This is a genomic window from Prosthecomicrobium pneumaticum (assembly GCF_014199915.1).
In the GTDB taxonomy this organism is placed as follows: domain Bacteria; phylum Pseudomonadota; class Alphaproteobacteria; order Rhizobiales; family Kaistiaceae; genus Prosthecomicrobium; species Prosthecomicrobium pneumaticum.
The window spans coordinates 1-55,910 of the sequence record NZ_JACHOO010000013.1 but is presented as its reverse complement, the minus strand read 5'-3'; the positions used below and the strand labels follow the sequence as shown (position 1 = coordinate 55,910).

At 68.4% G+C, this 55,910-nt stretch carries 53 protein-coding genes, 1 tRNA gene and 1 pseudogene (1 of these 55 running past the window's edge); 33 read left to right on the top strand and 22 right to left on the bottom strand.

Annotation, left to right across the window (positions count from 1 at the left end; translation table 11 throughout):
* On the top strand, positions 1-743 hold the 3' portion of the coding sequence (gene sthA / locus GGQ63_RS20870; protein WP_183858561.1) for a Si-specific NAD(P)(+) transhydrogenase. It extends 649 nt beyond the left edge of the window; the window shows 743 of its 1,392 coding nt (coding positions 650-1,392); its start codon lies off the left edge, out of view; the stop codon is at positions 741-743.
* Positions 744-750: 7 nt separating this feature from the next.
* On the opposite strand, the gene GGQ63_RS20865 is transcribed toward sthA, so the two are convergent.
* The 6 genes from GGQ63_RS20865 to GGQ63_RS20840 form a co-directional block, all read right to left on the bottom strand.
* Positions 751-1,785: a Gfo/Idh/MocA family protein gene (locus GGQ63_RS20865; protein ID WP_183858560.1), complete on the bottom strand. Its 1,035-nt coding sequence runs from the start codon at positions 1,783-1,785 to the stop codon at positions 751-753.
* Between the two features lie 113 nt (positions 1,786-1,898).
* Complete coding sequence (gene cysN / locus GGQ63_RS20860) at positions 1,899-3,791, bottom strand: sulfate adenylyltransferase subunit CysN (protein ID WP_183858559.1); 1,893 nt, start codon at positions 3,789-3,791, stop codon at positions 1,899-1,901.
* Entirely contained in the window at positions 3,791-4,699 is a 909-nt protein-coding gene (cysD, locus tag GGQ63_RS20855) for a sulfate adenylyltransferase subunit CysD (RefSeq protein ID WP_183858558.1), read from the bottom strand. The genes cysN and cysD overlap by 1 nt, the downstream gene beginning before the upstream one ends.
* A 147-nt stretch (positions 4,700-4,846) precedes the next feature.
* The gene (gene cysQ, locus GGQ63_RS20850) at positions 4,847-5,662 is read right to left on the bottom strand and encodes a 3'(2'),5'-bisphosphate nucleotidase CysQ (protein ID WP_183858557.1); all 816 of its coding nucleotides are present in this window, start codon (positions 5,660-5,662) and stop codon (positions 4,847-4,849) included.
* A gap of 19 nt (positions 5,663-5,681) precedes the next feature.
* Complete coding sequence (murA, locus tag GGQ63_RS20845; RefSeq protein ID WP_183858556.1) at positions 5,682-6,974, bottom strand: UDP-N-acetylglucosamine 1-carboxyvinyltransferase; 1,293 nt, start codon at positions 6,972-6,974, stop codon at positions 5,682-5,684.
* A 348-nt stretch (positions 6,975-7,322) separates the two neighbouring features.
* Positions 7,323-7,538 carry a hypothetical protein gene (locus GGQ63_RS20840; protein WP_183858555.1) on the bottom strand — a complete coding sequence of 72 codons (216 nt, stop codon included), beginning with the start codon at positions 7,536-7,538 and terminating at the stop codon, positions 7,323-7,325.
* 367 nt (positions 7,539-7,905) lie between these two features.
* On the opposite strand from GGQ63_RS20840, the gene GGQ63_RS20835 reads away from it, so the two are divergent.
* Positions 7,906-7,980, top strand: a tRNA-Thr gene (locus GGQ63_RS20835).
* A gap of 92 nt (positions 7,981-8,072) precedes the next feature.
* On the opposite strand, the gene GGQ63_RS20830 is transcribed toward GGQ63_RS20835, so the two are convergent.
* On the bottom strand, positions 8,073-8,294 hold the full coding sequence (locus GGQ63_RS20830) for a hypothetical protein (RefSeq protein ID WP_183858554.1): 222 nt from the start codon (positions 8,292-8,294) through the stop codon (positions 8,073-8,075).
* Positions 8,295-8,565: 271 nt separating this feature from the next.
* A pseudogene (locus GGQ63_RS20825) lies at positions 8,566-8,965 on the bottom strand (transposase); the annotation flags it as partial.
* Between GGQ63_RS20825 and GGQ63_RS22150 the strand changes: the two are divergent.
* Positions 8,955-9,827, top strand: a complete 873-nt coding sequence (locus GGQ63_RS22150; protein WP_183858553.1) for a hypothetical protein — start codon at positions 8,955-8,957, stop codon at positions 9,825-9,827. The pseudogene GGQ63_RS20825 and the gene GGQ63_RS22150 sit on opposite strands and share 11 nt — an antisense overlap.
* Positions 9,828-9,914: 87 nt before the next feature.
* Here the strand turns inward: GGQ63_RS22150 and GGQ63_RS20815 are convergent, their stop codons facing one another.
* Positions 9,915-11,999, bottom strand: coding sequence for an acyltransferase family protein (locus GGQ63_RS20815; protein ID WP_183858552.1), 2,085 nt, complete (start codon positions 11,997-11,999; stop codon positions 9,915-9,917).
* Positions 12,000-12,176: 177 nt separating this feature from the next.
* On the opposite strand from GGQ63_RS20815, the gene GGQ63_RS20810 reads away from it, so the two are divergent.
* From GGQ63_RS20810 to GGQ63_RS20750, 13 genes are all read left to right on the top strand, one after another.
* Positions 12,177-13,244 carry an acyltransferase family protein gene (locus GGQ63_RS20810; protein WP_183858551.1) on the top strand — a complete coding sequence of 356 codons (1,068 nt, stop codon included), beginning with the start codon at positions 12,177-12,179 and terminating at the stop codon, positions 13,242-13,244.
* A 120-nt stretch (positions 13,245-13,364) separates the two neighbouring features.
* Positions 13,365-14,156 carry an FkbM family methyltransferase gene (locus GGQ63_RS20805; protein WP_183858550.1) on the top strand — a complete coding sequence of 264 codons (792 nt, stop codon included), beginning with the start codon at positions 13,365-13,367 and terminating at the stop codon, positions 14,154-14,156.
* Positions 14,157-14,205: 49 nt separating this feature from the next.
* Positions 14,206-14,994, top strand: coding sequence for a glycosyltransferase family 32 protein (locus GGQ63_RS20800; protein WP_183858549.1), 789 nt, complete (start codon positions 14,206-14,208; stop codon positions 14,992-14,994).
* A 347-nt stretch (positions 14,995-15,341) separates the two neighbouring features.
* The gene (locus tag GGQ63_RS20795; protein ID WP_183858548.1) at positions 15,342-17,684 is read left to right on the top strand and encodes a glycosyltransferase; all 2,343 of its coding nucleotides are present in this window, start codon (positions 15,342-15,344) and stop codon (positions 17,682-17,684) included.
* 253 nt (positions 17,685-17,937) lie between these two features.
* Entirely contained in the window at positions 17,938-18,960 is a 1,023-nt protein-coding gene (locus tag GGQ63_RS20790; protein ID WP_183858547.1) for a substrate-binding domain-containing protein, read from the top strand.
* 256 nt (positions 18,961-19,216) lie between these two features.
* Positions 19,217-19,573 (top strand): hypothetical protein, encoded by a 357-nt coding sequence (locus GGQ63_RS20785; RefSeq protein WP_183858546.1) that lies wholly within the window; start codon positions 19,217-19,219, stop codon positions 19,571-19,573.
* An 83-nt stretch (positions 19,574-19,656) separates the two neighbouring features.
* Positions 19,657-20,580 carry a cyclase family protein gene (locus GGQ63_RS20780; RefSeq protein ID WP_183858545.1) on the top strand — a complete coding sequence of 308 codons (924 nt, stop codon included), beginning with the start codon at positions 19,657-19,659 and terminating at the stop codon, positions 20,578-20,580.
* A 38-nt stretch (positions 20,581-20,618) separates the two neighbouring features.
* The gene (locus GGQ63_RS20775) at positions 20,619-21,542 is read left to right on the top strand and encodes a cyclase family protein (protein WP_183858544.1); all 924 of its coding nucleotides are present in this window, start codon (positions 20,619-20,621) and stop codon (positions 21,540-21,542) included.
* Positions 21,543-21,615: 73 nt separating this feature from the next.
* Positions 21,616-22,362, top strand: coding sequence for an ABC transporter ATP-binding protein (locus tag GGQ63_RS20770; RefSeq protein ID WP_425502097.1), 747 nt, complete (start codon positions 21,616-21,618; stop codon positions 22,360-22,362).
* On the top strand, positions 22,355-23,218 hold the full coding sequence (locus tag GGQ63_RS20765; RefSeq protein ID WP_183858542.1) for an ABC transporter permease: 864 nt from the start codon (positions 22,355-22,357) through the stop codon (positions 23,216-23,218). The genes GGQ63_RS20770 and GGQ63_RS20765 overlap by 8 nt, the downstream gene beginning before the upstream one ends.
* A 32-nt stretch (positions 23,219-23,250) precedes the next feature.
* Entirely contained in the window at positions 23,251-24,543 is a 1,293-nt protein-coding gene (locus GGQ63_RS20760; RefSeq protein WP_183858541.1) for an ABC transporter substrate-binding protein, read from the top strand.
* Between the two features lie 4 nt (positions 24,544-24,547).
* Positions 24,548-25,351 carry an ABC transporter permease gene (locus GGQ63_RS20755; RefSeq protein WP_183858540.1) on the top strand — a complete coding sequence of 268 codons (804 nt, stop codon included), beginning with the start codon at positions 24,548-24,550 and terminating at the stop codon, positions 25,349-25,351.
* A gap of 88 nt (positions 25,352-25,439) precedes the next feature.
* Positions 25,440-26,204 (top strand): glutamine amidotransferase, encoded by a 765-nt coding sequence (locus GGQ63_RS20750; RefSeq protein WP_183858539.1) that lies wholly within the window; start codon positions 25,440-25,442, stop codon positions 26,202-26,204.
* Positions 26,205-26,338: 134 nt separating this feature from the next.
* On the opposite strand, the gene zigA is transcribed toward GGQ63_RS20750, so the two are convergent.
* Positions 26,339-27,562 carry a zinc metallochaperone GTPase ZigA gene (gene zigA / locus GGQ63_RS20745; protein ID WP_183858538.1) on the bottom strand — a complete coding sequence of 408 codons (1,224 nt, stop codon included), beginning with the start codon at positions 27,560-27,562 and terminating at the stop codon, positions 26,339-26,341.
* Between the two features lie 235 nt (positions 27,563-27,797).
* On the opposite strand from zigA, the gene GGQ63_RS20740 reads away from it, so the two are divergent.
* The 4 genes from GGQ63_RS20740 to GGQ63_RS20725 all read left to right on the top strand — a co-directional run bounded on the left by GGQ63_RS20740 (position 27,798) and on the right by GGQ63_RS20725 (position 30,736).
* Positions 27,798-28,190: a transcriptional repressor gene (locus GGQ63_RS20740; RefSeq protein ID WP_183858537.1), complete on the top strand. Its 393-nt coding sequence runs from the start codon at positions 27,798-27,800 to the stop codon at positions 28,188-28,190.
* Positions 28,183-29,358, top strand: coding sequence for a CobW family GTP-binding protein (locus GGQ63_RS20735; protein ID WP_183858536.1), 1,176 nt, complete (start codon positions 28,183-28,185; stop codon positions 29,356-29,358). Before GGQ63_RS20740 ends, GGQ63_RS20735 begins: the two co-directional genes overlap by 8 nt.
* Before the next feature lie 32 nt (positions 29,359-29,390).
* Positions 29,391-30,389 carry a CobW family GTP-binding protein gene (locus GGQ63_RS20730; protein ID WP_183858535.1) on the top strand — a complete coding sequence of 333 codons (999 nt, stop codon included), beginning with the start codon at positions 29,391-29,393 and terminating at the stop codon, positions 30,387-30,389.
* Between the two features lie 71 nt (positions 30,390-30,460).
* Positions 30,461-30,736 (top strand): nitrate reductase, encoded by a 276-nt coding sequence (locus GGQ63_RS20725; RefSeq protein ID WP_183858534.1) that lies wholly within the window; start codon positions 30,461-30,463, stop codon positions 30,734-30,736.
* A gap of 357 nt (positions 30,737-31,093) precedes the next feature.
* On the opposite strand, the gene aldA is transcribed toward GGQ63_RS20725, so the two are convergent.
* From aldA to GGQ63_RS20670, 11 genes are all read right to left on the bottom strand, one after another.
* Positions 31,094-32,533 carry an aldehyde dehydrogenase gene (aldA, locus tag GGQ63_RS20720; RefSeq protein ID WP_183858533.1) on the bottom strand — a complete coding sequence of 480 codons (1,440 nt, stop codon included), beginning with the start codon at positions 32,531-32,533 and terminating at the stop codon, positions 31,094-31,096.
* A 28-nt stretch (positions 32,534-32,561) separates the two neighbouring features.
* Positions 32,562-33,551: a zinc-binding dehydrogenase gene (locus tag GGQ63_RS20715; protein ID WP_183858532.1), complete on the bottom strand. Its 990-nt coding sequence runs from the start codon at positions 33,549-33,551 to the stop codon at positions 32,562-32,564.
* 8 nt (positions 33,552-33,559) lie between these two features.
* Entirely contained in the window at positions 33,560-34,336 is a 777-nt protein-coding gene (locus GGQ63_RS20710) for an SDR family NAD(P)-dependent oxidoreductase (protein ID WP_183858531.1), read from the bottom strand.
* Positions 34,314-34,841 (bottom strand): 2,4'-dihydroxyacetophenone dioxygenase family protein, encoded by a 528-nt coding sequence (locus GGQ63_RS20705; protein ID WP_183858530.1) that lies wholly within the window; start codon positions 34,839-34,841, stop codon positions 34,314-34,316. The genes GGQ63_RS20710 and GGQ63_RS20705 overlap by 23 nt, the downstream gene beginning before the upstream one ends.
* Positions 34,842-34,856: 15 nt before the next feature.
* Positions 34,857-36,515, bottom strand: coding sequence for a GMC family oxidoreductase (locus tag GGQ63_RS20700; protein WP_183858529.1), 1,659 nt, complete (start codon positions 36,513-36,515; stop codon positions 34,857-34,859).
* Complete coding sequence (locus GGQ63_RS20695; RefSeq protein ID WP_183858528.1) at positions 36,512-37,606, bottom strand: ABC transporter ATP-binding protein; 1,095 nt, start codon at positions 37,604-37,606, stop codon at positions 36,512-36,514. Before GGQ63_RS20695 ends, GGQ63_RS20700 begins: the two co-directional genes overlap by 4 nt.
* An 11-nt stretch (positions 37,607-37,617) precedes the next feature.
* Positions 37,618-38,721, bottom strand: coding sequence for an ABC transporter ATP-binding protein (locus GGQ63_RS20690; RefSeq protein ID WP_183858527.1), 1,104 nt, complete (start codon positions 38,719-38,721; stop codon positions 37,618-37,620).
* On the bottom strand, positions 38,721-38,963 hold the full coding sequence (locus GGQ63_RS20685) for a hypothetical protein (protein ID WP_183858526.1): 243 nt from the start codon (positions 38,961-38,963) through the stop codon (positions 38,721-38,723). The genes GGQ63_RS20690 and GGQ63_RS20685 overlap by 1 nt, the downstream gene beginning before the upstream one ends.
* 4 nt (positions 38,964-38,967) lie before the next feature.
* Positions 38,968-39,828 carry a carbohydrate ABC transporter permease gene (locus tag GGQ63_RS20680; protein WP_183858525.1) on the bottom strand — a complete coding sequence of 287 codons (861 nt, stop codon included), beginning with the start codon at positions 39,826-39,828 and terminating at the stop codon, positions 38,968-38,970.
* 10 nt (positions 39,829-39,838) lie between these two features.
* The gene (locus GGQ63_RS20675) at positions 39,839-40,780 is read right to left on the bottom strand and encodes a carbohydrate ABC transporter permease (RefSeq protein ID WP_210308609.1); all 942 of its coding nucleotides are present in this window, start codon (positions 40,778-40,780) and stop codon (positions 39,839-39,841) included.
* Positions 40,781-40,874: 94 nt separating this feature from the next.
* The gene (locus tag GGQ63_RS20670; protein WP_183858524.1) at positions 40,875-42,221 is read right to left on the bottom strand and encodes an extracellular solute-binding protein; all 1,347 of its coding nucleotides are present in this window, start codon (positions 42,219-42,221) and stop codon (positions 40,875-40,877) included.
* A gap of 316 nt (positions 42,222-42,537) precedes the next feature.
* On the opposite strand from GGQ63_RS20670, the gene GGQ63_RS20665 reads away from it, so the two are divergent.
* The 5 genes from GGQ63_RS20665 (at position 42,538) to GGQ63_RS20645 (ending at position 47,161) form a co-directional block, all read left to right on the top strand.
* Positions 42,538-43,251 carry a GntR family transcriptional regulator gene (locus tag GGQ63_RS20665; RefSeq protein ID WP_183858523.1) on the top strand — a complete coding sequence of 238 codons (714 nt, stop codon included), beginning with the start codon at positions 42,538-42,540 and terminating at the stop codon, positions 43,249-43,251.
* A 43-nt stretch (positions 43,252-43,294) separates the two neighbouring features.
* Entirely contained in the window at positions 43,295-44,389 is a 1,095-nt protein-coding gene (locus GGQ63_RS20660) for a glycerol dehydrogenase (protein ID WP_183858522.1), read from the top strand.
* 62 nt (positions 44,390-44,451) lie between these two features.
* Entirely contained in the window at positions 44,452-45,210 is a 759-nt protein-coding gene (locus tag GGQ63_RS20655; protein ID WP_183858521.1) for an SDR family NAD(P)-dependent oxidoreductase, read from the top strand.
* A gap of 131 nt (positions 45,211-45,341) precedes the next feature.
* Positions 45,342-46,163, top strand: coding sequence for an NAD-dependent epimerase/dehydratase family protein (locus GGQ63_RS20650; RefSeq protein ID WP_183858520.1), 822 nt, complete (start codon positions 45,342-45,344; stop codon positions 46,161-46,163).
* Positions 46,164-46,165: 2 nt separating this feature from the next.
* Positions 46,166-47,161: a hypothetical protein gene (locus GGQ63_RS20645; protein WP_183858519.1), complete on the top strand. Its 996-nt coding sequence runs from the start codon at positions 46,166-46,168 to the stop codon at positions 47,159-47,161.
* 3 nt (positions 47,162-47,164) lie between these two features.
* On the opposite strand, the gene GGQ63_RS20640 is transcribed toward GGQ63_RS20645, so the two are convergent.
* The gene (locus GGQ63_RS20640) at positions 47,165-47,830 is read right to left on the bottom strand and encodes a GntR family transcriptional regulator (RefSeq protein WP_183858518.1); all 666 of its coding nucleotides are present in this window, start codon (positions 47,828-47,830) and stop codon (positions 47,165-47,167) included.
* Between the two features lie 222 nt (positions 47,831-48,052).
* Between GGQ63_RS20640 and GGQ63_RS20635 the strand changes: the two genes are divergently transcribed.
* From GGQ63_RS20635 to GGQ63_RS20600, 8 genes are all read left to right on the top strand, one after another.
* Positions 48,053-48,916, top strand: a complete 864-nt coding sequence (locus GGQ63_RS20635) for an SMP-30/gluconolactonase/LRE family protein (protein ID WP_183858517.1) — start codon at positions 48,053-48,055, stop codon at positions 48,914-48,916.
* Positions 48,917-48,959: 43 nt separating this feature from the next.
* Complete coding sequence (locus tag GGQ63_RS20630) at positions 48,960-49,994, top strand: sugar ABC transporter substrate-binding protein (protein ID WP_183858516.1); 1,035 nt, start codon at positions 48,960-48,962, stop codon at positions 49,992-49,994.
* Between the two features lie 102 nt (positions 49,995-50,096).
* Positions 50,097-51,620, top strand: coding sequence for a sugar ABC transporter ATP-binding protein (locus tag GGQ63_RS20625; RefSeq protein WP_183858515.1), 1,524 nt, complete (start codon positions 50,097-50,099; stop codon positions 51,618-51,620).
* Complete coding sequence (locus GGQ63_RS20620; protein WP_183858514.1) at positions 51,617-52,663, top strand: ABC transporter permease; 1,047 nt, start codon at positions 51,617-51,619, stop codon at positions 52,661-52,663. The genes GGQ63_RS20625 and GGQ63_RS20620 overlap by 4 nt, the downstream gene beginning before the upstream one ends.
* A 4-nt stretch (positions 52,664-52,667) precedes the next feature.
* Positions 52,668-53,456, top strand: a complete 789-nt coding sequence (locus GGQ63_RS20615; RefSeq protein ID WP_183858513.1) for an SDR family NAD(P)-dependent oxidoreductase — start codon at positions 52,668-52,670, stop codon at positions 53,454-53,456.
* Positions 53,457-53,472: 16 nt separating this feature from the next.
* Positions 53,473-53,967, top strand: a complete 495-nt coding sequence (locus tag GGQ63_RS20610) for a lactoylglutathione lyase family protein (RefSeq protein WP_183858512.1) — start codon at positions 53,473-53,475, stop codon at positions 53,965-53,967.
* Positions 53,968-53,989: 22 nt separating this feature from the next.
* Positions 53,990-55,006 (top strand): C-terminal binding protein, encoded by a 1,017-nt coding sequence (locus tag GGQ63_RS20605; protein WP_183858511.1) that lies wholly within the window; start codon positions 53,990-53,992, stop codon positions 55,004-55,006.
* Positions 54,999-55,670, top strand: a complete 672-nt coding sequence (locus GGQ63_RS20600) for an RraA family protein (RefSeq protein ID WP_183858510.1) — start codon at positions 54,999-55,001, stop codon at positions 55,668-55,670. The genes GGQ63_RS20605 and GGQ63_RS20600 overlap by 8 nt, the downstream gene beginning before the upstream one ends.
* The last annotated feature ends 240 nt before the right edge of the window (positions 55,671-55,910 follow it).

The window sequence follows — 55,910 nt, the reverse complement described above, 5'->3', positions numbered from 1 at the left end:
TCGACGAGTTCATGCACGACCTCAGGAAGCGCGGCATCCAGTTCCGCCTCGGCGCGAAGGTCGAGCGCGTCGAGCTCGATGACAAGGGTTATGCGGTGAGCTTCCTCTCCGACGGGCGGCGGGTGCGCACCGAAATGCTGCTCTATGCCGCCGGCCGGGTCGGCGCGACGAAGAATCTCGGCCTCGAAACCTGCGGTATCGTGCCGGACGAGCGGGGCCGGCTGACGGTCGACCCGAAGAGCTTCCAGACCAGCGTGCCGCACATCTATGCGGCGGGCGACGTGATCGGCTTTCCGAGCCTCGCCTCGACCTCGATGGAACAGGGCCGCATCGCCGCCTGCCACGCCTTCGGCGCGCCGATGCCCTCGGCGCCGGAATTCTTCCCCTATGGCATCTACGCCGTGCCGGAGATCTCGACCGTCGGCCTCACCGAGGCGCAGGCCCGCGCCCAGGGGCTGCGCTTCGAAATCGGCATCGCACGCTTCCGCGAGACCTCGCGCGGCCACATCATGGGCCTCGAATCCGGCATGATGAAGCTTCTGTTCTCGCTCGACGACCGCCGGCTGCTCGGCGCCCACATCGTCGGCGAGGGCGCCACCGAACTCGTCCATATCGGTCAGGCGGTGCTCAATCTCGGCGGCACGATCGACTATTTCGTCGAGAACGCCTTCAACTATCCGACGCTCGCCGAGGGCTACAAGATCGCCGCCCTCGACGCCTACAACCGGATGGGACCGCTCTGACGCGGCCTCAGCCGCGGCGCTGCGGCGCCACGGCGCGGCCCTCTTCCGCCGCCCGATAGGCCGCGTCGACGAGCGCGAAGGTGCGCAGATTGTCGGCGCCCTTCGTTTCCGCCGGCACGCCGCGCCTGATGCAGTCGAGGAAATGCCGGCAGGCGCCATAGGCGCCCTCCTGGCTGACGTGCCAGGGCTGGCTGGTCCAGGGTTTGAGCGGGGCGTTGACCGCCTCCTCCCAGAACAGGTTCTCCGCGGTGACGACCATCTTTCCGCGCGGCGTCAGCACGATCGAGCCCTTGTCGCCCTCGATCTCGAGGATGGTCTCGGGGAAGGGATCGGGAATGCGCCGCGCCGTATAGCTGCATTCGACGATCGAGACGGCGCCGCTCTCGTGGCGCAGCATCATCGTCGCGGTGTCCTCGGCGCGCACCCGTTCCTTGCGGCGCTGCGTCTCGCAGGAGATCCGCTCCACCTCGCCGAGGAAGAAGCGGGCGAGATCGAGCACGTGCACGCCGACATCGGCGATCGCGAAGCGCGGCTCGTCGTAGAAATAGGGCTGGGTGCGGAAGACGTCGTAGCCGGTGCGGAAGGCGATGCGGGCCCAGCTCGGCGTGCCGATCGCGCCGCTGTCGATCACGCCGCGCACGGCGCGGATCGGCGCCTGATAGCGGAAGTTCTCGTGCACGGCGAGCCAGACGCCGGCGGCTTCCGCCGCCTCGACGATCGCGACGCAATCCTCCCAGCTCGGCGCGAAGGGTTTCTGCACGATGGTGGCGATGCCGCGCGCCACGGTGAGCGCGGCGAGCGGCCGGTGGGTGTCCTGCCGGGTGACGATATCGACGAGATCGGGCCGTTCGGCATCGAGCATCGTCGCGGCGTCGGTATAGGCCGGCACGCCGAAGGCGCGGCCGGCGGCCTCCGCCTTCGCCGGATCGACATCGCACACCGCGGCGAGCACGGCCCCTTCCGCGGCGAGATCGCGCCAGGCGTTGAGGTGGTTCTGGGCATAGAAGCCACAGCCGATGACGGCGACGCGCACGCGCTCCATCGCGTTCCTCCCGACGAGCCTCCCCGATCCGGCCGCGCCGGGCTCCGCGGGCCTCTCGTCGGCGGCCGGCGGCGCGCGACCCTCGCCGGGACGCCGCCGACCGTCAAGCCGGCTCAGCCGAGATAGCCGCCCCGGTCGAGATGGGCGATCACCGCCTCGGCGAGCGCATCGGCCGCCGCTGCGCCGCCTTCGAGCCGCAGATCGGGCGCCTCCGGCGCCTCATAGGGGCTGTCGAGGCCGGTGAAATTCTTGATCTCGCCGGCGCGCGCCCGCTTGTAGAGGCCCTTCGGATCGCGCTCCTCGGCGACGGCGAGCGGGGTATCGACGAAGATCTCGATGAATTCGCCCGGCTCGAACAGTTCGCGCGCCATCTGCCGCTCGGCCCGGAAGGGCGAGATGAAGCTCGCGAGCACGATCAGGCCGGCATCGACCATCAGCTTCGCGGCTTCCGCGACCCGGCGGATGTTCTCCACCCGGTCGGCGGCGGTGAAGCCGAGATCGCGGTTGAGCCCGTGGCGGACATTGTCGCCGTCGAGCAGATAGGTGTGGCGGCCGAGCGAGGCGAGCCGCTTCTCGACCAGATTGGCGATGGTCGACTTGCCGGCGCCCGAAAGGCCGGTGAACCACAGCAGCACCGGCCGCTGGCCCTTCAGGCCGGCGCGCACCGCCTTCGTCACGTCGAGCGCCTGCCAGTGGATGTTGGTCGCGCGCCTGAGGCCGAAATCGATCATGCCGGCGCCGACCGTCAGATTGCTCAGCCGGTCGACGACGATGAAGCCGCCCATGGTGCGGTTGGTCGCATAGGGCTCGAAGGCGATCGGCTCCTGCGTCGCGATGTTGACGACGCCGACCTCGTTCATGTCGAGCGTCTTCGCCGCGAGCTTCTGGAACGAGTTGACGTCGATCTTGTGCTTGATGTCGGTGACGGTGGCGGCGACCGTGCGGGCGCCCGACTTGATCAGATAGGTGCGGCCGGGGATCAGCCGCTCGTCGTGCATCCAGATCAGATGGGCCGACACCTGGTCGGAAACCTCCGGCCGGTCCTCCGCCGCGGCGATCACCTCGCCGCGCGAAATGTCGATCTCGTCCTCGAGCGTCAGCGTCACCGCCTCGCCGGCGACCGCGGCATCGCGCGGCCCGTCATAGGTGACGATCGCCTTCACCCGGCTCGTCCGGCCGGAGCCGGCGGCGACCACCGGATCGCCCGGCCGCACCGTGCCGCGCGCGATCGTGCCGGAGAAGCCGCGGAAATCGAGATCGGGCCGGTTCACCCATTGCACCGGCATGCGGAAGGGACCCGACGCCGTATCGCGCGCCGCCTCCACCGTTTCGAGATGGGCGAGGAGGGTCGGCCCCTCATACCAGCCGAGCGCCTCGCCGCGCTCGATGACATTGTCCCCGAAGCGGGCCGAGAGCGGGATCGGGACGAGCGTCTCGAAGCCGAGGGCATCGGCGAAGCTGCGGTAATCGGCGAGGATGCGGTCGAACACCTCCTTCGAGAAATCGACGAGGTCCATCTTGTTGACCGCCAGCACGACATGCCGGATGCCCAAGAGCGAGACGATGAAGGAGTGGCGTCGCGTCTGGGTCAGAACGCCCTTGCGCGCATCGATCAGGATCACCGCCACGTCCGCGTTCGAGGCGCCGGTCGCCATGTTGCGGGTGTATTGCTCGTGGCCGGGCGTGTCGGCGACGATGAATTTCCGCCGGTCGGTGGCGAAGAAGCGATAGGCGACGTCGATCGTGATGCCCTGTTCGCGTTCCGCCTCCAGCCCGTCGACCAGCAGCGCGAAATCGATGTCGGCGCCGGTCGTGCCGTGCTTCTTCGAATCGCGTTCGAGGCTCGCGAGCTGGTCCTCGAACAAGAGCTTGGTATCGTAGAGCAGCCGGCCGATCAGGGTCGACTTGCCGTCGTCGACGCTGCCGCAGGTGAGGAAGCGCAAGAGGTCCTTCTGCTCGTGGCGGGCGAGATAGTCGACGAAGCCGGCGGGGGCGTGCTGATCCATCAGAAATAGCCCTCGCGCTTCTTCTTCTCCATCGAGCCGGCCTCGTCATGGTCGATCAGCCGGCCGGACCGCTCCGACGTGCGGGCGATCAACATCTCCTCGACGATCTCGGGGAGCGTCGCGGCGCGCGATTCCATCGCGGCGGTGAGCGGATAGCAGCCGAGCGTGCGGAAGCGGACCATCTTCGTCTCCGGCACCTCGCCCGCGCCGAGCGGCAGCCGGTCGTCGTCGACCATGATCAGCATGCCGTCGCGCGCCACCACCGGCCGTTCCGCGGCGAAATAGAGCGGCACGATCGGGATGTCCTCCTTGAGGATATATTGCCAGATGTCGAGCTCGGTCCAGTTCGACAACGGGAAAACGCGGATCGATTCGCCCGGCCGGATCCGCGCATTGTAGAGATTCCACAATTCCGGCCGCTGGTTCTTCGGGTCCCAGCCATGGTTCTCGGTGCGGAAGGAGAAGATCCGTTCCTTCGCCCGGCTCTTTTCCTCGTCGCGGCGGGCGCCGCCGAAGGCGGCATCGAACTTGTAGAAGCTCAGCGCGGTCTTGAGCGCCTCGGTCTTCATCACATGGGTATAGGCCGAGGAGCCGTGGGTGAAGGGCGTGATGCCCGCGGCGACGCCTTCCTGGTTGGTATGGACGATGAGGTCGAGTCCGAGCCGCTTCGCGGTGTCGTCGCGGAAACGGATCATCTCGCGGAACTTCCAGGTCGTGTCGACATGGAGGAGCGGGAAGGGCGGCTTCGACGGGTGGAAGGCCTTCATCGCCAGGTGCAGCATCACCGACGAATCCTTGCCGATCGAATAGAGCATCACCGGGTTGCGGAACTCGGCCGCGACCTCCCGCATGATGTGGATCGCCTCGGCCTCGAGCCGCTTCAGATGGGTCAGTCTCGAGCCGGACAAGGAGGCGCTCCATCGCACGATCGCCCGGCGGAAGCGGCGGGCGTGCTCACGGGCGCGGCCTCCGTCGGAAAGCCTGTCGGTAGCACGCGGCCGCGGCCGCCGGGAAGGTCCGGCCGTGCGCCGCTCAGGGGCTTCAGGGGGAAGCCGTCACGCGGAAGCCGCCGCGCTTGGCAAAATATTCCGCGCGAGCGCCGGATCGCCATAGGCGACGAAGAACGGGTTGGCGAAATCCACATCGGCGGCCTGATCGCGCTTGTCGTAGAGGAGCGGCCGGCCATCGAGCGTCGCGACGCCGCCGCCCGCCGCGCGCAGCACGGCGTCGCCGGCCGCCGTATCCCACTCCATCGTCCGCCCGAACCGAGGATAGAGATCCGCCTCGCCCGCCGCGACGAGGCAGAATTTGAGCGAGGAGCCCTTCGACACGAAGCGCTCGACGGGGAAGCGGGCGAGCCATTCCGCCGTTTCGGGCGAACCGTGCGAGCGGCTGCCGATCGCGACGAGACGGCCCGGCGCCTTGCGCACCGCGATCGGCGTGCGGCTGCTCACGCGGCCGTCGGCGACCTCCGCCCGCCATGCGCCCTGCGGCCCGCCGGCGAAGAGGAGGCCGAGCGCCGGGGCATAGACGATTCCGGCGACCGGTGCGCGGTCCTCGACGAGGGCGATGTTGACGGTGAATTCGCCATTGCGACCGATGAACTCCCTCGTCCCGTCGAGCGGGTCGACGAGGAAGAAGCGGCGCGCCCGTGACGGCACCGTACCGGCGGAAACCGCCTCCTCGGCGCAGACCGGCACGACGGGGGCGCAGGCCGCGAGCGCGGCGAGGATGATCGCCTCGGCGCGGGCATCGGCCTCGGTCACCGGCGAGCCGTCGGCCTTTGCCTCCGCCGCGATCGGCCCGGCATAGACGTCCATGATGGCGCGGCCCGCGTCGAGCGCGGCCGCGACGAGCGGCTCGAGATCCACTTCGCCCCCCGCGCGATCGTCAGCCGGAAATGCGTTCGATCGTCGCGCCGCAGCGCGACAGTTTTTCCTCGAGCCGCTCGAAGCCGCGGTCGAGATGGTAGACGCGGTTGACCATCGTCTCGCCCTCCGCGGCGAGGCCGCCGATGACGAGCGACACCGAGGCGCGCAGGTCGGTCGCCATCACCGGCGCGCCCTTCAGCGCCTTGACGCCGACCACCGTCGCCACCTGGCCGTCGAGATGGATCTCGGCGCCGAGCCGGGCGAGTTCCTGAACGTGCATGAAGCGGTTCTCGAAGATCGTCTCGCGGATGTGCGACACGCCGTCCGCCTTGCAGACGAGCGCCATCAGCTGCGCCTGCAGGTCGGTCGGGAAGCCGGGGAAGGGCTCGGTCGTCACGTCGACCGGCTTCAGCCCGGCGCCGTTCCTGTGGATGTGAATGCCGGCATTGGTCTCGGTGATCTCGGCGCCGACGGCGCGCAGGACCTCGAGCGGACGGATGAGCGTGTCGGGCCGTGCGCCCTCGAGCAGCACGTCGCCGCCGGTCATCGTCACCGCCATCGCATAGGTGCCGGCCTCGATGCGGTCCGGCATGACGGCATGGCGGGCGCCCGACAGCCGGTCGACGCCCTCGATGCGGATGGTCGGCGTGCCGGCGCCGCTGATCCGGGCGCCCATCTTGACGAGGCAGTCGGCGAGATCGACGATTTCCGGCTCCCGCGCGGCGTTCTCGATCACCGTCTCGCCGCGGGCGAGGGTGGCGGCCATCATCGTCACATGGGTGGCGCCCACCGTGACCTTCGGGAAGGTGATGCGGGCGCCGCGCAGGCCGCCCTCGGGTGCCTTGGCGACGACATAGCCGGCCTCGATCTCGAGCCGGGCGCCGAGCGCCTCGAGCGCCTCGAGGAAGAGGTCGACCGGCCGCGTGCCGATGGCGCAGCCGCCGGGCAGCGAGACCTTGGCATAGCCCTCGCGGGCGAGGAGCGGCCCGATCACCCAGAAGCTCGCCCGCATCTTCGAGACGAGTTCATAGGGCGCGGTCAGATCGACGAGCGTGCTCGCCGAGAGATGGACGGTCTCGCCGGAGAGTTCGTCCTGGCCGGCGCGCTTGCCATCGACCGTGATGTCGACGCCGTGATTGCCGAGGATGCGCTTCAGGAGCGCCACGTCGGCGAGCCGGGGCACATTGTCGAGGGTCAGCGTCTCGTCGGTCAGAAGGCTGGCGATCATCAGCGGCAGGGCCGCGTTCTTGGCGCCCGAGATCGGAATCGTGCCGGAGAGCCGGCTGCCGCCGACGATGCGGATCCTGTCCATGTGCCCTCGCTGTCGCCGCCGGGGCGGCCGCCGCGGCGGATCGCCGCGTCATCATGCGCAATCCGGCTCGTCTAAAGGAGGATTGCGGCCGACTCAAGATTGCCCGCCCGGCCGGACGCACCGCGTGTGACCGCGATCACCGGGCGGGAGGGGATAAGCGGAGAGGCCCGATCGCCGATCCCCGCTCATCCGGCAGCGAGCGGCGCCCCTCGCCCGGGCGGTTCTCCCGTCCCGGCGATCTGGCCGAGGTTCGGTCGGCTCCGCCGCCGTGTCATCCTCGGACCGGCGGGCCTCCCTCCCGCCGGGGCGCGCCGCACCCTCGGCATGGCTGGGCGCGTCAGCGGCCGCTCAGTCCTTCGACGCGGCGGGCGGCGGGTCGGTCTCGCCCGCCGCCGCGCCGTCGTCGGCGGAAACGACATCGGCCGCCTTGCGGCGGCGCAGATTGGCCCGCAGCGCCGCGGCGAGCCGCTCGGCCCGCGCATCGGCCGGAGCGGGTCGTCCGCTGCCCGGTGTGGCGTTGTTGCCCGGAGGCTTCGGGATGTGGCCGGGTCGCGAGTCGTCCATGCCCGGAATCCTAGCCGAACGCCGCGCGGCACGCCAACGGGAGCCGCAAGGACGGGACGAACGCAGAGGGGCAGGAGGGCGCAGGCCGCTCCGTCCCCGGCGGAGCCTCTGCCGCCGAGTGCCCGGCGGGGCATGTCCTTTCGGATGCGGCGGGGTCTCGCATGCACCGGCCGGCCGCGCCGCCAAACCGCTTTGCAGAACGTGACGCACACGACCACGCCCCCCGTCCGGCCCCACGGTCGGAGCGGGCGAGCCGGCGCCGATCTCCGCGGTGCGGTCGATCGCGACGGGAAAAGCCGCACCGCCGCGCTTGATTGCGCCGGTTCGCTGTGGCAGTAAGGCCGCCGTCCGCGCCCCGCGCGCCGGCGCTGTGGTAGCTCAGTGGTAGAGCACTCCCTTGGTAAGGGAGAGGTCGAGAGTTCAATCCTCTCTCACAGCACCATTACTTCTCCAGCACTTTCAATTGCTTGACGCTCGCCGGCCTTTTGTAAAGTGGCCCGGTAGACAGTATTTTGGGCGCTTTCTTGGGCACGCTCAACCGTAGAGGCCGGCGAGTTTGCTGCCTCCGAACAGCGCCGCGCGCCGCGCCTGTTCCGCTTCCTGCTCGGCTTTGCGCATGCGCTCGGCCTCCTGGCGGTTCTGCATGAACGCGAGCGCCGCAGCGCTGAAGCTCGGCGCCGCGGTCGGCGTAGCTGGTGCAGCCGCGCCATTTCGTCTGCCGTCTGCGGCGTAGTCCGCCCGTCCGTTGTAGCCCACGCTGAAGCGCGCCGAGGGCTGCCGGGGCGAGCCCGGATGTCGCGGCCTGCACGCCCGTGGACAGCATTTCGGCCGCCTGTCCAGCCTCGTTCATGTCGGCCAGTTGTCGCGCCGTCGTCGAATTTCCGGTAGCCGAGCTCGATCAAGTCGGATTCGGCCTTGCGCACCTCATGGTAGCAATAACCACTGTCCCGGACGGACTTGGCGATCGTGTCCCGTAGCGTGGTGTAGCTGAAGTGGTCACCACGACCGCCGGGATGAGCCGGGCTGATCAGGCTGCCACGGCGGGCAGGCTGACGAGGGGATCATCGCTGATGGGGGGCGATCGTTTCCAGCGTCATGTATCGTGCGCGCTGAACGGCCCACTCGTCATTCTGTTCCAGCAGGATTGCCCCGACCAGCCGGACGATGGAGGCCTCGTTGGGGAAGATGCCGACGACCTCGGTCCTGCGCTTGATCTCGCCGTTGAGCCGCTCCAGCGGATTGGTGGAATGCAGCTTGGCGCGATGCTGGGGCGGGAAGGTCATGTAGGCCAGCACGTCGGGCTCGGCCTCGTCCATCAAGGCGGCGAGCTTGGGCACCTTGGGGCGCAACTGGTCGGCGACAAGGCGCCACTGGCGGCGGGCCGCCTCGGCGTCGTTCTGGGCGAAGGCGGTGGCGATGGGCGAAGACCCGTTCCTCGCCGGGCTCATGGAAGGCGACGATGATGCTCACACCGAAGCGCTGAAGGAGGCGACGTCCGCCGAGCCGGGGAGCGACTTCGCGCGGGTCGTCTACGACAATCTGATGGCCTCGGGCGTGCAGAACACCAAGAAGGGCGAGGCGATCAGGTTCGAATGGCTGCGCCCCCGTGTCTCCCGCTCCGGTCTGGTGCCTTTCGAAGGGCGCTACACCGAGAACGGCGAGTTGAAGCGCGCCGCGATCTGCATCGGCCCGGAATACGACACGGTCGGCTACGACCTCGTCAAGAAGGCCGCGCGCGAGGCGGCGGACCTCTACGACACGCTGATCGTCTGCGGCTTCGCCTTCGCCCCGGAAGTGGACGAGACCCGGCTCAACTTCGGCGCGCTGACCGTCTTGAAGGCGCGCATGAACCAGGACCTGCGCATGGGCGACAAGCTCAAGGCGACCGGCGCGGGCAATCTCTTCGTCATCTTCGGCGAACCGGACCTCAGGCTGTTGAAGGCCGAGGGCGATCTGATCCGCGTCGAGATCCGGGGCATGGACATTTTCGACCCGACGACCGGCGAGGTGCGCTCCTCCGGCGGCAGCGAGCTGAAGAACGACGTCGCCGCATGGTTCATCGACGACGACTATGACGAGGAGAGCTTCTTCGTTCGCCAGGCCTATTTCGTCGGTCAGGACCCCTATGACGGGCTGAAGCGCGCCCTCAAGGCGGAGATCGACGAAACCGCCTGGGACGAGATGAACGCCACCATCTCCCGCCCCTTCCCACGCCCGAAATCGGGCCGCATCTGCGTGAAGGTGATCAATCACTTCGGGGACGAGGTGCAGAAGGTGTTCGAGGTGTAGGCGAAGCCGAAGCGCGGCAACACCGATCCGCAGGTCGGGCTGATCGAGGCGCTTCTGCGCCGTCCCGCATACCCGCCCGACGGCAGGTCACGGCGCGTTCGCGGGTCGGATGATCGCGGCGTAGAGCCTCGGAGAGAGGCTGCGCGCCAGCGGGGCGGAGATGTGGTCGGCGTCCATATAGGCGGGGATGCCGCCGATGATCGCGTGGCAGAGCGCATCGTCGCAGAACACGTCGCGCAGCGACAGGAACGTCACGCGGTCCGTGCTCAACCGCGCAACGGCCCGCCCGAGCGGCGTGACCGTCGGCACTTCGGCGGCCGGGCGGGCGCAAGGGTCGTCGTCCGGATGCGGGCGCGCCAGACAGTCCGGCAAAGGGGCCCGCAAGAGCGGGACATCGTCGATCACCACCACCCGCTTGCCCGCCGCCACGATGCGCATCCAGAGCCGGGCGAAACCCGCACCATCGTCCTCGGCCCAGCCGGAGCCGGTCCAGATCGCCTGCTGGTGGGCGTTGGCGGACACGAGGACGGTGTCGATCGAGGGATCGGCGAGGACCGCCGCCGTCGCCGCCTGCCGCCAGGCGAGACAGGCGGCCCGGCGATCGGCGGCGAGATAGACGGCGAAGGAGTGCGGGTCGTCCGTCGCCGCGCAGGAAGAGGCCTGATAGGAGATGATGCGGATGCCCTCCGCTTCGGCGAAGGGAATGATCGCCGCGGCCCACATGCCGCTATGGGAATCGCCGAGCATGGCGATGCGCCGGCGGACCTTCGGCTCGGCCGCCCCCCATTCGCACGGCCGCAGCACCGCGTCGCCGGGCTCGTTCTGGCAGAGCGCCCCGTTCGGGACCGCAACGCGCTGGGTCGACCAGGTCTGCAATGCGAAGTCCTCGTCCGTCAGCCGGTGGCTCAGCGGGCAGTCGGCGCCCGGCTCGGCCGCGCGTCCGCCGAAACAGGGTCCGGGCATTTGCGAGAGCTGGAACAGGCGGTCCGCGACATCTTCGGCACGCTCGGTTTCCCGCGCTGCGAGCCCGAGCGCGGCGAGGGCGACCAGAGCCGAGGCGAGCAGATATCCGGCGAGCGCCCGCACGGGGCGTCGTTGGAGGGGGGCCGCTCGCCCGGCCCGAAACCGGTTCTCCACCTGCCGGTAGGTGAGCTCGGCGAGACCAAGGCTCACGAGGACCGAGAGCGCGGCCTGCCAGGGATGCAGGATCCCGCTGCCGAGCAGGAACGGCGCGAAAACCAGCAGAGGCCAATGCCACAGATAGAGCGAATAAGACCGGGCGCCGAGCCACTGTACCGGCCGCCAGGCGATCAACCGGCCCGCCGGCCCGACACCATGCTGATCCCCCAGGGCGAACAGCACCGAGGTGGCGATCGTGACCGGCACGATATCGAGACCGGGCACGCGAGCGTTCGGCCCGAGCAGGAAGCCCGCTGCGAACAGGACGGGCCATGCGGCGAGAAAGAGCGCGCCGCGCAGCAAAGGCCCCGACCGCGCCGCGGCAGGGGCCGCAAGGCCCGCGAGCCCGCCCATGGCGAACTCCCAGACGCGGCCCTGCGTCATGAAATAGGCGGCGGTCCTGTCCCGCCCCGTCGCGACGAGCGCGGCAGCGAAAGAGAGGAGCACCACCGCCGAGAGAAGCACAGCGAGGGACGACGCCGTCGTGCCGCGGCCGCGCCGCCCGAGCCGAGCGGCAAGGAGCACGAGCGCCGGCCAGACGAGGTAGAACTGCTCCTCGACCGAGAGCGACCAGAAGTGCTTGACCGGCGAGGCGGGTCCGCCTTCGGCGAAATAGCTGACCGCACGGGCGACCAGCCACCAGTTGACGCCATAGGCCGCGGCAGCGGCGATGTCGCCGAGCGTCGTCGGCCTCCAGGCCGGCGGCAACAGGAGAAGGGTGGCGACGGCGGTCGCCGCGAGCACGAGCAGAGCCGCGGGCAGCAGGCGCCGCGCGCGGCGCAGATAGAAGCCGGCGAGGCTCAGCGCGCCCGCATCGCGTTCGCGGACGAGGTGCGTCGTCATCAGGCAGCCGGAGATGACGAAGAAGACGTCGACGCCGACGAAGCCGCCCGGCCAAAGGCCGGGAAAGGCATGATCGACGACCACGGAGAGCACGGCGAAGGCGCGGAGCGCCTGAATCGCCAGCACCATTCCGTCCCGTCCCCGTCCCATCCGCCCTCCTCTCGCATCGCACACCGGTGCGCGCCGTGCATGAACCGAAACGCCGCCGACGGAAAGAGGGCAGACCCGGCGCAGCGAACCCGCGCCGCGCCACGCGCCGCGAGGGGGATTTCGCGGGCCGGCCGTTCCGCTATAAGCAGTGCCGGGCGGCTGGCCGTGGGGGCTTTGGTGCAGGGACGGATCGATGTCGTCGACGGCCTTCGCGGTGTCGCCATCGCGGCGGTCGTCTTCCACCATCTGTTCGCCCGCGGCATCGGTGATCTCGGCCTTCTCGGCGGATGGCTGCTCGGCAATGGCTGGCTCGGCGTCGATCTCTTCTTCGTCCTCTCGGGTTTTGTCCTCAGCCTTCCCTATGCGCGGGGCCTGCCGCCCGGCACCCGTGCCTTCTATGCCCGCAGGGTCCGACGCCTCGCGCCGCTCTTCTATGTCGTCGCGGCCGTCTCGACCGCCGTGACCGTCCTCATCTGCGGCGCGCCGGTCGACCGTGGCCTGCTGTTTCAGACCGCGGCGCTCCTTTCGGGCCTCTTCACTTTCCACCCCGCGACCTTCATGCCGCAGGCGAACTGGGTGCTCTGGTCCCTTGGGGTCGAGTTCGTCTTCAGCGCCCTCTTTCCGCTCCTCGTCCGCAGGCCCGCACGGCTGCCGCAACTCACGGCGGCCGCGGTGCTGCTCTGCCCTTTCGTCCGCGCCGCCGGCTACGCGCTCGGCGAGCGTCAGTATCTCGACTGGATCAGCGCGGGTCCGGCCGGCCGTCTCGACGAGTTCCTTCTCGGCATGCTGGTCGCCCAGCTCTATGCGCAGGGTCGACTGCCGCGCTCGCCCCGCCTCGCCGCCGCCACGGGCCTCATCATGCTGCTCTGCGCCGGCCTGCTCTTTCATCTCTGGGCGGGGGGGCTCTTTCCCCGCTTTGTCGCGGCAGCATTCATCAGCCTCGCCGCGCTGGGGTTCGCGCTGATCCTCGCGGCGGCGCTCGTCAGCCGTGGCCGGCTCCGCCGCGCGCTCGTCTGGCCCCCGCTGCAAGCCCTCGGAGTCGCCTGCTACAGCATCTATGTCTGGCACGGCATCCTCTTGCTCGGCCTCTTCGGCACGCGGGATTTCGACCGCATTCCGGTCTGGAGTCCCCTGCTCTTCCCCTACCTCGCCATGCTCGCCCTCGTCTCCTGGGCGAGCTTCCGGTTCGTGGAGGGGATTCTCGTGCGTCCCTCATCCGCCCCGCGAGAGGCCGCGACGGGATGACGACGGCGGGCTTGGTGAGCGGCCGCCCGAGGTTGCCGTGGCGGATCGATCGAGGGGGATGGCGCCTCAGGGAAGCTGGGTCCCGGCGACAATCAGTGCGGTGAGGCGGCGCGAGGAACAATGCAGAACGGGCTGATCGAACTGGCGACCCAGTGGCTCTACCAATTCCTCGAGCGCCAGTCCGGCGAAGGCCTGACGCTCGCCGCAACGCGGACCGGGCCGGTCTTCGTGCGACGCGGCGACATCATCGGCGATGCGATGGTCGCGCATGGCGCCTGGGACTATTTTCTCTACCCTGTGATCGAGTCGTTCGCATCGCGGCGCGGAACGGCGCTCGATGTCGGCGCCCAGTTCGGCGTGATCAGCTGCGTGATGGCGAAACACTTCGACCGGGTCGTTTCCATCGAGCCCAATTTCGAGTCCTTCCGGATTCTGACGCTCAACACGCTCATCCGGCCGAACATCACGCCGATCAATGCCTGTGCCTATGACGCGCACACCACCATGTCGCTCAGCCCGCCGGACGAGCAGGACATCGCGATCCCGCTCGACCCCTCCGGCCATCTCGACTTCGGCGCCACGGACAATGTCGGATCGCTCTCCTTCAGCGAGCGGGGAACGGGGCTCAACCGGGTCCACACGATCCGGATCGACGATCTCGCTCTTGCCGACCTCACCCTGATGAAGGTCGATGTTCAGGGCGCGGACGGCCGGGTGCTCCTCGGGGCGCGCGAGACGATCGCCCGGCACCGGCCGACCATTCTGTTCGAGTGGGAGGATCATCTCTCCGCCCATCACGGTGTCTCGCTCGGGGAGGTTCGGGGGCTCCTCGAAGGGGCCGGCTACCGGATCGACGTCCTGTTCTCCCATAACGACAAGCAGACCGACTACATCGCACGGCCGGCCGGCTGACCGGCAGCTGGTGTGCCCGCCCGTGGCGTTCCCTTGAGGAAGGACAGGCATGGAACGAATCCCAAGGATCGTCTTCCAGACATGGAAGTCCCGCCATGAGATGCCTGGCCTCTATCGCGCCTGGCGCCAGACGATCATCGACCAGAACCCAACTTATCGCCACATCATCTGGGATGACGAAGACAACCGCCGCTTCATCCACTCCTATCATCCGTGGTTCCTCAAGACGTATGATGCCTATGAGGCGAACATCATGCGGGCGGACGCGGTTCGGTATTTTTTCCTCTACACGTTCGGGGGGATCTACATCGATCTCGACACGGAGTGTCTGAGGCCGCTCGATCAGCATCTGAACGAGGCGGACGTCATCCTCGGCCGCATGGGCGTCGATCCCCACTTCTCCCATTCGATGCCCAACGCCATCCTGATGTCGGCGCCGCGGCAGGAGTTCTGGCTGTTCGTGATTCAGGTCCTGCTCGACCGGGCTCCGCAGTTGACCCGGCCCGAGATCAAGACCGGCCCCGAGATCATCAAGCGGGCTTTCGACATCTATACGGACCCGGATCTCAATGCCGAGTGCCGGGCGAGAATGGCGCACGTCTTTCTCAGCATGAAGGTCGATCCGGCCGCTCTGAGGCAGACCGACATCATGGTCGCCCATCCGCGCCTCTTCTATCCGGTCGACTGGACCGATCCGATCCACCAGCACTACATCCGGCGGCGGATCGTCCGGGACGGCCGCGGCTTCAGCGAGGAGGAAAAGCAGACGCTCTTTCCCGGCGCCTCGCTCGTCACCTACTGGACACACAGTTGGGAAGCCGAGCAGTGGGACGATTAGCCGGCCGTCTTCTTCCGGCGCGGGCGGTCCGGTCACCGCCATGAGTGCGTTGCGGCAAGAGGGGAGTTTCCTTCGCGTCACCGATGTGCTTCAGGAACGATCGGCTGCGGGGACGAGGGGACGATGAAGACGGTCATCCGGTGGACGGAGCGTTTCGGCTCGTCGAGGGCGATCGAGGTTCGCGGCCCGTGCACTCCCGCGGGAAGACGCCGCCTCGGACGTCCGGGCGAAGGAACCTCGACAAGCGGGATCCTCGCGGCGGAGGCTCGCCCGACTTCGCTCCGACGCGGGGCGATCGGCCGCGGGGCCGCTTGCCCCTCGCCCGTGCAGAGTCGGCGCCATACTTCATGACGGCTCGGTCGATCTGCATCGCCACGCCCGACATTGTCGGCCCGATCCGCAATGGCGGCATCGGTACCGCCTGCTTCGAGATCGCCAAGCTCTGGCGGGCGGCCGGCCACGAAGTGACGATCCTCTATGCCAATGACGGCTATCAGGAGACGCCGGACAAGGGCTGGCTCCGGGTCTATGACGATCTCGGCATCACCTTCGTCATGTGCCCCGAGGCGAGGCAGAGCGGCGTGCGCCCGATCTTGCAGCGGCCCTGGAACGTCTGGCAGTGGCTGAAGACGAGGCGGTTCGACGTCGTCTACTTCCCCGAATGGCGCGCTGCCGGCCTTTACGCAATCCAGGCCAAGCGTGCCGGGCTCGATTTCCAGACCACGACCATGATCGTCGGGACGCATTCGCCGACCAACTGGCACTCTTCCGGAGGCATGCACTTCCCGGAGTCGATCGACGACATCATCCTCGATTCCGCCGAGCGCCAGGCGGTGGCGCTCGCCGACGTGGTGATCAGCCCGAGCCTCTACATGCTCGACCATCTCCGGAGGGAAGCCTGGGTCCTTCCCGAGGACGTCCGGATGATCCCCAACCCTTTCTCGATACGGCCGTCCGGCCCGCGGCGTGATCCGCACGAACCGATCGACGAACTGGTCTTCTTCGGCCGCCTCGAGCGCCGCAAGGGGTTGATGATCTTCGTCAAGGCTCTTGCACAACTGCCCAAGGAGACGGCCGCCCGGCTGAAGGTCACCTTCCTCGGCAAGCCCGGCGATCGGCCCGGCTGGGCGCTGTCCTTCATTGCGGAGAGCCGTCCGCCCGGCTTTGCCGACTGGCGGACGCTCGACAATCTCGGTTCGCACGAGGCGCTCGCCTATCTGCAGGGACGCGGCCGCCTCGCCGTGATGCCTTCTCTCACCGAGAATTCGCCGATGACGGTACGCGAGTGCATCGCGCTCGGCATTCCCTTTCTCGCCGCGAAGGTCGGTGGGATCCCGGAGTTGGTCGCAGAGGACAACCGGGAGGCCGTCCTGTTCGAGCCACGGCCTCTCGATCTCGTGGCCGCCATCGTGAGAGCGGTCGGCGGGGGCGCCGTCGCCGCCGATTCGGCCTTCAAGGATGAGGACGTTGCTTCCGCTTGGCGGGCGGTTGCAGAAAGGGTCGTCCGCCCGGCCCGCTCTGACGAGAGCCGGCGGCCACGGGTCTCGGTGGTCGTGACGACCTTCAACCGTCCGAGAGCCCTTGCCGAGGCGTTGCAGGGGCTGCGCGCCCAGACCTGGCAGCCTCTCGAGGTCGTGGTCGTCGACGATGGCAGTACAGACCCGGCAGCGCTCGCACAGCTCGATGGCCTCGAAGCGGAGTTCCGCGCCGCCGGCTGGACGATCATTCGTCAGGGCAACCAGTATCTCGGCGCGGCGCGCAATGCCGGCTGGCGCGCTGCGACGGGTGATCTCGTCATCTTTCATGATGACGACAATTATTCGCCGCCCGATCTCGTCGAGACCTATGTCCGGGCGATCCTCACCTCCGGCGCGGACATCGCCACCTGCACCATGGCGCCCTACCGCGGCGAGCGGCCGGCGGGACGGAGCCGCGAGGCGGGCCGCGTCTGGGCCTTTGTGGGCAACGGCACCGGCATGGGGCTCTATCTCAACGGGTTCGGCGACGCCCATGCCTGTTTCCGCCGTTCAGCGCTGGAGGCGACGGGCGGCTTCACCGAGGATTATGGCGTCGGCCATGAGGATTGGGAGATCTTCGGACGCGCTTCCCTGATGGGGCTCACCATCGTCAACGTGCCCGAGCCGCTGTTCTGGTATCGGGAGAGCGACGACGCGATGCTGCGCGGCCGCGCCTTCGCGGATGTCGACTTCGTGCGCTCGCTGAGGCCCTATCTCGACGCGGTACCGGGGGCGCTCCGCCCGGCGCTTCAGTTCGCCCTGTCGCGTTCGCTTCGCGTGACAATGAGCGAACTCGACACGACTCTTTCGGTCGAGACGCTCTGCCTCTCGATTTTGCCCGCCCATCTCCGATCGGAGCGCGCGCTCCGGGAGGCCTGTGCCGGTCCGACTTCGTGGCGCGTCGCGCTCCGCGCGCTGCGCCTGTCCTACACCGACATGGCCGTCCTGCGGCGGCTCGGGCGGGTCGGCGCCGAGCGGAGCGAGACGATGGACCTCGCAGCGCTCGCCTTTGCGGCGCTGCCCCGCCAGATGCGCTCGCGCGAGCGGATTCTCGATCTCGCCTCGTTCCGGCAATCCTGGCAACGCATCGCTTTTCGCCATCCCTACAACATCTCCTACTGGCTCGCGGCCCGCCGTCTGCAGCGCGCCGCGAGAAAGATGATCTGGAGTTAGTCTCGCTCGACCTCCGCCGCACGCACTTGGTCGCCGGCTTCTCCGGAATCCGTCCCGGACCCTTCTGGCCGCTCGCGAGAAGGACAATGGGAGCGGCCGTCGGGCCGACCGCGGCGCGAGGACGCGGCTTCGGGGGCTTCACGATGATCGCGCAAGGGGCGCACGGGGGCGTATCCTGCGCGGCCGGAGCAGCGCTTGACCGCCGGGACCAATCCGCTCATGAGGGGAACGTTTCCACACAGGGAAGTTTCGCGTGTCGAGCATCCGTGAAGTCAGCAAGCGCGCGGGCGTGTCCATTGCAACGGTCTCCCGGGTGTTGTCCAACCGGGGCTATGTCAGCGAGGCCGCGCGTGTCGCCGTGCTTCGGGCGGCCGAGGAACTGCACTATATCCCGAACGTCATGGCCCGGGGTCTCAAGACGAAGCGCTCCGGACTCGTCGCTCTCCTCGTTCCCCAGATCGTCAGCACCTATTTCGTCTACGCTGCACGTGGTATCGAGGATGTCGCAAACAAGAATGGCTATCATCTCATCATCTGCAATACGGACGACTCGCTCGAAAAGCAGCGCGCCTATATCGATCTCCTGATCGGCAGTTCGGTTGACGGTGTGATCGTTGCCTCGGTCAACCGATCGCCTCGGCCGCTGCAGCCGCTTCTGCAGCGCGACATTCCGGTCGTGCTCGTCGACCGCTTCGTCGACGATTTCCCCGCCGACATCGTGCGGGGTGACAGCATTAACGGCATGAAGACGCTGACCGAGCATCTGCTCGATCTCGGCCACAGGCGGATCGCGCTGGTGAACGGCGATATGGAGACCTATCCGGCCCGCGACCGCCTGGTCGGCTTCCAGGCGGCGCTCAGGGAACGCGGCATTGTCGGCGACGACCGGCTCGTGACGCATGGTACCTGGCTGGTCCAGGACGCGGAACGGCGGGTCGACGAGCTGATCCGGCGAAAGGTGCCGTTCTCGGCCGTTCTCGGTGCCAACAGCTTCATGTCGGTCGGGGCGATGCGCGCCCTGCGCCGGCACGGATTCGCCGTGCCGGGAGACATCGCGCTCGCCGGCTTCGACGATGTGGAGATTGCCTCCGACCTCGATCCCTTCCTGACCGTGCTCACTCAGCCCGTCTACACAATGGGCAGCTTCGCCATGAACATGCTGCTCGAGCGGATGAACGAGTCCTATTCCGGCCCCCCGCGCGATGTCGTGCTGGCGCCGTGGCTGATCGTCCGGCGTTCGTCGGGCGCCCGGGTCTCCGTAGACGAAGAAGCCTGACCGCCCGGTCCAGGCGAGGATCGTGCGCCTGCGCGCCGTCCGGCGATCGGACGGCGCAAAAGATGATCTGCATGTGAAACAGGGACGCCCTTCTCACGGCGGCAGCCGGAGGAGGGGTCGCATATGCACGTCATTTGATCAGATGACGAAATAATTATCGATCAAATTTTCAGTCTTGCCATAAGCGGAAGAGTGTGGATTCCTGTTGCTGCATGTGGAAACGGTTACATATAAGAAAACCACGGAGGCATAGCCGGTGCACAAAATCTTCGTCATGTACAAACTGAAGCCGGGCGTCACGCTCGAGCGCTACAAGGCGTGGTCGACTGAGATCGATCAGCGTATTACGCCGGGTCAGCCGGGGATGATCCGTTTCGAGGTCTATGCCATCGAAGGGGCCGAAAAGGGCGAGCCCTCCGTGCATGTCGTCGAAGACATCGAGGTCGAGGACTTCCACGCCTGGAGCAAGACCGCGCAGGGGCCGGGCATGGCCTATGTGCAGGAGACGATTGCGCAGCTGATCGATGAATCGACGCTGCAGGTCATCTACGGCTCGAAGATCGTCCCGGCGCTGCTGCCCGAGGGCGCGCGGCCGCCGATGCCCGAGGGCTGAGGCGAAGACGGAGCGGAACGGAAAGGCGGAAACCGCCTTTCCGACGGCCGGCAAAGCCGGTGGGGAACAGCAGGGATGATCCGATGAACGCTTGGTCGCTGGAGAACTGGTATCCGTCGCGCTTCGGCGCGGACGACGTCATAGGGGCGCTCAACCTCGTCACGCCGCAGACCGTCAAGGCGGCGTTCGGCCTGGTCAAGAAGGGGGTGATCTACGACCTCTCCTTCGTCATGGAACAGGACATGCCGATCCCGAGCTTCCATGGCTCGTTCTTCGCCAACACCCAGTATTCGCTGGAGAACGGCGCAGAATGGCACCACCTCGCCATGGATCGCATGACGAACGGCTTTTCGGCGCAGAACCTGCGCCTCGCCATCAGCGATCACTCCGGCACGCATATCGACCAGCTGAACCATGTCGGCGAGCAGCAGGCCGACGGTGATTTCCTGCTCTACAACGGCATCCGCAACAAGGACGTCATCTCGACCTTCGGTACCTCGAAGCTCGGCATCGAGACCATGCCGCCGATGATCGCGCGCGGCGTGCTGATCGATGTCGCCGGCCACAAGGGCGTCGACATGCTCCCGCCCGGCTATGCCATCCAGCCCGAGGAGCTCGACGCGGTGCTCGCCGCCCAGGGCACGGTGGTGAAGGAAGGCGATGTCGTCCTCGTCCATACCGGCTGGGCCCGCAACTGGCGGCAGCCGAAGAAGATGATGGAAGGCGAGCCCGGTCTCGGCAAGGCCTGCGCGGAATGGGCGATCGGGAAGAACATCATCTGCTGGGGCCTCGACCAGTTCGCGACCGACCCTGTGCCCTATGAGACGCCCGGCGAGGCGCTGCCGATGCACATCGCGATGCTCACCAAGGCCGGCATCCGGCTGATGGAGAACGTCAACATGGCGCCGATCGTCGACGAGAAGGTCTACGAGTTCATGGTGATCGCCGCGCCGCTCAAGATCCGCGGCGCCACCGGCTCGCCGATCCGTCTGATCGCGCTCGTCTAGTCACCGTCAGAAGAATCCGGAACAGCAGGGACATCTCGATGAGCGAGTGGTCTTTCGAGAACTGGTATCCGTCGCGCTTCGGGGCCGACGACCAGATCGGTGCGTTCAATCTCATCACGCCGGAATCGATCCTGAAGGCGGTCCGGCTGGTCCGCACGGGTGTGATCTACGATCTCTCCTTCGTGATCGATCAGGATATTCCGATCCCGGGCTTTCATGGCTCGCCCTTCACCAACACCCAGTACACGCTCGAGAACGGGGTCGAGTGGCACAACAAGCGCATGGGTGAGATGAAGAACGGCTATTCGGCCCAGAATCTCCGCCTGTCGATCAGCGATCATACCGGCACCCACATCGATCAGTTCAACCATATCGGCGAGTTGCAGCCGGACGGCGACTATCTGCTCTACAACGGAATCCGCAACAAGGAGGTGGTGTCCACCTTCGGTACCTCGAGGCTCGGCCTCGAGACCATGCCGCCGATGATCGCGCGCGGCATCCTGATCGATGTCGCCGGCTTCAAGGGCGTCGACATGCTGCCGATGGGCTATGCGATCCAGCCCGACGAACTCGATGCGGCGCTCGCGGCGCAGGGAACCACGGTGGAGGAGGGCGACGTCGTCCTCGTTCATACCGGCTGGGGCAAGCACTGGCTCGACCCGGACACGATGATGCAGGGCGAGCCGGGCCTCGGCAAAGCCTGCGGCCCATGGGCCGTCGAGAAGAACATCATCTGCTGGGGCGTCGACCAGTTCGCCACCGATCCCATCCCCTACGAGAATCCCGGCGAAGCCCTGCCGATGCACATCTCGATGCTGGTCAAGGCCGGCATCCGGTTGATGGAAAACGTCAACATGCAGGAGATCGTCGACAGGAGGATCTACGAATTCCTGATCGTCGCGGCGCCGCTCAAGATCAAGGGCGCCACCGGCTCGCCGCTGCGTCTGCTGGCCATCACCTGAGGAGGAGGCGATGCTCGCAGCGCAGACCGCCGGCGCACCGCCGCACATCCGGCTCCAGGGCGTGCGCAAGGTCATGAAGACGGAGCGCGGCGCCGAGATCGTCGCGCTCTCCGGTGTCGACCTCGACATCGCCGAGGGCGAGTTCATCGCCGTCATCGGACCGTCGGGATGCGGCAAGACCACGCTGCTCAACCAGATCGCCGGGCTCGCCGAGCCGAGCCAGGGCCGCATCCTGCTGCACGGCAAGGAGGTCCACGGCCCCGGCCGGGATCGCGGCGTCGTCTTCCAGGGAGACGCGATCTTCTACTGGCGCACGGTGCGCCGGAACGTCGAATACGGCCTCGAGATCCAGGGCATGCCGAAGGCCGAACGGCGCGATCACGCGGAGCGCTACATCCGGCTCGTCGGTCTCGCCGATTTCGCCGAGCTTTATCCGAAGGAGCTCTCCGGCGGCATGCGCAAGCGCTGCCAGATCGCCACCGTGCTCGCCAACAATCCCGACGTCCTGCTGATGGACGAGCCGTTCGGGGCGCTCGACTACCCGACCAAGTGCCAGTTGCAGGAGGAGGTGCTGCGGATCCACACGCGCGAGCCGCGCGCCACCGTCTTCGTGACGCACGACATCGAGGAGGCGCTCTTCCTCGCCGACCGCATCGTCGTCATGGAGCGCGGCCGGATCCGCCGCATCGTCGATGTGCCCTTCGGCCGCCCGCGCGACAGCGCGTTGCGGATCGAGCCAGCCTTTTCCGATCTCAAGGCGGAACTGTGGGCGCTGCTCGAGGGCGGGCACGCGCCGGCGGCGCGGGGGCACGATGGCTGAGGTGATGGACGCCGCCCCCCGCCCACCGCGCAGGACAGGGCCCGCCGCCGGGCGCGACGGACGGCCGCTCGGCTTCGCCGTCGTGCTCGTCCTCCTCGCGGCATGGTGGATCGCCTCGGCCTATGTCGCCGCCCATGCCGCACGGCCGGACATTCTCCTGCCGTCGCCGCTCGATGTCGTCGCCGCGATCCCCCGTCTCGCCGTGTTCGCCGGGCCGGGAACGGAGCTGAGCTACGCCAATGCGCTCGGCGTGATCGCCTATCATTCGGCGGTCAGCATGGCGACGCTGCTCGGTGGCCTCGCCATCGGCGGGGCGATCGGCGTCGGCCTCGCGCTGCTGCTCGGCTGGAGCCGCCGGCTGCGTCTCGTCTTCGAGGGACCGCTGCTGCTGGTGCGGATCATCCCGCTGCTTTCGCTGCTGCCGCTCTTCCTGTCCTGGTTCGGCGGCACGCGGACGGGGGCGGTCTCCTTCGTCGCCTTCGCGGTCGCTTCGATGGTGTTCGTGAACGCGCTCGAGGCGATCCGCAATGTCAGCCCGCTCGTCCAGACCTATGCCCGGACGCTCGGGGCGTCGGCGGCCACCGTCTACCGCACGGTCGTCGTGCCGGCGATGGTCCCGGAACTCGTCGGCGGGCTACGTGTCGTGCTTGGTCTCGCCTGGGCGATCCTGCTCGCCGCAGAATTTCTCGCGGCGCAATCGGGTCTCGGCCGTATCCTTATCCTGGCGCAACAGTATCTCGACACCAGTCGCATGATCCTGATCGTCATCCTGATCATGTTTTACACATACATATTCGACCGGGCACTTGCCCTCGTCGCACGATCGCTGACGCGATGGGTTCCGCGACAGAAATAAGATCAATGCCGAAGAAGACAGGGAAAACGACAATGCAATACGATCGACGGTTGATACGCTTCGGGGCGGCCATGCTGCTCGCCGGCGCCAGCCTCTTCACCGGTGCGGCCTTCGCCCAGACCGCGCCGGAGATTCCGAGCGTCGAGGTGCGCTACGGCCATCTTCCCTATTACGACCACACCCAGGCGATCATCGGCCTCGACAAGGGCTGGTTCAAGGAAGTCGGCATCACCTTCACGCCGGATGACCGCGGCATCGTCGTCAACGCCGAGGACGGCCCGGGCGTGTTCGCGTCCGGCCGCGTCGACGTGCTGTCCGGTTCCGCCCAGATGATGCTGCCGGCGATCAAGTCGCTGCCGCCCTTCAAGGTGTTCTTCTACGCCGACATCTTCCAGGGCTATGCGATCATGGCGCAGGCCGACAGCGGGGCGAAGTCCTTCGCCGAGTTCGTCGCCGAGGGCCAGGCCCCGGACGAGGCCTACCGGTCGACGATGGCGCAGCTGAAGGGCAAGCGCTTCGCCTTCCCGACCGAGGCGGCCATCAAGGGGTTCATCGATCTCGCGCTGCAGAAGGGCGCGCTGACCCTCGCCGATGTGGATGCGGTCGGCGCACCGGGCGATTCCGCCAATGTCGCGCTGATGCAGGCGGGCCGCGCCGATTTCCAGGTCGGCGGCGTGCCCTCCCGGATGACGCTCGAGACCGCCGGCTTCAAGCCGATCCTCACTTCGGGCGATCTCGCCGCCTATGCGGCCGCGAGCCCCGACAGCGTCGAACTGCGCGCGGTCTTCCATGACGGCTGGCTCGCCAGCGACGCCTGGATCGAGGCGAATTACGACACCGTGCTGCGCATCGCCTCGGTCGGCTTCCGGATCAACCAGTTCATCGCCGATCATCCCGACGATGCGGCCGCGATCCACACGCCCTTCCTCAACAGCGTCGCGGGCACGAGTTTCGAGAACGCCATGGCGAAGGTCGCCTATTCGGGGCTCGATCCGTTCTGGACCTTCGACCAGCAGGAGGGCTGGATCCTCGACAAGGCGAACCCGCTCAACGCGGAATATGTGATCGGCTCGGCGATCAAGATCTATGAGGAGCAGGGGCTGTTCCAGCCGGGCGAGGTCAAGTGGGACCAGACCACGGTCGCCCAGAAGGTCTATGCCGACCTGCTCGACTACAAGAAGAAGACGGACGAGATCCTGGCCGGCGTCGAGGGCAAGGACCTGTCGGCCGAAGCGGGCGAGCTGATCGAGAAGGCGAAGGCGTTCTACGCCGCGTTCGACTTCCTCGACGCCTATCGCTTCGCCTCCGCGGCGACCGGCGGCTGAACCGATGACGGCCGTTGCGCGCTCCCGCGAAGTGCTGAGGACCTACCCCTGGTATGTTCTCGGCCTCCTCATCGCAGCCACGACGTGGGAGCTCTCCTCCGCCGCGCTCGGTGCGCATCGGCTGCCCTCGATCGGACAGGTGGCGGCCCAGTTCCTGCCGCTGATGACGAAAAGCCCCACCCTGAGCTTTCAGGGTGGCGGCGATGCGGGCTATCTGCCGCATCTCGTCCACACCGTGCTCTATACGCTCGGCGGTGCTGCCCTCGGCTGCTCCGCCGGCATCCTGGTCGGGCTCGCCATGGCGCGCTACCGGCTGGTCCGCGGCATTGCCGAGGTGCCGATCGAGCTGCTGCGGACCATTCCCCCGCTCGCCGCCATCCCCTTCATCCTGATCTGGATCGGTCCGGGCAACAGCTCGCAACTTCTGATGGTAGGCTACTACGCCTTCGTCATGATGGTGGTGACGACGCTCAACGCGGCGAGCAATGTCGAGCCGCTGCTGCCGACCTTCGCCGCGACGCTCGGAGCCTCCGGCAACCGGGTGTTCCGCACCGTCGTCCTTCCCGCCATGCTGCCGACCATCGTCGGCGGCATCCGGGTCGCGATCGGCATCGCCTGGAGTGTGCAGGTCGTCGCCGAGCTGATGGGCGGCCGCTACGGCATGGGCAAGGTGTTCAGCGCGATGGTCTCCTTCCAGGCGCTCGATGCGATCATCGTCGGCATCCTCTGGCTGGCGCTCTCGGCCGTGGTGGTGGACCTGCTGCTCGTCGCGGCCATCCGCCGGCTGACCCGCTGGATGCCGAACTGACCGACGCCGCGCTTCACGGCTCGCAAGAACGAGCCGCCGGTGCATGCGCCGCGGCCGTATCCCCCTTGAGTGATAGGAAATGCCCATAATGTCTAAGATCAAGGTTCTGCTCGCCGGCGAGGCCTGGACGGCCGGAACGATCCACACCAAGGGGTTCGACCAGTTCGCGACATCCGACTATCAGACCGGCGTCGGCCCGCTGCAGGCGGCGCTCGAGGACAGCGATGTCGATCTCGTCCATCTGCCTGCGCCGCAGGTGCCGGCGCAGTTCCCCGCGACGCGCGAGGCGCTCGCCGCCTATGATGTCGTGATGCTGAGCGATATCGGGGCGAATTCGATGCTGCTTCATCCCGATACGTTCCTGCGCGGCCAGCGTACCCCGAACCGGCTGAAGCTGCTCGCCGAATGGGTGGAAGAGGGCGGTGCGCTGGTGATGGCGGGCGGCTATTACAGCTTCCAGGGCCTCAATGGCGGCGCGCGCTATCACGGCACGCCGATCGAGACGATTCTGCCGGTGTCGATCGCGCCGCAGGACGACCGCCTCGAAGTGCCGGAAGGGTTCTCGCCCGTGCCGCTCGCCGATCACCCGATCCTTGCCGGCATCAAGGGGGAGTGGCCCTACCTGCTCGGCCTCAACACCGTGACGGTGAAGCCCGATGCGACGCTGCTCGTCGGCATGCCGGCGGCGTCCGGCGGTCATCCGGTGCTGGCGGTCGGCACGCACGGCAAGGGCCGCACCATGGCGTGGACCACCGACGTCGCGCCGCACTGGCTGCCCGACGAATTCTCCCGCTGGCCCGGCTACGCGACGCTCTGGCGCCAGGCCTTCGCCTGGCTCGCGCAGCGCACCTGAGAGGTACCCGGAGGGCCCGGGGGCAGGGATCCCGCCTCGGGCCGGCGCCGGTGCACGACGGATAGGCCGGTCGGAAGGAGGCCGGTGTTTGCGGTTCTCGCTGTCGCGCGCGCTCGCCTGCGGGTGGCGCGCGCTCACTCCGCGCGCCGTTCCCAGTTCGGGAAGGGGTCGGGGAGGCTGCGCCAGGCCCGCGGCTGGAAGTCGGTCTCGGGGACGAGGCAGGCGTCGAGGTCGGCGCGCAGCCGCGCCTCGTCCATCGGGTCGCAGCCGATGAAGACGATCTCCTGCCGCCGGTCGCCCCAGTGGGGATCGAGATAAGGCGCCATCGCCGCGCGCCATTCCGGATGGTCGGGCCATTGTGCGGGCGGCACCGCCGCCCACCAGAGGCCGCGCTTGCCGGTCCGCACGAGCGTTCCCGCCTGGCTGACCTCGCCGACATGGCGCGGCCGGGTGGCGAGCCAGAAGAAGCCCTTCGCCCGCACGACGCCCGGCCATGGCCGGTCGATGAAAGCCTTCAGCTCCATCGGCACGAAGGGCCGCCGGGCGCGATAGACGAAGGAGCGGATGCCGTATTCCTCGGTCTCCGGCACATGGTCGCGAAAGCCGTTCAGTTCCTTGAACCAGAGCGGATGCGCCTCGGCCCTGTCGAAATCGAAGCGGCCGGTATCGAGCACGCGGGCGAGCGGCACGCGGCCGAAATCGGCCTCGACGAGGTCGGCCTCCGGGTTCAGCGCGCGGATGATCTTTCGCGCGAGGTCGCGCTCGTGCGGCGTCGTCGCCGACACCTTGTTGAGCACGATCACGTCGGCGAACTCGATCTGCTCGACGAGCAGGTCGACGAGGGCACGCTCGTCGCCGGCGCCCGCCGTCTCGCCCCGGTCGCGCAGGAAATCGCGCGACGAATAGTCCTTGAGGAGGTTTGCCGCGTCGACGACCGTCACCATGGTGTCGAGCCGCGCGACGTCGGACAGGCTCGCGCCGCGCTCGTCGCGGAACTGGAAGGTGGCGGCGACGGGCAGCGGCTCGGCGACGCCCGTCCCCTCGATCAGCAGATAGTCGAAGCGGCCGTCGGCGGCGAGCCGCCGCACCTCCTTCAGAAGATCGTCGCGCAGCGTGCAGCAGATGCAGCCATTCGTCATTTCGACGAGCTGTTCCTCGGTGCGCGACAGGTCGGCGCCGCCCTCGCGCACCAGCGCGGCGTCGATGTTCACCTCGCTCATGTCGTTGACGATCACCGCGACCCGCCGGCCCTCGCGGTTGTGGAGCACGTGATTGAGCAGCGTCGTCTTGCCGGCGCCGAGAAAGCCGGACAGCACGGTGACGGGAAGACGGTTCGCAGGGGGGACACGGTCGAGCATGGCGGTGTTCTCTCTTTGCGGGGAGAGGATCGACGGCGCGGGCCGGACGCGGAAGACCGGCGGGCGCCCCGATCGGCGGATCGTGCGGGCGGCAACCGGCGTGACCGCGGCAGGCGCGTCCGGAGGGCGCCGCCGCGGGCGGCCTCGTCGCCCTTGACGATCGCCTACGTTATGTTGTTACATTCGTCAATGGAAATGTAACGTTATAACGTTTCATGATCGGGGTAACCGAGCCGTGAAGAGCCGAAGCACGGGGCGCAACAGCGCGCTGGTTCTCGATGCGCTGCAGCGCGCCGGGCAGCCGATGCGCGCCTATGACCTGCTCGCGGCGCTGCGCGCCGAGGGGCTGCAGTCCCCGGCGCAGGTCTATCGCGCGCTCGACCGCCTGGTCGCGGCCGGCACGGTGCACCGGATCGCGAGCCTCAACGCCTTCGCCGCCTGCGACGAGGCCTGCGGCGGCCAGGGCCACGCGGTCTTCACGATTTGCACGCGGTGCGGCCGCACCCGCGAGGTGCGCGACGACGCGCTTCCTCAGGTGCTGCGCATCCTCGCCGACCGCGAGGGCTTCCGGACGCGCTCGGCGGCGGTGGAGCTCCGCGGGCTGTGCGAGGCCTGCGCCGATGCATAGGACGCCCGTCTTCCTCCTCACCGGTTTTCTCGGCGCCGGCAAGACGACGCTCCTCAACCGGCTGGTACGCGATCCCGCCTTCGCCGACACCGCCCTCGTCATCAATGAGTTCGGCGACGTTGCGATCGACCATGATCTGGTGCGGCTCGGCGAAGGGCGCATCGCCCGCACGACGACCGGGTGCCTGTGCTGCACCGCGGGCGGCGACATCCGCGCGACGCTCAACGATCTGCTCCATGCCCGGTCGGTGGGCGGCGCCTCGTTCTCCCGGGTCGTCGTCGAGACCACCGGGCTCGCCGATCCGGCACCGATCGTCAATCAGCTCATCCCCGGCGGTGCCGCTGCGGGCGGTCTGCGCGATCACGTGGTCGCCGCACGCTTCGCGCTCGCCGGGGTCGTCACCCTCGTCGACATCGTCACCGGCGAGCTGGCGATCGAGGGTCATTTCGAGGCGGCGAAACAGATCGCCTTCGCCGACCGGCTCGTCCTGACGAAGACCGATCTCGCCCGTGATCCCGCCTCGCGGCGCGACGTCGAGGACCTGCGGCAGCGGCTGGCGGCGCTCAATCCCGCCGCGCCGATCGGCGACGGCGGCGCGGCGGACTTCGATCTCGCCGGCCTGTTCCGGCCGCGCGCCTATGCGCCTCTCGCGCTCGGCGAGGACGTCACCGGCTGGCTGGCGCTCGACGCGGCGATCCGTGCGGAGCAAGGGGAGGGAACGCATCCCGGCGGAACCTCCGGGACGCCCGCCTTCACCCGTCACGGCGCCCGGCTCCGCACCTTCTCGATCGTCCGCGACGCCGCGGTCGGGCCGCAGGGCTTCCGCCGCTTCCTCGATCTGCTCGGCCTCGTCGCCGGGCCGCGTCTCCTGCGGGCGAAGGGGCTCGTCCGTCTCGCCGAGACGCCGGACCGGCCGGTGGTCGTCCACGCGGTCCAGCACGCGGTGTTCCCGCCGGTCCGTCTCGAGGGCTGGCCGGACGACGACCGGCGGAGCCGCCTCGTCTTCATCACCGACGGCATCGAGCCCGAGCCGGCGCGACGCCTGTTCGCCGTGGCGCTCGACGGTGGCCCGGCGCCGCTCGCCCGTGCGCTCGCCGGGTTCGGAACAGGCGTCGCGCGTGCCGCCCGCTCCGCCGCCGGCCGCCTGATCGGAATCCAGGCCCCCTGACCCCCGCCCCCCTCCAAACCCCGGAGATCCCGATGTCCGTGCAGCCGACCCGCCAGACGCCCGTTACGGTCCTCACCGGCTATCTCGGCGCCGGCAAGACGACGCTCCTCAATCGCATCCTCTCGGAGCGGCACGGCAAGCGCTATGCCGTGATCGTCAACGAGTTCGGCGAGGTCGGCATCGACAACGACCTGATCGTCGATGCCGACGAGGAAGTGTTCGAGATGAACAATGGCTGCATATGCTGCACGGTGCGCGGCGATCTGATCCGCATCATCGATGGACTGATGCGGCGGAGCGACCGGTTCGACGCGATCCTGGTCGAGACCACCGGTCTCGCCGACCCGGCCCCCGTTGCGCAGACCTTTTTCGTCGACGAGGACGTGCGGCGCAAGACCCGGCTCGACGCGATCGTCACCGTCGCCGATGCGAAGCATCTGCTCGACGAGCTGGAGCAGGCGCCCGAGGCGCAGGAGCAGATCGCCTTCGCCGACGTCATCGTTCTGAACAAGACGGACCTCGTCACGCCCGAGGCGCTGAGATCGGTCGCGGCGCGCATCCGGCGGATCAACCCGACCGCCACGATCGAGCATTCCGTCCGCTGCGACGTATCGCTCGATGCGGTGCTCGGCCGCGGCGCCTTCGATCTCGCACGAATTCTCGAGGCCGAGCCGGACTTCCTCGACGGTGCGCACGACCACCATCACGACGACCATGTCGCGAGCTTTTCCCTCATCACAGAGGATCCGCTCGATCCGGGGAAATTCCTGCCCTGGATCCAGATGATCAGCCAGAGCTTCGGCATGGACATGCTGCGCATGAAGGGCATTCTCGCCTTCGCCGGCGACGACGACCGCTTCGTCGTGCAGGCTGTGCACATGCTCCTCGAGGGCGATCACCAGAGGCCGTGGCGCGCGGACGAGAAGCGGGTCAGCCGGATCGTCTTTATCGGCCGCAATCTGCCGCGCGACGTGATCGAGGACGGCTTTCTCCGCTGCCGCGCCGAGCCCGACCGCCTCGCCCCGGCCTGACGGGAAGCCCCGGCGGTTCCTCTTGCCGTCTCCCACCGGCGTTGCGGCTCCCCTCCCGAGGACACGCGACCATGATGTTGCCCGACAACCCGCTCGCCCCACGCCGTCTCCCGCTGCCGGAGCTGAGCCGCCGTATCAAGGCGTGGGTCCGCGACGCGCTCGGCCTCGAGGATGCGATACCCGTCTCGGTGACCGAACTCGCCTGTCGCGATCCGGGATGCCCGGCGATCGAGACGGTGATCGGCATCCTGCGGCCCGGCCTGCCGATCGAGACCGTCCGCCTGCACGGCGGGCTCGCCGACATCGCGCGGGCGGACCTCCTCGCCGCCCTCGCACGGCGCCCCTGAGCCGCCCGCGGCCGTCGGGCGCGGCGGCGCCGGTTCGCCTTGGACGATCGTCAATTCGTCCGGACCGCGATCGCCCCGACGCCGGCTCGGGACGCGATCTCGGAGCGGGGCATGGAGCGGATTGCGGGCGGGCCGGGCGAGCGGCGGCCCCGGGGATCGCGGTCGGTCCCGTCATGCTGCCGGCCATCCCCCCGGGTGGCAAGCGGCGCGGCGCTCTCCCCGGTTGATCGACCCCGGGTTGATCGACCACGACCTCGCCGCCGGCATCGCCGCGGTGAAACGGCACGGTGCGAAGAAGAAGGATCGCCGCCGGGAAGCGGAGGCCGCGCCCTCTGCGGCCCGTCCGCCCCGCCCGTGTCAGCCGTGCTCGATATAGACGGTCTGGGTTTCCATGTATTCGTAGAAGCCGTGCTTGCCGTCGGCGCCGCCGATGCCGGATTTCCTGCGGCCGGCGTGGAAGCCCTGATAGGCCTCGCCATTCTCCCGGTTGACATAGGTCTCGCCGAATTTCAGCGCCCGGGTCACCTTCATCGCCTTGTTGAGATCGCGCGTGTAGAGCGACGAGGTGAGGCCGTATTCGGTGTCGTTGGCGTGGGCGACCGCCTCTTCGGCGCTCTGCACGACGGCGATCGGGGCGACCGGGCCGAAGATTTCGCTGCGCATGATCTCCATGTCCGGCCGGCATTGGGTGAGCACGGTCGGCGCATAATGGTGGCCGCGGCCGCGCTCCGCGACATGGCCGCCGAGCGCCACCGTCGCGCCGTCCGCCTTCGCCCGGTCGACCATGGCGGCGACCTTCTGCAATTGCACCGCGCTGACGAGCGGCCCCATGTCGAGATCCGTCTCGGCGAGCGGGTCGCCATAGCGCACCCGGCTCATCCGCTCGACGAATTTCTCCGTGAAGGCGTCGGCCACCGGCGCCTCGACGAAGATCCGCTCGGCGCAATTGCAGACCTGGCCGGTATTGTTGATGCGCGAGCGGGTGATCGCCTCGACCGCGAGGTCGAGATCGGCATCGGCGAGCACGATCGCCGGCGCCTTGCCGCCGAGTTCGAGATTGACGCGGGTGAGGTTCTTCGCCGCCGCCTGCATGATCGCCGTGCCGGTCGCGACACTGCCCGTGAAGGAGACGAGGTCGATGCCGGGATGGCCCGACAGGGCGGCGCCGGTGGTCCGGCCGCGGCCGGAGACGAGATTGAAGACGCCCGCGGGCAGGCCGACCTCCTCGACGATCTCGGCGAAGAGGAAGGCGTTGAGCGGGGTTTCCTCGCTCGGCTTGATGACGATCGTGTTGCCCGCGACGAGGGCGGGCGCGAGCTTGCGGCCGATCAGGTAGAAGGGGAAGTTCCACGGCAGGATGCCGGCGACGACGCCGATCGGCACGCGGTGGAGGAAGATCGTCTCGCCCCTGCGGTCGCTCGGGATGATCTCGCCCTCGATGCGGCGGGCCCATTCGGCCATGTAGTCCATGAGCCCGGCCATGCCGAGCACTTCGCCCTGTGCGAGCGCGCGGATCTTGCCCTGCTCGCGCACGATCGTCTCGGCGATCTCATCGGCCCGGTCGCGGATCCGCGCGGCGATCGCCTTCACATGGGCCGCGCGCTCGATCGCCGGCAGTTCGGCCCAGCCCGTCTGCGCACGGCGCGCCGCGGCGACCGCCGCGTCGACCTCGGCCGGCGTGGCGTCGGGGATGTCGGCGATCTGCGCCTCGGTCGCCGGATTGTAGACCGCGATGCGCTCGCCCGCCGGGGCGGGATCGATGAAGCGTCCGTCGATGAAATGCGCGTTCTGCGTCATGGCTTCCTCCCTCGGAAATGGACCGCCTTCAGGCGGCGATGCGGGCGACGATCTTGCCGGTCACCGCGCGGCAGCGGAGCCGGCCGAGCGCGTCGGGAATCGCCGCCATGTCGATCCGCTCCTCGATCATCGGATCGAGCGAGCCGGCGGCGAGGCGCGCGAGGAGATCGTCGCCCATGCGGGCGAAATCGCGCTCGGTCGGGGTGTGGCCGGCGAGATAGGCGCCGCCGAGCGCGACCTCGTGCACCGAGATCGCGTGGGTGTAGGGCTTCACCTCGGCCAGATTCGGCAGCGGGTCGATCGAGACGAGGTGGCCGTTGTAATGGATGAAGGCGAAGGACGTCCGGGCGTCGCCGGGATTGGCCACCTCGATCATAACGTCGACGCCATGACCGCCTTCGGTCAGCGCGCGGATGCGCGGCGCGAGATCGGCGTCGCGATAGTCGAGCACCGTCTCGGCGCCGAGCCGGCGGACCGCGGCGTGATGCTCGGCGCGCGCGAGGCCGATCACGCGCGCGCCGGCCGTCGCGGCGAGCTGCACGGCGAAGCCGCCGACGCCGCCATTCGCGCCCTGGACGAGCACGGTCTGGCCGGCCTCGATCTTCACCTTGCGGAACAGCGCCTGATACGCGGTGTAGCCTGCGCAAGGCAGAGCCGCCGCCGCCTCGGCCGGGACGCCGTCCGGCACACGCGACAGCACGTGCTCCGGCGCGATCGCATATTCGGCGAACACGCCGGCCTTCGACAGATTGCCGTGGAAGACGGCGCGGTCCCCCGTCCGCCAGGCCGTCGCGCCCGGCCCGACGGCGTCGACCGTGCCGGCCGCGTCGAGCCCCAGAACGTGCGGGAAGGTCCAGCGCGGATGGCCGGAGACGGCGAGCTTCCAGTCGACCGGATTGAGCGACACGGCCTCGACGCGCAGCCGCACCTCGCCCGGGCCGGGCTCGGGCATGGGCAGCTCGGCGAGAGCGACGGAGTCGAGCCCGCCGCCGCTCCGGGGAACGACGATCGCCTTCATGATGTCTCTCACGTGATCAGATAGCCGCCGTCGATGGCGAGCACCGCACCGGTGACGAAGCTCGCGAGCGGCGAGGACAGGAACAGCACGCCGCCGGCGACCTCCGCGGGCTCGCCCCAGCGCTTCGCGGCGGTGCGGCCGGTGATCTGGCCGTTGCGCTCGGGATCGTCGCGCAGCGGCTGGGTGAGCGGGGTCGCGATCCAGCCCGGCGCGACGGCGTTGACGCGGATGCCCTCGGCCGCGCAGGCGATGGCGAGCGATTTGGTCAATTGCACCACGCCGCCCTTCGAGGCCGAATAGCCCGGCACCAGCCCGCCGCCGAAGAAGGCGAGCATCGAGGCGGTGTTGACGATGGTGCCGCGGCTCTGCGCGAGGCGCGGCCGCGCCGCGCTGCAGACCCGCATCGTGCCGTTGAGATTGATGTCGACGACGTCGACGAACACCTCCGGCCGCCATTCCTCGACACGGCGGATCACCCCGGCGCAATTGACGAGATGGTCGAGCCGGGGCAGCGCGGCGACGAGCGCCTCGACCGCCGCGCCGTCGCGCACGTCGAGCCGCTCGAACCGCACGCCCGAAAGGGTGGGCGTCTGCCGCGCCGCGGCGACCTCGCGCTCGGTCGCGCCGGTCGCGAGGACATCGGCGCCGAGGGCGAGGAAGGCCTCGGCGACGGCGGCGCCGATGCCGGACGTGCCGCCGGTGACGAGCACCGTGCGGCCCTCGAAGAGGCCGGGGCGCAGGCTCGCGGCGATCGCCGCCGGGCTAGCGGATGAACTGGTCGACATAGTCGGCGCCGAGCCCCACCTTGGCATAGTGCTCGCGGCACATGTCGATCTTGGTGAACACATCCTCGAAGCCGAGCGGGTCACCATAGGCATCGACATAGTACATGATGCCGTTGACCTGGAAGAGCGTGATCATCTCCTCGACATCGTCGGGCACGACGAGTGTGTGCGTCTCGCCCGGCGGCTCGAAGACATAGCCACCGGCTTCCGCGACCCAGGGATGCTCGAGATAGTGCCACCTGCCCTTGATGACATAGCCGTGCACGGACTGCGGATGGCGGTGGCGCGACAGGACCCCCGACTTCCTCACCCGCAGCAGGTTCATCCAGTAGCCCTGCGAGCGGTTGAGGCAGAGCGGGCGGAACCACACGCGGTCGGCCTGCGGCACCCAGATCCGCTCGTCCTGCGGCACCGCGTCCGGGATGACGATGTCGGGCAGCGTCTCCTTCGGCATCGGGTGCTGGTAGGGCATGCGCGGATTGGGATCGATCTTGATCGGCGGCATGGCGGGCTTTCGCTCCTAGCGGCTGGCTGGCGAGGCATGGGCGGCCCGCCCGACCCCGGCGGGGGCCGGGGCGCGCTGGGCCTTCCCGGTAATGAACTCGACCGCCTTGTCGGCGATGACGAGGGTGATGGCGTTGGTGTTGCCGCTGATGATGGTCGGCATGATCGAGGCGTCGACGACGCGCAGCCCCTCGACGCCGCGCACCCGGAGCCGCGTGTCGACGACGGCCTGCGTATCGTCCGCCCGGCCCATCCGGCAGGTGCCGACCGGGTGATAGACGGTCTTCACGAACCGCTTGGCGTGCTCGGCGAGATCCGCGTCGCTCTGCTTGTCGGGACCGGGGAAGATCTCGCGCTCGATCATCGAACGGAGCGGCTCCTGCGCCATGATTTCGCGGGCGCGCCGGACGCCGGCGACCGAGAGGCGCAGGTCTTCCGGATCGGCGAGATAGTTCGGATCGACGAGCGGCTGATCGTCGGGATCGGCCGAGGCGAGCCGGACGCTGCCGCGTGAGCGGGGCCGCGCGACGCAGGAGTTGATGGTGATGCCGTAGGTCGGCTCGACGTCGCTGTGGTCCTTGTCGAGATAGACGGAGGGGATGCAGAACTGCTGCAGCTTCGGTGCGGCGGAGAGATCGTCCGGATCGAGGAAGGCGCCGGCCTCGACGCCGTTGGAACTGACCGGGCCGGAGCCGAAGGCCATGTATTGCGCGCCGTTGCGGATCTGCTTCGCGCCGCGATCGTGGCCGAAATAACCGTGCGGGCCGTTGCAGAAGGCGAGCACCGGCGTTTCGGTGTGATCCTGCAGATTGCGGCCGACGCCGGCGAGATCGACCAGCGGCTTGATCCCGTGGGCGGCGAGATCGCCGGCGGCGCCGATGCCCGACAGCATCAGCACCTTCGGCGTCGCGATCGCGCCGGCGGCGAGCAGCACCTCGCGTTCGCAGCGCGCCACCCGCTTCCGGCCGCCCTCGCGATATTCGACGCCGACGGCGCGGCCGTTCTCGATCAGGATCCGGTCGACGAAGCATCCGGTCTTCACCTCGAGCCGGCCGCTGCCGAGCGCCGGCCGCAGGAAAGCATCCGCCGCCGAGCAGCGCCGGCCGCCGGAGGTGTTCAGCTGCCAGAAACCGACGCCGCGCTGGCTCTCGCCGTTGAAATCGGCGTTGAAGGGCAGGCCGATGCCCTGCGCCGCCTTCACGAAGGCGCGGGAGAGGTCGCAGATCTGACGCGGATCGGACACTTTCCAGGGACCGCCCATGCCGTGGAAGACGTTGTTGAGGCGGTCATTGTCCTCCATGCCGACGAAATAGGGCAGGAGGTGCTCGTAGTTCCACTCGGCGCTACCGGTCGCCGCCTCCCAGGCGTCGTAATCCTCGGCCTGGCCGCGGATATAGACCATGGCGTTGACCGAGGAGCCGCCGCCGAGCACGCGGCCCTGCGGGATGATCGGCGTCCGGCCGCCGAGATTGCCCTGCGGGACGGACTTGTAGAACCACATGTATTTCTCGACGCCGAGCAGCTTGACGTAGCCGGCCGGCATGCGGATGAGCGGGTTGCGGTCGCTCGGACCCGCCTCGAGCACCAGAACGCGGGCGTTGTGCTCGGCGGCGAGCTTGCCGGCGACGAGGCAGCCCGACGAGCCGCCGCCGACCACGATGTAATCGGTCGTCATGCCGCGAGATCCTCGAACTTCTTGGCTTCGCTGCGCGGGAACAACAGAAGATGATCCGGATCGATGGCGACCGGCACGATGTCGCCCCGCCTCGGCTTCACGGAAGGGTGTGCGACGATGGTGAAGCGCGTGCCGCCGATGTCGACGAAGATGAGGTTCTGGTCCTGCAACTCCTCCGTCACGAAGACCCGGCCCTCGATCACCATCGGGCCGTTCTCGCCGATCGAGAGGAAATGCGGCCGGATCGCCGCGAGACCCTCGTCGCCGACCCGTTCGGCGGCGCGGTGGAGCCGCTCCGGCAGCAGGAGGCGATGCCCCTCGAACTCGACCGCCCAGCCCGCGGCGTCGCGCCGAACGCGGCAATCGACGAAATTGATCGGCGGCTCGCCGACGAAGCCGGCGACGAAGGCGTTGCGCGGGCGGGCGTAGACCTCGTCCGGCGTCGCCATCTGCTGGATCTCGCCGTCGCTCATCACCATGACGCGATCGGCGAGCGCGAGCGCCTCCTCCTGATCGTGCGTCACATAGATCATGGTGTAGTGGAATTCCTGGTGCAGGCTCTTGATGAAGCGGCGCATCCGGTAGCGCTGGCGCGTGTCGAGATGTGAGATCGGCTCGTCGAGCAGGAAGACGGAGGGCTTGCGCACCAGCGCGCGGGCGAGGCCGACGCGCTGCGCCTGGCCGGAGGAGAGGCCGTGCGGCTTCAGGTCGAGCAGCGCGGTCAGCTCCATCTTCTCGGCGACGTCGCGCACCCGCCGGTCGATCTCGCGCGCCTCGACCGCCGCCGAGCGAAGCGGAAAGGCGATGTTCTCGTAGATCGTGATGGTCGGATAGAGCGCGTAGGATTCGAACGACATGGCGACGTTGCGGTCGCGTGCCCGGGTCTCGTTCGCCCGTTTGCCGTCGAAATAGATCGCCCCTTCGGTGATCGATTCGAGCCCGGCGATCATCCGCATGGTCGATGATTTGCCGCAGCCGGACGGTCCCAGAATGGCGACGAACTCGCCGTCGGCAATATCGAAATCGATGCCGTGCACGGCGCGGAACGCGCCGTAGCGCTTGACGAGGTTTTCCGCCCTGATCGATGCCATGGTCGCTCTCCTCAGGCGTAGGGCGCCGCGTGCGCGATGGCGCGGGCGTTCTGGAACAGATGGACGGCGTCGCGCGGGAAGGCGATGGCGACGGTCTCGCCGACCGAAAGATGGCGGCTCGCGGGGAAGGACACCGAGACCTGGTCCTCCCCGATGCCGACGAGCGCGATCTTCACATAGCCGAGGTTCTCGACGACATCGACGCGGCCGCGCAGCGTGCCGGGATCGTCCGGTCCGGCGAGGCGGACCTCGTTGGAGCGGAAGCCGATCTGGATCCTCGAGCCGGGCTCGTCGCGGAGCGACTCGACCGCACGGGCGGGGAGCGCCGCCACCGGCATGCCGCCCGGCGTCGCGAAGGCGATCCGGTCACCCTCGCGGCGCGGCGCGACGGAGAGGAAGCTCATCGGCGGATCGCCGACGAAGGAGGCGACGAAGGCGTTGGCCGGCCGGTGATAGAGTTCCTCCGGCGTGCCCGCCTGCTCGATGCGGCCCTCGTTCAGCACCGCGACGCGGTCGCCGAGCGCCAGCGCCTCGCGCGAGGAGGTCGTGGTGAAGACGACGGTGGCGGAGAGATCGTCGGCGAGCGCCTTCAGTTCGGCGCGGATCTTGTGGCGCAGCTTGGCGTCGAGATGGCCGACCGGCTCGTCGAGCAGATAGATGTCGGCCGGCCGGATGATCGCCCGGCCGAGCGCGACGCGCTGGCGCTGGCCGCCCGACAGCAGGCCGGGCCGGCGATCGAGCAGATGGCCGATACCGAGAATGCCGGAGATGCGCGCGACGCGGGAGGCGATCTCGGCCGCCCCGAGGCCACGGGCGCGCAAGGGGAAGGCGAGATTCTCGCCGACCGAGAGATGCGAATAGAGCGCATAGTTTTCGAAGGCCATCGCCGCGTCGCGCCGCTCCGGCGGGACGCGCAGGATCGACACGCCGTCGCGCCGCACATCGCCGGAGGTCGGCCGCGTGATGCCGGCGAGGATGTTGAGGATGGTGCTCTTGCCGGCGCCGGCCGGTCCGTAGATGACGAGGAATTCGCGGTCGCGCACGGTGAGATCGATCTTGCGCAGCGCGACCTTGGCGAGCCCGTAGCGCTTGTGGACGGCTTTGAGCTCGTACATCAGATCTCTCCTTCCATCAGGGCGCGCACCTCCGCCTCGGCCTTCGCCCGCTCCGCCCGGGCGCGGAGAAAGGCGCGGATGAAGAAGGCGATGGCGGCGAGCGCGGCGGCGGCGTTCATGGCGGCGACGGAGGTCTCGGGATCGTCGAAGCGCTGCTCGACGAGGCCGAGCCAGACGAAGACGACGCCGACATAGATGAGGAGGGCGCGAAAGCCCGCGTCCCAGGCCTGGCTGAAGCTCACGGTCTCACCCCCTCACCGCGCCGAAGGTCAGCCCGCGCACCATGTAGCGCTGCATCGCGAGCACGAAGATCATCATCGGCAGCACGCTGATCGTCGCCGCGGCCGCGACCGGACCCCACAGGATGCCCTGCAGCGTGAAGAAGGATTCGACGCCGACGGTCACCGTGCTCGCCTTCTGGCGGGTCAGGATGTAGGCGAAGAGAAACTCGTTCCAGCAGAAGATCAGGGTGAAGACGCCGGTGACGGCGATGCCCGGCGCGGCGAGCGGAAACACCACCTTGCGCAGCACCTTGAGGCGGGAAAGCCCGTCGAGCCGTGCCGAATGTTCGAGCTCGCGCGGGATGTCCTGGAAGAACGAGACGAGCAGCCAGATCGCGAAGGGCAGGTTGAACATCGTATAGGAGATGATCAGCGCCCCCGGCTGGTCGAGGCCAATCCCGAGGAAGCGGCCGACATCCGTCTTGCCGATGTTCCGGAAGATCAGGAAATAGGGAAGGATCACGGCGATCGCCGGAAACATCTTGGTCGACAGGATGAAGAACAGGATGTGGCCGTCGCCGACATTGTAGCGGGCGAAGCTGTAGGCGGCGAGCGCACCGATGATGACGACGAGAACGGTCGACGTCACCGAGATGACGAGCGTGTTCTTGATATAGAACAGAAAGTTCTTGTCGACGATGGCGTGGTAGTAATTGTCGAGGGTCGGGGTGAAGAGGAAGCGCGGCGGCGAGACCATGACGTCCTGCGGCGGCTTGAATGAGGTCAGTACCATCCACAGGATGGGGAAGACGATGAAGCCGAGCACGATCACGATCAGACCGTAGCGCAGCGCTTCCTTGGCGAAGCTCGAGTCGCGTTGCAGCATGAGTTCGTCCTCAGCCTTCCGATGCCCGGGTGGAGAACTGCTTCAAGAGCGGGCGAAGCGCGAACAGGCTGGCGACGAGCATGGCGTAGAGGAAGAAGATCGCCATGGTCGAGGCATAGTCCATGCGGAAGAGCTTCAGCCCGGTGCGGTAGAGATAGAAGGTCATCGATTCGGTGACCGTTCCGGGGCCGCCGCGGGTCAGCACGGCGACCGCGTCGTAGAGGCGGACGCTGTCGATGGTGCGCAGCACGAGGACGAGGAAGAGCACCGGCTTCAGCATCGGGAAGGTGAGGGTGCGCAGCACGCGGAAGGTGCTCGCCCCGTCGAGCTCGGCCGCCTCGAACGGCTCCTTCGGCAGCGCCTGCAGGCCGGCGAGCGCGATCAGCGCGACGAAGGGCGTCCACTGCCAGACGTCGAACAGCACGACCGACCAGAGCGCGATCGTATAGTCGCCGAGCCAGTTGGGCTGCGGCAGGTGAAGGAGGCCGAGGAAGTAGTTCGTCAGGCCGAACTGCGTATCGTAGAGATAGCGCCAGAAGAGGCCGGTGACCGCAGCCGATGTCGCGAGCGGCAGAACCATCAGGCTGCGGATCACGCCCTTGCCGACCGTCGCGCCATGGATGAGGAAGGCGATCGCGATGCCGAGGACCATTTCGAGGACGACGGCGGAGACGGTGAATTTGAGCGTCACGCCGACCGAGGCCCAGAACATCTCGTCGGCGAGCACGGCGCGGTAATTGTCGAGGCCGACGAAGGCGCCGATGCCGCCGCGTGTCAGATCGGCGAAGCGGAACGACACGTTGAGCGCGTAGGCGAGCGGCAGCAGCGCGAAGACGAGGATCACCGCCATAGCCGGCACGATCAAGAGGATCGAGAACCAGCGGTCGGAGATCATCGCCGGCGCGGCGGCCGGCCGCCGGCGCGCGGCGGAGACGGAGAGCGACTGCGACATGAGGAGCGGATCCCGTGGGGTATGGAGCCGGCGGTCGGCCGGCGCCGCCGCGCGAAGGGCGCCTCGCGCGGCGGATCGGAACGAGCGGCGAGGCCTATTTGCCGATCGGGCAGGGGCCGCCGCAGATCTTCTCGACTTGGGCGGCGAGCTGCTCGGCCGCCTGGCGCGCGGTGATCTGGCCGGCGGCCGCCGATTGCAGCGGGATCTGCATGGTGTTGTAGATCTTGGCGCCGAACGGCGTGTCGAAGAGGTTCGACCGGAAACCCTTCATCGAGTCGAAGATCGCGAGCAGGGTGCCGAAATGCCCGGTCTTCGCCCGGTTGGCGGGGTCGGCGAACTGCGGATCGGAGAGCACGCTCATCAGCGTCGAGGTGCCGCCGGCCTTCGCGAACTCCATCTGCGCGTCATGACCGCCGAGATAGGCGACGAAGTCCATCGCCTCCTTCGGGTGGGTGGAACTCGCCGAGACGGCGAGCAGGAAGCCGCCGATATAGGCCTTCTTCTCCGGCGCCTCGGCGACGCCCATGCGGGCGCCGGGGACGAGGGTCTCGGTCTGCGCCGCGTTCGGCCACTGGTCGAGGAAGAAGGAATAGGTCTGCGCGATCTGGCCGTCCTTCATCTGGTTCATCACGCCGTCATAGGTGACGGTGAGCGCCGCCGGCGGTGCGAACTGCATGAGGGCGAGGTAGTCGTTCATCGCCTTTTCGACGGCATCGACCGGCACGACGCCGTCATCGGTCAGCCAGTCGGCGCCCTGTGACCAGATCACGCCCGACATCTCGTCCTGAATTTCCGGGAAGGGGCCGGCCATCAGGCCGACGCCGTAGAAATCCTTCTCGAGCGGGGCGCCCTTCAGCATCGCGCCCTTCTTGCGGGTGAAGAACTCGGCGATGTCGCGGTGCTGCTTCCAGGTCGTCGGCACGGCGAGATCATAGCCGTATTTCGCCTTGAACGCCTCCTTCTCACCCGCGTCCTCGAGAAGATCGGCGCGATAGATGTAGCCGGCCGTATAGGTGTAGTAAGGCAGGCCCCAGACGTCGCCCTTGTACTGGACGGTCAGCGCGGCGAGCGTCGGCGCGACGTCGTCGAGCTGCGCCTTCTTGTCGGCGAAATACTCGGTCATCGGCAGGATGAAGCCGTTCTCGGCGAACTCGGCCTTTTCCGAGGTTTCGAGCGTGACGACGTCATAGGCGCCGGTCTCGCCGACCATCTCGATGACCTGCTTGTTGTAGAGCTGCGAGTTGTCGATGTTGACGACATTGACCTTGACGCAGTGATCGGCCTCGAAGCCGGCGACGAGCTTCGCCATCGCATCGGTGTAGAAGCCGGCGATCGTCGACCAGGTGATCGGTACGCGGTCGGCGTCGGCGCAGGCCTGTGCCTGGGCGCCCACGGGCGCGGCCGTCGCCATCATGGCGGCGAGCAGTATCGTTCGCTTCATTGTGCAGTTCCTCCCTGCCTTTGGCCCGGCGGCCTCCCCGCCGCCGGTCGTTCACGTCCGTCCGCCGCCGGTCCTCATCGGCCGGCCGGCGCCGCGGTCTCCCCTGCCCTGCGTCCGACGATCCGCCGGGGCGGCGCCGCGGCGATGCGCGTCGGCCGGGGCTTGGCGGGAGCGGGGGGCGGGCGGGTCATGAGCGATATCGCAATTGCCGTCGGTTGAGATGTGGCGTATCATATCTAATATCTTAGTTCAAACGGCATTTCGCCGAGGCCGGTCGGGAGTGCTATCAATGCCGCGGGGCGGAGACTGAATCCGAATGGCTGTCTTGGAACGTGGACCCTCGCTGACCGATCAGGCGGCCGAAGAGATTCGCGCCCGCATCGTCCGCGGGGTGTTTCAGCTCGGCGAGCCGCTGTCGGAGATCGCGCTCGCCAACGAGCTCGGCGTCAGCAAGACGCCGGTGCGGGAGGCGCTGATGGAGCTGAAGCGGCAGGGCCTCGTCGAGGTTCATCCGCAGCGCGGCACCTTTGTCTTCGACATGAACGCGACCCAGGTGGAGCAACTCTCCGAACAGCGGGCGATCCTCGAGACGGCGGCGCTCGCGCTGGCGCTCGGCAAGGACCGCGCGGCGCTCGGCCGGCGCTGGCGCGAGATCGTCGAGGCGATGCGGCAGGCGCTGACCGAGGACGACGCCGAGCGCTATCGCACGCTCGACGGCGACTTCCACCGCACGATGTTCGAACTCGCCGACAATCCGTTCCTGCTCGAGGCCTTCGATCTGATCGCCTTCCGCGTCCAGGCGCTGCGCAACCGCCTGTCGCGCGATCCGGACCTCAACAGCACCTCTTTCCAGGAGCACATCCGCCTCGCCGAAATGGTCGAGGGCGGTGCGGCGGCGCCGATCGATGCGACGCTGCGCGGCCATATCGAGTGGACGCGGGAACACTATCTCGCGGCGCTCGCCGCCGTAGGGCCGGAGGCCTCGGCCGCGCCGCCGCGGGCGAAGGGCCGTCGCCGTCCGAGCGACTGACACGGCCGCCGGAGGCCGATATCCGACGAGCGAGGGGAAGACGATGGCGCGGGCATTCGGCGGGCCGGGGAAATATGTGCAGCGCGCGGGCGAGATCGCGCGGCTCGGCGAGCATCTCGCGCCGCTCGGCCGGCGGCCGCTCTTTCTCGTCGACCGGGCGCTGTTCGAGCCGATGGCGGCCGCGATCGCGGCGGCGCTCGGCGCGGACGTCCGGCCGCGCTTCGAGCGCTTCGGCGGCGAATGCTGCAGCGCGGAGATCGGGCGTGTCACGGCGATCGCCGTGGAGGAGAGGGCCGACGTCGTGGTCGGCGTCGGCGGCGGCAAGACGGCGGACACGGCGAAGATCGTCGCGATCGAGACGGGCGCCCGCATCGTCATCGTGCCGACCATCGCCTCGACCGACGCGCCCTGCAGCGCCGTGGCGGTGCGCTATACCAAGGACGGCGTCTACGAGACGTCGCTGCGGCTCGCCCGCAATCCCGATCTGGTGCTCGTCGACTCGGCGATCGTCGCCGCCGCGCCGCCGCGCTTCCTGATCGCGGGGATCGGCGACGCGCTGTCGACCTGGTTCGAGGCGCGCTCCAATCTCGAATCGCGCACCGACAATTACGTCGCGGGCGGCTTTCCCGCGCCGCTCGCCGGTATCGCGATCGCCCGCCACTGCCACGACGTGCTGATGCGCGATGCGCTGAAGGCGCGGACGGCCGTCGAGGCGGGGCTGCTGACGACCGCGGTCGAGAACATCATCGAGGCGAACACGCTTCTGAGCGGGCTCGGCTTCGAGAATTGCGGCTGCGCCGCGGCGCACGGCATCCATGACGGGCTGACCGTGCTCGACGAGGTGCACGGCGTCTTCCACGGCGAGAAGGTCGCCTTCGGAACGCTCTGCCTGCTGATGCTCGAGAACCGGGAGCAGGCCGAGATCGAGGCGACGGTGCGGTTCTGCCGCGCGCTCGGCCTGCCGACACGGCTCGCCGATCTCGGCATCGTCGCGGATGTCCGCGAGAAGGTCGAGCGCGTCGCTGCGGCGGCGCTCGCGCCGGGCGCCATCATTCATGCGACGCCGGTCCGGCTGAGCGTGCCGATCGTGCGCGACGCGATCCTGGCGCTCGACGCTTTCGCGACGACGCTCGGCTGACCGACAGCCAGACGAAGCGGCGGACCCGAGCCGTCCGCCGCCATCATCCCAGGGAGGAAGACATGCAGGACATCATCGAGACGTTTCGCGACGGGCTTTTTGCCGGCAAAGTGATCGTCGTCACCGGCGGCACGAGCGGCATCGGGCTCGCCATCGCGCAAGGGTTCGCGCGCCTCGGCGGCACGGTCGTCGCGCTCGGCAGTTCGGCGGCGAAGATCGCGCAGGCGGGTGCCGCGGCGGAGAATGCGGGCATCCGCTTCGAGCGCGTCGACGTGCGCGACCCCGCGGCGATCCGGACCTTCATGGGCGGGCTCGACCGGCTCGACGTGCTCGTCAACGGCGCGGGGATCGCGCGTCCCGAGGCCGAATTCGAGGACGAGACCTTTCTCGAGGTGATCGACGTCAATCTCGTCAGCCAGATGCGCTTCGCCATGGCGGCGCGGCCGCTGCTCGCCCGGTCGAAGGGCGTGATCCTCAACATCGCGTCGATGCTGAGCTACGTCAGCGATCCGGTCGTTCCCGCCTATGGCGCGAGCAAGACCGGCGTGCTCGGTCTGACGCGCCATCTGGCGCACGCCTTCGGGCCTGAGGGCATCCGCGTCAACGCGATCTCGCCGGGCTACCACAAGACCGACATGACGCGGGCCTTGTGGAGCGACCCCGTGCCGGCGGCGAAGATCGCCGAACGCGCCGCGCTCAAGCGCTGGGGCACGGTCGACGACCTCGTCGGCACGGCGCTCTTCCTCGCCTCGCCGGCCGCCGTCTTCGTGACCGGTGCGGATCTGCCGGTCGATGGCGGCTTCGTGGTCGGCGGCGTCTGAGGCGGGTGCGCGGACGCAACGGCCGGCGGCGGCACGCGCCTCCGCTGGCCGAGACCGTGCGTTGACTTCGAACTGGTATTTCAGATACCGAGTATGGCCGCGGCGCCGGCATCGTCTCGCGGGGGGAGCGGTTGGGCAAGAACATCGTCGTGACCGGTGCGGCCGGTCATCTCGGGTCGAAGCTCGCGGCGCATCTCCGGGCCGCGGGCCACCGCGTCACCGGGCTCGATCTCAACGCGACGCCCGGTCCCGTGCCGATCCATGCCGCCGACCTTTCCCGATCCGACGGCGACTGGCCGGCTCTGTTCGAGGGGCAGGACGCCATCGTCCATCTCGCCGCCGATCGGTCGCCCGAAGCGGCCTGGGCCTCGGTCGTGCCGCACAACATCGACGCCGTGCTCAACCTGTTCGAGGCGGCGCGGCGGGCGGGCGTGCGCCGCGTCGTCTTCGCGAGTTCGAACTGGGTGCTCGGCGGCTACCGCTTCCGCACCGACCGGCTCCGCCCCGATACCGTGCCCGATCCGGTCAATCCCTATGGCGTTTCGAAGCTGATGGGCGAGCGGATCGGCGCGCATTTCGCGGCGGCGCACGGGCTCGACGTGATCTGTCTGCGCATCGGCTGGACGCAGTGGACGCACGGCAACCGGCCGGGGGCGCACATGGCGATGGGCCGCTGGGGGCAGGAGATGTGGCTGAGCGACCGCGATTTCCTCGACGGGGTGACTGCGGCGGCGACCGTCCGCTTCGACGGCTTCGCCGTGGTCAATCTGATGTCGGACAATCCCGGCATGCGCTGGTCGCTCGAGGAAACGCGGGCCGTGCTCGGCTTCTCGCCGCGGGACGGCGCCGCGGCCCGCCTGCCGCTTCGCGTTCGCGCGACCGAATGGGGCGCCTGGCTCGCGCAGGTCGGCGTGCCGCGGCTGGTGGCACGGCTGACCGGCGCGGAGTGGTAACGATGGGTCCGCTCGGCGCATTGCGGGCCGAGCTCGAAGCCGGCGGGGAGGCCTGCGCGACGCTCGACCTCGGTTCCGGCGCGACGCTCCTCGTCAGCGCGCGGGGCGGCCGGGTGTTCGGACCGTTCGCGGGCGACGACGATCCGCTCGGCTGGTGGCCGGAGGGCGAGGCCCTGCGGCGAACGGTTCTCGAAGGCGGCTGGAATCTCGGCGGCGAGCGCATCTGGCTGGCGCCGGAAGCGCTGTTCAACTTCACCGATCCGCACCGCATCGTCGAGACCTACCGGGTCGATCCCGCTCTCGATCCGGCGCGCTGGCGGCTGGAGCGGCAGGGCGCGGCGCTGCGTCTCTCGCTCGATGCGCGGATCGCGCTCGCCTCGGGCGCGGCGACGGTCGGCGTGCGGATCGAGCGCACGATCGCACCGCTCGCCGCGCTTCCGGCCGATGCCGGCGTCGCAACGGCAGGTTATCGGCAGACCGTGGCGGTGCGGCAGACGGCCGGTCCGGCGCTCCCCCTCGTCCCCTGGATCATCCGGCAGGTGGCGCCGGGCGGGGTGGCGCTGCTCGCCGCATCGGGGCCGGGCGTCGGCATGCGGATCTTCGGGGATCCGCCGGAGACGGCGCTCGCCCGCCGGGCCGGCCTGCGGCGGGTCGACCTGTCAGGGCCGGGCTTCTACAAGGCCGCCTATCATCGCGACGCGATCGGCCGTGGCACGATCGGCTATGTCCGAGCCGGCGGTCCCTCGGGTGACGCGGTGCTGTACGGCCCTGTGCAGCGCGAGGCCTCGGCCTATCCCGAGGCGCTGCCGCTCGATCCGGCGGCCGTCGGTCAGGCGGCGTCGCTGTTCTACGATTCGGGCCGGTTCGGCGCCTATGGCGAGCTCGAGCTCTACGGCCATCGCGATCCGGACGGTGCCGGCCGGCTGACGGTCGATTGCCTCCGTCTGCGCGGGGATGCCGCTGCGCTCGAGGGGACGATCGCGCGCCTCGCCGGCTGAGCCTCAGGCGACCGAGATGTCCTCGATGCCGATCTCATAGGTCTCCTGCGTGCGCCCGATATGGCGTTCGAGCACGTCGATCAGCGCATGGATGTCGCCCGACCGAACGGCCTCGACGATCTCGCCGTGCTCCTTGAGCGACAGGCTGGTGTGCTGCGGCTTCTGGGCGAGATGGGTCCGCAGCGCCGAGATCTTGCCGGAATAGATGCCGTAGGCGTTCTGCAGATAGGAATTTCCGCAATTGGCGAAGAAGGCCAGGTGGAAATCCGTGTCGAGTTCGAGATAGCCCCGCACGTCGCCGCCGGCGAGCCGCGTCTTCATGCGGGCTTCGATCGCTTCGAGATCGCGCAGCAGCGAGGCCGGATGCTCGGTCATCGCGATCTGCAGCGCCGCGGTCTCGAGCGCCTTCCTGAAGGCACAGATCTCGCGCACCTCGCGCGCGCTGAGCGTGAAGACGCGCGCCCCGGATTGCGGCACGACCGTCACCAGCCCCTCGTGTCGCAGCTGGGCGAGCGCCTCGCGGACCGGCGTCTTCGACACCTTGAGGTCGGCGGAGATGCCGCGCTCGGAGATGGCCGAGCCGAGCGGCAGCTCGCCATCCACGATCATGGCGCGGATCCGGTCGGTGACCAGCGCGGTCAGGGACCGAGGACGCTCCAGTTCCGGCATGTCGCCTCCTGTTTAATTTGCGCCAATATGGTATTTGGTGCACCAGATGTCAAAGACCGGGCGGTATGCTCGTCCGGCGATGACCGTGGCCGAAGCAGCCGGGCGACACAACCGCGCGATGGTCGCCGTCAAAAAGCAGTCCGCCCGTCGATCGCCTCTTGACTGGTATATCAGATGGCAGATAACGTATCCCTCGCAAGCGTGGCCGGGGAGGGGCGCGAGGTGCAGGCGAGACCGGCAGTCGACTGTCGCAACATCCATGGCGAGGGGGTTCTCTGGAATCCGCGCGATCGCCGGGTGTGGTGGACGGACATTCACGGCGAGGCGCTGTGGTGGTTCGAGCCCGCCACCGGCCGGAGCGGGTCGATCGGCCTGCCGTCGCGCCTCTGCGCCTTTGCCCCGCGTGCCGCTGGCGGATGGATCATGGCCTTCGCCGAGGGCATCGAATTGTGGTCGGCGGATCTGCAGCGCGAGCGGGCGGTCCACGCCTTCGAGCCGGGCCGGCCGGAGACGCGCCTCAATGACGGGCGCACGGACCGCCGGGGCCGCTTCGTCGTCGGCGGAATGAACGAGGCGACCGGCGCGGCGGACAGTTCGGTCGTGCGGGTCGATGCCGATCTGCGCGTCGAGACGCTCATCGAGGGTGTCGCCTGCGCGAACGCCACCTGCTTCTCGCCGGACGGGTCGGTGATGTATTTCGCCGACACCCCGGAGCGCCGGATCCGCGCCTATCGCTATGGCGCGGAAGATCTTTCGGCCGAGCGCGTCTTCGCCGACCTCGCCACCGAGCCGGGGCTTCCGGACGGCGCCTGCGTCGACGCCGCGGGCGGGGTGTGGACCGCCGAATGGGAGGGCGGGCAGGTCGTCCGCTTCGATGCCGAAGGCCGGCTCACCCACCGCGTCGCCCTGCCGGTACCGAAGCCGACCTGCTGCGCCTTCGGCGGCGACGATCTCGCCACCCTCTACATCACCACGTCGCGCCTGATGTCGGGCGACGACGATCTCGCGCGGGCGCCTCTGTCCGGCGCGCTGTTCGAAATTCGTCCGGGCATCAGCGGGGTCGAGGATACCCCGTTCGCCGGATGAACCGGTTCAACGGACCGGACCGCCACCAGAAAGGGAGGATCTCATGAAGCATCTCGTTCAGGCCGCCGCCGCTTTCGCCATCGTCGCGGCGGCCGGGTCGACCGCCTTCGCCGGCGACTATCCGGCGCCGACGCCGCTCGCCGAAGGTGCGCAGGCGCCGATTTCCGCCATCCACAAGAAGGAGGGCAAGCTGCGCATCGCCTATATGCCGCCGGCGACCGAGTTCAACTATTACATCGCCATCGGCGAGGGCATCAAATCGGTCGCCGCCGGCAAGGATCTCGAAGTCTTCATGCTCGCGCCGCAGAGCGGCGCCGACATCAACGGCCAGATGGGCATGATCCAGGACGTCCTGACCCAGGACGTCGACGCCATCATCTTCGGCACGCACGACGAAGGCGCGGCGGCTCCGCTCCTGAAGCAGGCGGTCGACAAGGGCGTCGCGGTCGTGATGATCAATTCCGACATCCCGAACTTCCCGACCCCGATCCACGGCGTCGTCGGTTATGCGCAGCGCAAGGGCACGCACAAGATCGCCGACTGGGCGAAGGCGAAGTTCGGCGACGCTCCGGTGAAGGTCGGCGTCATCGAAGGCCAGCCCGGCTATCATTCGACCGAGCGCGTCGGCGGCTTCCTCGACGGCATCAAGGATGCCTCGAATTTCGAGGTCGTCGCCTCGATCGACGGCAAGTGGAACGTCGAGGGCGGCAATACGGCGGCGATGGACCTCCTGCAGGCGCATCCCGAGACGCAGCTGATCTTCGCCGCCAACGACTATATGGCGATCGGCGCGTCCTATGCCGCGAAGGCGCTCGGCCGGCGGGACCTCGTCATCCTCGGCAATGACGGCGACACGAGCGGTCTCGAGGAGATCGCAGCCGGCAATTTCACCGCCACGGTCAACACCGTGCCCTTCCTGATGGGGCAGCAGGCGATGGAAGCCACGCTCGACGCGCTCGACCACAAGTTCCCCGGCGGCTGGGTCGAGATCCCGACCGAGATCGTTGACGGGACCAATGTGATCTCCGTGCTGCAGCACCCCGAGAAGCTCTACCCCAAGCCCTCCAAGGCGTACTGAGCCGCAACAGTCCTCCCGGGCCGGTTCCCGTCGAGCCGGCCCCTCGCACCTTCGGATCTGGCCGCCCGTCCGGCGGCCAGAGCTTCAAAGAGGACAGGACCCATGCCCGTCTCCGATGCGCCGCTCTGGGAAGTCGATGCCGTCTCGAAGGCCTATCCCGGGGTCCAGGCGAACGACCGCGTCTCGATCCGGCTGATGCCGGGCCGCATCCATGGCCTGCTCGGCGAGAACGGGTCGGGCAAATCGACCCTGATCCGCCTGTTGTCCGGCGTCGACCGGCCGGATTCGGGCGAGATCCGGCTGAAGGGCCGTCCGGTGTCGATGGCCAATCCGACCGAGGCCCGCGCCCTCGGCGTCGCGACCGTGTTCCAGGAATTCTCGATCGTGCCGAGCCTGACGGTCGCCGAGAACGTCTTTCTCGGCCGCTGGCCGCGGCGCGCCTTCGGCCTGATCGACTGGGAGACGATGAATCGGCGCTCGCGCGCCGTGCTCGCCGAACTCGACATCGAGCTCGATCCCGAAGCGATCACCGCGACGCTGTCGGTCGCCCAGCAGCAATTGATCGAGATCGCCAAGGCGGTCGCCGCCGATGCGCAGCTCATCATCCTCGACGAGCCGACGACCGCGCTCGGTCTCGACGAGATCGCCCAGCTCCACACGCTCCTCAAGCGGATGCGCAGCCAAGGCCACGCCATTCTCTACGTCTCGCATCGCCTCGATGAAGTGACGGCGCTGGTCGACGAGGTGACCATCATGCGCGGCGGCCGCGTCGTCAGCGCCGCCGGCAACACCGAGGTGGAGGTCGACGCGATCGTCGGCGCGATGATCGGCGGCGACGTCAAGGAACACTATCCGAAGGTCCGCAACGCCACGCTCGAGCCGGTGCTCGAGGTCGTCGGCCTTGCGAGCGCGAACGGCGCGCGCGACGTCTCCTTCACGCTCCACAAGGGCGAGGTGCTCGGGCTCGGCGGCGTGCTCGGCTCGGGCCGCACCGAGATCGCGCGCGCGCTGTTCGGCCTCGACCGGATCGTCGGCGGCGAGGTGAGGGTCGGCGGGCGGCGGCTGCGGGCGCGCGGCCCCGCCGACGCGATCGCCGCGGGCCTCGCCTTCGTCACCGAGAACCGCAAGACCGACGGGCTGTTCTTCAACCTGAACGGCCGCGCGAACATTTCGAGCGCCAGTCTGCGGCGCTTCTCGCGGCTCGGCTTTCTCGACCTGAAGCGCGAGGAGCGGGACGCCTCGCAGCTCGCGCAGCTCCTCGAACTGTCGCGCGGCGCGGAAGAGAAATCCGTCCAGCATCTTTCCGGCGGCAATCAGCAGAAGGTCGTGCTCGCCCGCTGGCTGCTGTCGGAGACGCGCGTGCTGATCCTCGACGAGCCGACGCAAGGGATCGACGTCGGCGCCAAGCTCGCCGTCTACCGGCTGATCAACCGGCTGACCGCAGAGGGCTGCGCGATCCTGCTGATCTCGTCGGACCATGACGAGCTTCTGGCGATGAGCGACCGGGTCGCCGTGGTCCGGCACGGGTCGATCGCCGACATCCGACCCCCCCAGCAACTGAGCCACGCCGATCTGGTGCGGGCCGCGACGGGGGACGCCATTTCTGAGGGGAGGAAAGTCGCATGAGACGGGTCTTCGATGCGCAATTGCTCGGGCCGCTCGGGGCCATGCTGCTCGTCGCGCTGGTCGTGTCGTTCACCACGGACCGGTTCCTCGATCCCGGCAATCTCTCCAATCTGGCGCTTCAGGTCTCGATCGTCTCGCTGATCGCGATCGGAGCGACCATCGTCATCTTCGCCGGCGGCATCGATCTCAGCTCCGGCTCGATGGTGGCGCTGCTCACCATGATCCTCGCCACCGCGGTGAAGACCTATGGCGTGCCGCTCTGGCCGGCGCTGATCGGCGTGCTGGTCTTCGGCGCCCTGCTCGGCGCGTTGAACGGCGTGCTCGCCGCCTTCCTGCGCATCCCCTCCTTCATCGTGACGCTCGCCGGGCTGATCGCCTTTCGCGGCCTCGCCCTGATGTTCAACAACGGCTCGCCGATCTTCTCGCTCGATCCGGGCCTCGAACCGGTCTTCTACGGCAAGATCTTCGGCATTCCGCTGCCCTTCTTCTATCTCGTCGCGCTCTACGGCGCGGCGACGGTGATGATGAACAACACGCGGCTCGGGCGCGAGCTCTATGCGGTCGGCGGCAATCCCGCGGCGGCGAAGCTCTCCGGCATCCATGTCCAGCGCGTCCAGACCTATGCCTTCATCATCGCCGGGCTGATGACCGCGGTCGGCTCGATCCTGATGGCGGCGCGGCTCAATTCCGGCTCGCCCAATTACGGCCAGACCTTCGAGCTGCAGGCGATCGCGGCCGCCGTCGTCGGCGGCGCGAGCCTCGCCGGGGGGCGCGGCAACGTGCTCTCGACCCTCGTCGGCGCGCTGATGATCGTCATCGTTCAGAACGCGCTCAATCTCCATGCCGTGCCATCGGCCTTCCAGAACGTCATTCTCGGCCTGATCATCCTCGTCGCGGTCGGCGTCGACATGTGGCGCGGCGAGATCACCCGCGCGGTCCGCCGCCTCTCGGGCAGGGCCGGCACCAGCACCGCGCCCGCAGGCAGCCGGGCGCCGAAGGCGGCGACGAAGCCCGCCTCCGGCAAATCGGTCGGCGGAGCCTGATCCGATGGACCTCGATCTCAGGGACAAGCGCGTCCTCGTCACCGGGTCGGCGTCGGGCATCGGGCGCGCCACGGCGGAGGCCTTCCTGCGCGAGGGCGCCGCGGTGGTGGTGAACGGGTTGACGGAGGCGGAAGTCGGCGGGGCGCTCGCGAGCCTCGCGCCGCTCGGGCCCGTGCGCGGCCTCGCCGCGGACCTCTCGACGGCGGCGGGGGCGGAGGCGCTCGTCGCCTTCGCCGCCGCGGACGGGCCGGTCGACATCCTCGTCAACAATGTCGGTATCTTCTCGGTCAAGCCGTTCGCGCAACTGACCGATGCGGACTGGCAGCACGCTTTCGACGTCAATGTGATGAGTGCGGTCCGAATGACCCGCGCCCTTCTGCCGGCGATGCTCGGGCGGGGGAGGGGCGCGGTGGTCAATCTCGCCTCGGAGGCCGGCGTGAAGCCGCTGCCGCAGATGATCCACTACTCGGTGACCAAGACGGCGATGATCGGCCTCACCCGCGGCCTCGCCGAACTGACGAAGGGCACCGCCGTGACGGTCAATGCCGTGCTGCCCGGCCCGACCTGGACGGAAGGCGTCGAGGCCTATTTCCACGGCCTCGCCGCTGCGAAGGGCGAGCCGGTCGACGGCATCGTCGAGACCTATTTCCGCAACGACGAGCCGACCTCGCTCATCCAGCGCTTCGTCGAACCGCGCGAGGTGGCGCGCATGATCGTCTTCGTCGCCACCTCTCCCGCCTCCAACGGTGCGGCCTATCGCATCGAAGGCGGCATCATCCGCAGCATTCTCTGACACGAAAGGAACGACCGTGGCCGCCGTCACCTTCTCGCACATCGGGATAACCGTCCCGGATCTCGACCGCGCGGTCGAATTCTATGCGAAGTGCTTCGACTTCTATGTGATCATGCCGCCCACCACCATCCATCACGACGACAGCGCCATCGGCCAGATGTGCGACGACGTGTTCGGCGCCGGCTGGGGCAGTTTCCGCATCGCCCATCTCGCGACGGGCGACGGCATCGGCATCGAACTGTTCGAGTTTCCGCAGACGACGGCCGAGACGCGGCCCTTCGAATACTGGCGCCCCGGCCTCTTCCATTTCTGCCTGCAGGACGAGAAGCTGGAGGAGCGGGTCAAGCTCATCGAGGCGATGGGCGGACGTCAGCGCATGCAGCAGGTGCGCCACTATTATCCCGGTCAGAAGCCCTATCGCATGGTCTATGTCGAGGATCCCTTCGGCAATGTCTTCGAGCTCTACAGCCATTCCTACGAGCTGACCTATTCGGCCGGAGCCTATGTCTGAGCAGGGTGAGGGGAGGGCCGGCATGGCACGAAAACCGAAGGTCGTGATCACCGATTATGATTACGGCGACGTCGACATCGAGCGCGGGATTCTGGAGGCGGCGGGCGCGGAGGTGATCGCGCTGCAGGCGAAGCGCGAGGACGATCTGCTCGCCGCGGCCGCCGATTGCGACGCGATCATGAACCAGTATGCCCGCGTCGGCGCCCGCACCATCGCCGCGATGGAGCGCTGCCGGGTGATCGCCCGCTATGGCGTCGGGGTCGACATCGTCGACGTCGCCGCCGCCTCGGCGAAGGGCATCCTCGTCACCAATGTGCGCGATTACTGCACCGATGAGGTCGCCGACCATGCGGTCAGCCTGTGGCTGGCGCTCGCCCGCCGCCTGTTCGACTACGACCGGGCCACTCATCAGGGCATCTGGCGCTGGCAGTCCGGCAGCCCGATTCACCGGCTGCGCGGACGCACGCTCGGCATCGTCTCGTTCGGCAAGATCGGCCAGGCGATCGCGAACCGCGCCCGGCCCTTCGGCGTCACCCTCATCGCCTATGACCCCTATCTGCCCGCCGAGGTCGCGAAGGCGCACGACATCCGCCAGGTCGACAAGGCGACACTGCTCGCCGAGGCGGATGTCGTGATGATGCAGGTGCCGATGACCGACGAGACGCGGCATTTCCTCGGCGAGGCGGAGTTCGCCGCGATGAAGCCCGGCGCCCTCGTCATCAATACCGGGCGGGGGCCGACCATCGACAACAAGGCGCTCTATCGCGCCCTCGTCGAGGGCCGGATCGCCGGCGCGGGCCTCGACGATCCGGAGGAGGAGCCCGCGAAGCTCGCCGCCTGGTCGCCGGACGACAACCCGATCTTCTCGCTCTCGAACGTCATCGTCACTCCGCACGCCGCCTATTACTCGGAAGAATCGATCCGCACCGCCCGTGAGACCGCGGCGAGCGAAGTGGCGCGCGTGCTCACCGGGCAGCAACCCCGCAATCCGGTCAACGCGCATCTGCTGACCGTCGCGCAAGGAAAACTCCATGCTTAAGGAATTCAACGATTTCGAGCGCCGTCCCGACCTGCTCGCGCAGTTCGACGAGGTGGTGCGGTTCTATTCGGCCGCCGCCTTCTTCGCCGATGTGCAATACCGCACCGGGGTGATGGACAGCGGCATCAAGCCCGCCTTCCGCGCCAAGGTGACCGGCCAGGCGATCACGGTGCAATTGTCGAAGGGCGACCTCGTCGATCCGCTCCGGGCGCTCGAGATGGGGCAGCCGGGCGACGTGATCGTGGTCGATGCGGGCGGTGACGAGAACACCTCGGTGTGCGGCGGCCTGATGGGCGGCCTCGCCAAGAATCGCGGCATCCGGGCGATGATCGTCGACGGCGCAGGGCGCGACACGGACGAGCTCGAGGATATCGGCTGGCCGATCTGGACCCGGGCGATCACGCCGCGCGGCACGCACACCATGTTTTCCGGCCGCAAGGAAGAGCTCTCGATCAATGTCCCGATCGCCTGCGGCGGCGTCGTGGTGAAGCCGGGCGACTTCATCGTCGCCGACCTGATGGGCGTCGTCGTCATCCCCCTCGAACGCGCCGCCGAAACGGTGCGTCTCGCGCGGGAACAGGCGGAGCGCGAGGAGGCGACGCGCGCCTGGGTCAAGCAGGGCAAGACCGTCGAGGACCTGCTCGCCGAGTTCGGCCGGATCTGACCGGCGGGGCGGAAGGAGAGCCGAGCCTTAATGCGTGGCTCGGTTCCCCGAAACACTATGGTCGGTCGGAACTATTCGGTAAGGGCGCCCTCGCAACATGATCTCGAAGGCGGCCGATCCGTATTTGGCTCCGAGACGAATGGCCTGGCCTGCTGCCGGTTTCGTGGACGCGCAGTTAAGCTAATCCTACCTTCCGCTCGAACTCCATCGGGCTGACGTAGCCGATGGTCGAGTGCCTGC

Coding starts and splice junctions, on each gene's coding strand:
- GGQ63_RS20865 (WP_183858560.1), bottom strand. CDS start 1,785: ATGGAGCGCGTGCGCGTCGCCGTCATCGGCTGTGGCTTCTATGCCCAG.
- cysN (WP_183858559.1), bottom strand. CDS start 3,791: ATGGATCAGCACGCCCCCGCCGGCTTCGTCGACTATCTCGCCCGCCAC.
- murA (WP_183858556.1), bottom strand. CDS start 6,974: ATGGACAGGATCCGCATCGTCGGCGGCAGCCGGCTCTCCGGCACGATT.
- GGQ63_RS20840 (WP_183858555.1), bottom strand. CDS start 7,538: ATGGACGACTCGCGACCCGGCCACATCCCGAAGCCTCCGGGCAACAAC.
- GGQ63_RS22150 (WP_183858553.1), top strand. CDS start 8,955: ATGGGCGAAGACCCGTTCCTCGCCGGGCTCATGGAAGGCGACGATGAT.
- GGQ63_RS20815 (WP_183858552.1), bottom strand. CDS start 11,999: ATGGGACGGGGACGGGACGGAATGGTGCTGGCGATTCAGGCGCTCCGC.
- GGQ63_RS20805 (WP_183858550.1), top strand. CDS start 13,365: ATGCAGAACGGGCTGATCGAACTGGCGACCCAGTGGCTCTACCAATTC.
- GGQ63_RS20800 (WP_183858549.1), top strand. CDS start 14,206: ATGGAACGAATCCCAAGGATCGTCTTCCAGACATGGAAGTCCCGCCAT.
- GGQ63_RS20795 (WP_183858548.1), top strand. CDS start 15,342: ATGACGGCTCGGTCGATCTGCATCGCCACGCCCGACATTGTCGGCCCG.
- GGQ63_RS20780 (WP_183858545.1), top strand. CDS start 19,657: ATGAACGCTTGGTCGCTGGAGAACTGGTATCCGTCGCGCTTCGGCGCG.
- GGQ63_RS20775 (WP_183858544.1), top strand. CDS start 20,619: ATGAGCGAGTGGTCTTTCGAGAACTGGTATCCGTCGCGCTTCGGGGCC.
- GGQ63_RS20770 (WP_425502097.1), top strand. CDS start 21,616: ATGAAGACGGAGCGCGGCGCCGAGATCGTCGCGCTCTCCGGTGTCGAC.
- GGQ63_RS20765 (WP_183858542.1), top strand. CDS start 22,355: ATGGCTGAGGTGATGGACGCCGCCCCCCGCCCACCGCGCAGGACAGGG.
- GGQ63_RS20760 (WP_183858541.1), top strand. CDS start 23,251: ATGCAATACGATCGACGGTTGATACGCTTCGGGGCGGCCATGCTGCTC.
- GGQ63_RS20755 (WP_183858540.1), top strand. CDS start 24,548: ATGACGGCCGTTGCGCGCTCCCGCGAAGTGCTGAGGACCTACCCCTGG.
- GGQ63_RS20750 (WP_183858539.1), top strand. CDS start 25,440: ATGTCTAAGATCAAGGTTCTGCTCGCCGGCGAGGCCTGGACGGCCGGA.
- zigA (WP_183858538.1), bottom strand. CDS start 27,562: ATGCTCGACCGTGTCCCCCCTGCGAACCGTCTTCCCGTCACCGTGCTG.
- GGQ63_RS20735 (WP_183858536.1), top strand. CDS start 28,183: ATGCATAGGACGCCCGTCTTCCTCCTCACCGGTTTTCTCGGCGCCGGC.
- GGQ63_RS20730 (WP_183858535.1), top strand. CDS start 29,391: ATGTCCGTGCAGCCGACCCGCCAGACGCCCGTTACGGTCCTCACCGGC.
- GGQ63_RS20725 (WP_183858534.1), top strand. CDS start 30,461: ATGATGTTGCCCGACAACCCGCTCGCCCCACGCCGTCTCCCGCTGCCG.
- aldA (WP_183858533.1), bottom strand. CDS start 32,533: ATGACGCAGAACGCGCATTTCATCGACGGACGCTTCATCGATCCCGCC.
- GGQ63_RS20715 (WP_183858532.1), bottom strand. CDS start 33,551: ATGAAGGCGATCGTCGTTCCCCGGAGCGGCGGCGGGCTCGACTCCGTC.
- GGQ63_RS20710 (WP_183858531.1), bottom strand. CDS start 34,336: ATGTCGACCAGTTCATCCGCTAGCCCGGCGGCGATCGCCGCGAGCCTG.
- GGQ63_RS20705 (WP_183858530.1), bottom strand. CDS start 34,841: ATGCCGCCGATCAAGATCGATCCCAATCCGCGCATGCCCTACCAGCAC.
- GGQ63_RS20700 (WP_183858529.1), bottom strand. CDS start 36,515: ATGACGACCGATTACATCGTGGTCGGCGGCGGCTCGTCGGGCTGCCTC.
- GGQ63_RS20695 (WP_183858528.1), bottom strand. CDS start 37,606: ATGGCATCGATCAGGGCGGAAAACCTCGTCAAGCGCTACGGCGCGTTC.
- GGQ63_RS20690 (WP_183858527.1), bottom strand. CDS start 38,721: ATGTACGAGCTCAAAGCCGTCCACAAGCGCTACGGGCTCGCCAAGGTC.
- GGQ63_RS20680 (WP_183858525.1), bottom strand. CDS start 39,828: ATGCTGCAACGCGACTCGAGCTTCGCCAAGGAAGCGCTGCGCTACGGT.
- GGQ63_RS20675 (WP_210308609.1), bottom strand. CDS start 40,780: ATGTCGCAGTCGCTCTCCGTCTCCGCCGCGCGCCGGCGGCCGGCCGCC.
- GGQ63_RS20670 (WP_183858524.1), bottom strand. CDS start 42,221: ATGAAGCGAACGATACTGCTCGCCGCCATGATGGCGACGGCCGCGCCC.
- GGQ63_RS20665 (WP_183858523.1), top strand. CDS start 42,538: ATGGCTGTCTTGGAACGTGGACCCTCGCTGACCGATCAGGCGGCCGAA.
- GGQ63_RS20660 (WP_183858522.1), top strand. CDS start 43,295: ATGGCGCGGGCATTCGGCGGGCCGGGGAAATATGTGCAGCGCGCGGGC.
- GGQ63_RS20655 (WP_183858521.1), top strand. CDS start 44,452: ATGCAGGACATCATCGAGACGTTTCGCGACGGGCTTTTTGCCGGCAAA.
- GGQ63_RS20645 (WP_183858519.1), top strand. CDS start 46,166: ATGGGTCCGCTCGGCGCATTGCGGGCCGAGCTCGAAGCCGGCGGGGAG.
- GGQ63_RS20640 (WP_183858518.1), bottom strand. CDS start 47,830: ATGCCGGAACTGGAGCGTCCTCGGTCCCTGACCGCGCTGGTCACCGAC.
- GGQ63_RS20630 (WP_183858516.1), top strand. CDS start 48,960: ATGAAGCATCTCGTTCAGGCCGCCGCCGCTTTCGCCATCGTCGCGGCG.
- GGQ63_RS20625 (WP_183858515.1), top strand. CDS start 50,097: ATGCCCGTCTCCGATGCGCCGCTCTGGGAAGTCGATGCCGTCTCGAAG.
- GGQ63_RS20620 (WP_183858514.1), top strand. CDS start 51,617: ATGAGACGGGTCTTCGATGCGCAATTGCTCGGGCCGCTCGGGGCCATG.
- GGQ63_RS20615 (WP_183858513.1), top strand. CDS start 52,668: ATGGACCTCGATCTCAGGGACAAGCGCGTCCTCGTCACCGGGTCGGCG.
- GGQ63_RS20605 (WP_183858511.1), top strand. CDS start 53,990: ATGGCACGAAAACCGAAGGTCGTGATCACCGATTATGATTACGGCGAC.
- GGQ63_RS20600 (WP_183858510.1), top strand. CDS start 54,999: ATGCTTAAGGAATTCAACGATTTCGAGCGCCGTCCCGACCTGCTCGCG.